Source organism: Actinoplanes sp. NPDC089786 (assembly GCF_040684855.1).
Taxonomy (GTDB): domain Bacteria; phylum Actinomycetota; class Actinomycetes; order Mycobacteriales; family Micromonosporaceae; genus Actinoplanes.
In genome coordinates, this window is the sequence record NZ_JBFBGU010000001.1 from 1,045,565 (window position 1) to 1,099,428 (window position 53,864).

At 70.9% G+C, this 53,864-nt stretch carries 58 protein-coding genes and 1 pseudogene (2 of these 59 running past the window's edge); 23 read left to right on the plus strand and 36 right to left on the minus strand.

The annotated features are described in order from the left end of the window. The 5 genes and pseudogenes from AB0O15_RS05060 to AB0O15_RS05080 all read left to right on the plus strand — a co-directional run. A pseudogene (locus tag AB0O15_RS05060) lies at positions 1 to 649 on the plus strand (AlkA N-terminal domain-containing protein); its annotated part reaches 872 nt to the left of the window's first position; the annotation flags it as partial. Positions 650 to 726: 77 nt separating this feature from the next. Then, complete coding sequence (locus tag AB0O15_RS05065) at positions 727 to 1,224, plus strand: methylated-DNA--[protein]-cysteine S-methyltransferase (RefSeq protein WP_364314185.1); 498 nt, start codon at positions 727 to 729, stop codon at positions 1,222 to 1,224. Between the two features lie 197 nt (positions 1,225 to 1,421). After that, positions 1,422 to 1,595, plus strand: coding sequence for a hypothetical protein (locus AB0O15_RS05070; RefSeq protein WP_364314188.1), 174 nt, complete (start codon positions 1,422 to 1,424; stop codon positions 1,593 to 1,595). 36 nt (positions 1,596 to 1,631) lie between these two features. Then, positions 1,632 to 2,183 (plus strand): 3'-5' exoribonuclease, encoded by a 552-nt coding sequence (locus AB0O15_RS05075; RefSeq protein WP_364314190.1) that lies wholly within the window; start codon positions 1,632 to 1,634, stop codon positions 2,181 to 2,183. Next, the gene (locus AB0O15_RS05080; RefSeq protein WP_364314192.1) at positions 2,113 to 2,271 is read left to right on the plus strand and encodes a CPCC family cysteine-rich protein; all 159 of its coding nucleotides are present in this window, start codon (positions 2,113 to 2,115) and stop codon (positions 2,269 to 2,271) included. The genes AB0O15_RS05075 and AB0O15_RS05080 overlap by 71 nt, the downstream gene beginning before the upstream one ends. Positions 2,272 to 2,372: 101 nt before the next feature. Here the strand turns inward: AB0O15_RS05080 and AB0O15_RS05085 are convergent, their stop codons facing one another. From AB0O15_RS05085 to AB0O15_RS05095, 3 genes are read right to left on the minus strand one after another with little or no spacing between them, the layout of a single operon-like run. After that, complete coding sequence (locus tag AB0O15_RS05085) at positions 2,373 to 3,131, minus strand: carbohydrate ABC transporter permease (protein ID WP_364314194.1); 759 nt, start codon at positions 3,129 to 3,131, stop codon at positions 2,373 to 2,375. Next, positions 3,128 to 4,003: a sugar ABC transporter permease gene (locus AB0O15_RS05090; RefSeq protein WP_364314197.1), complete on the minus strand. Its 876-nt coding sequence runs from the start codon at positions 4,001 to 4,003 to the stop codon at positions 3,128 to 3,130. The genes AB0O15_RS05085 and AB0O15_RS05090 overlap by 4 nt, the downstream gene beginning before the upstream one ends. Next, the gene (locus tag AB0O15_RS05095) at positions 4,000 to 5,259 is read right to left on the minus strand and encodes an extracellular solute-binding protein (protein WP_364314200.1); all 1,260 of its coding nucleotides are present in this window, start codon (positions 5,257 to 5,259) and stop codon (positions 4,000 to 4,002) included. The genes AB0O15_RS05090 and AB0O15_RS05095 overlap by 4 nt, the downstream gene beginning before the upstream one ends. Before the next feature lie 174 nt (positions 5,260 to 5,433). On the opposite strand from AB0O15_RS05095, the gene AB0O15_RS05100 reads away from it, so the two are divergent. From AB0O15_RS05100 to AB0O15_RS05110, 3 genes are all read left to right on the plus strand, one after another. Further along, a complete protein-coding gene (locus AB0O15_RS05100; protein WP_364317057.1) occupies positions 5,434 to 6,723 on the plus strand; it encodes a transcriptional regulator in 1,290 nt (429 codons plus the stop codon). Between the two features lie 223 nt (positions 6,724 to 6,946). Next, positions 6,947 to 7,294: a metalloregulator ArsR/SmtB family transcription factor gene (locus AB0O15_RS05105; protein WP_364314202.1), complete on the plus strand. Its 348-nt coding sequence runs from the start codon at positions 6,947 to 6,949 to the stop codon at positions 7,292 to 7,294. After that, the gene (locus AB0O15_RS05110; RefSeq protein WP_364314205.1) at positions 7,278 to 7,772 is read left to right on the plus strand and encodes an SRPBCC family protein; all 495 of its coding nucleotides are present in this window, start codon (positions 7,278 to 7,280) and stop codon (positions 7,770 to 7,772) included. The genes AB0O15_RS05105 and AB0O15_RS05110 overlap by 17 nt, the downstream gene beginning before the upstream one ends. Here the strand turns inward: AB0O15_RS05110 and AB0O15_RS05115 are convergent. Both AB0O15_RS05115 and AB0O15_RS05120 read right to left on the minus strand, forming a co-directional pair. Then, positions 7,739 to 9,079, minus strand: coding sequence for an MFS transporter (locus AB0O15_RS05115; protein ID WP_364314208.1), 1,341 nt, complete (start codon positions 9,077 to 9,079; stop codon positions 7,739 to 7,741). The two genes, AB0O15_RS05110 and AB0O15_RS05115, sit on opposite strands and share 34 nt — an antisense overlap. A gap of 17 nt (positions 9,080 to 9,096) precedes the next feature. After that, positions 9,097 to 9,651 (minus strand): hypothetical protein, encoded by a 555-nt coding sequence (locus tag AB0O15_RS05120; protein ID WP_364314211.1) that lies wholly within the window; start codon positions 9,649 to 9,651, stop codon positions 9,097 to 9,099. 66 nt (positions 9,652 to 9,717) lie between these two features. On the opposite strand from AB0O15_RS05120, the gene AB0O15_RS05125 reads away from it, so the two are divergent. The 3 genes from AB0O15_RS05125 to AB0O15_RS05135 all read left to right on the plus strand — a co-directional run bounded on the left by AB0O15_RS05125 (position 9,718) and on the right by AB0O15_RS05135 (position 11,607). Then, positions 9,718 to 10,563, plus strand: coding sequence for a MerR family transcriptional regulator (locus AB0O15_RS05125; RefSeq protein WP_364314214.1), 846 nt, complete (start codon positions 9,718 to 9,720; stop codon positions 10,561 to 10,563). Next, positions 10,563 to 10,922 (plus strand): VOC family protein, encoded by a 360-nt coding sequence (locus tag AB0O15_RS05130; RefSeq protein WP_364314217.1) that lies wholly within the window; start codon positions 10,563 to 10,565, stop codon positions 10,920 to 10,922. Before AB0O15_RS05125 ends, AB0O15_RS05130 begins: the two co-directional genes overlap by 1 nt. Positions 10,923 to 11,004: 82 nt before the next feature. After that, on the plus strand, positions 11,005 to 11,607 hold the full coding sequence (locus AB0O15_RS05135; RefSeq protein ID WP_364314220.1) for a DM13 domain-containing protein: 603 nt from the start codon (positions 11,005 to 11,007) through the stop codon (positions 11,605 to 11,607). Here the strand turns inward: AB0O15_RS05135 and AB0O15_RS05140 are convergent. Continuing rightward, positions 11,602 to 12,051, minus strand: a complete 450-nt coding sequence (locus AB0O15_RS05140) for a MarR family winged helix-turn-helix transcriptional regulator (RefSeq protein ID WP_364314223.1) — start codon at positions 12,049 to 12,051, stop codon at positions 11,602 to 11,604. The genes AB0O15_RS05135 and AB0O15_RS05140 overlap by 6 nt on opposite strands. Before the next feature lie 191 nt (positions 12,052 to 12,242). Between AB0O15_RS05140 and AB0O15_RS05145 the strand changes: the two genes are divergently transcribed. From AB0O15_RS05145 to AB0O15_RS05155, 3 genes are all read left to right on the plus strand, one after another. Continuing rightward, positions 12,243 to 13,499 (plus strand): amidohydrolase, encoded by a 1,257-nt coding sequence (locus AB0O15_RS05145; RefSeq protein ID WP_364314226.1) that lies wholly within the window; start codon positions 12,243 to 12,245, stop codon positions 13,497 to 13,499. 155 nt (positions 13,500 to 13,654) lie between these two features. Further along, complete coding sequence (locus AB0O15_RS05150) at positions 13,655 to 14,419, plus strand: G5 domain-containing protein (protein WP_364314228.1); 765 nt, start codon at positions 13,655 to 13,657, stop codon at positions 14,417 to 14,419. 16 nt (positions 14,420 to 14,435) lie between these two features. After that, the gene (locus tag AB0O15_RS05155; protein WP_364314231.1) at positions 14,436 to 15,203 is read left to right on the plus strand and encodes a peptidase E; all 768 of its coding nucleotides are present in this window, start codon (positions 14,436 to 14,438) and stop codon (positions 15,201 to 15,203) included. Between the two features lie 20 nt (positions 15,204 to 15,223). Here AB0O15_RS05155 and AB0O15_RS05160 read toward each other — a convergent pair whose 3' ends face one another. From AB0O15_RS05160 to AB0O15_RS05175, 4 genes are all read right to left on the minus strand, one after another. Continuing rightward, on the minus strand, positions 15,224 to 16,900 hold the full coding sequence (locus AB0O15_RS05160) for a ThuA domain-containing protein (protein WP_364314234.1): 1,677 nt from the start codon (positions 16,898 to 16,900) through the stop codon (positions 15,224 to 15,226). Then, positions 16,897 to 19,710, minus strand: a complete 2,814-nt coding sequence (locus AB0O15_RS05165; protein WP_364314236.1) for a PQQ-dependent sugar dehydrogenase — start codon at positions 19,708 to 19,710, stop codon at positions 16,897 to 16,899. Before AB0O15_RS05165 ends, AB0O15_RS05160 begins: the two co-directional genes overlap by 4 nt. Positions 19,711 to 19,832: 122 nt before the next feature. Beyond that, positions 19,833 to 20,195 (minus strand): PH domain-containing protein, encoded by a 363-nt coding sequence (locus tag AB0O15_RS05170; protein ID WP_364314239.1) that lies wholly within the window; start codon positions 20,193 to 20,195, stop codon positions 19,833 to 19,835. 10 nt (positions 20,196 to 20,205) lie between these two features. Beyond that, positions 20,206 to 20,520, minus strand: coding sequence for a 4a-hydroxytetrahydrobiopterin dehydratase (locus AB0O15_RS05175; protein WP_364314242.1), 315 nt, complete (start codon positions 20,518 to 20,520; stop codon positions 20,206 to 20,208). Positions 20,521 to 20,703: 183 nt separating this feature from the next. Here AB0O15_RS05175 and AB0O15_RS05180 point away from each other — a divergent pair, with 183 nt between their 5' ends. Next, positions 20,704 to 21,141, plus strand: coding sequence for a (deoxy)nucleoside triphosphate pyrophosphohydrolase (locus tag AB0O15_RS05180; RefSeq protein WP_364314244.1), 438 nt, complete (start codon positions 20,704 to 20,706; stop codon positions 21,139 to 21,141). Here AB0O15_RS05180 and AB0O15_RS05185 read toward each other — a convergent pair. Together AB0O15_RS05185 and AB0O15_RS05190 are read right to left on the minus strand one after the other, a co-directional pair. Continuing rightward, entirely contained in the window at positions 21,118 to 22,608 is a 1,491-nt protein-coding gene (locus AB0O15_RS05185; protein ID WP_364314247.1) for a long-chain fatty acid--CoA ligase, read from the minus strand. The genes AB0O15_RS05180 and AB0O15_RS05185 overlap by 24 nt on opposite strands. 11 nt (positions 22,609 to 22,619) lie before the next feature. Next, positions 22,620 to 23,792, minus strand: a complete 1,173-nt coding sequence (locus tag AB0O15_RS05190; protein WP_364314249.1) for an acyl-CoA dehydrogenase family protein — start codon at positions 23,790 to 23,792, stop codon at positions 22,620 to 22,622. Between the two features lie 55 nt (positions 23,793 to 23,847). Here AB0O15_RS05190 and AB0O15_RS05195 point away from each other — a divergent pair, with 55 nt between their 5' ends. From AB0O15_RS05195 to AB0O15_RS05205, 3 genes are read left to right on the plus strand one after another with little or no spacing between them, the layout of a single operon-like run. Then, a complete protein-coding gene (locus tag AB0O15_RS05195) occupies positions 23,848 to 24,477 on the plus strand; it encodes a TetR family transcriptional regulator (RefSeq protein ID WP_364314252.1) in 630 nt (209 codons plus the stop codon). After that, positions 24,474 to 25,868 (plus strand): aldehyde dehydrogenase family protein, encoded by a 1,395-nt coding sequence (locus AB0O15_RS05200; protein ID WP_364314255.1) that lies wholly within the window; start codon positions 24,474 to 24,476, stop codon positions 25,866 to 25,868. Before AB0O15_RS05195 ends, AB0O15_RS05200 begins: the two co-directional genes overlap by 4 nt. Then, positions 25,865 to 26,956, plus strand: coding sequence for a zinc-binding dehydrogenase (locus AB0O15_RS05205; protein ID WP_364314257.1), 1,092 nt, complete (start codon positions 25,865 to 25,867; stop codon positions 26,954 to 26,956). Before AB0O15_RS05200 ends, AB0O15_RS05205 begins: the two co-directional genes overlap by 4 nt. On the opposite strand, the gene AB0O15_RS05210 is transcribed toward AB0O15_RS05205, so the two are convergent. The 10 genes from AB0O15_RS05210 to AB0O15_RS05255 form a co-directional block, all read right to left on the minus strand. Further along, positions 26,936 to 27,523: a TetR/AcrR family transcriptional regulator gene (locus AB0O15_RS05210; RefSeq protein WP_364314260.1), complete on the minus strand. Its 588-nt coding sequence runs from the start codon at positions 27,521 to 27,523 to the stop codon at positions 26,936 to 26,938. The genes AB0O15_RS05205 and AB0O15_RS05210 overlap by 21 nt on opposite strands. Next, complete coding sequence (locus AB0O15_RS05215) at positions 27,520 to 28,719, minus strand: acyl-CoA dehydrogenase family protein (RefSeq protein ID WP_364314261.1); 1,200 nt, start codon at positions 28,717 to 28,719, stop codon at positions 27,520 to 27,522. The genes AB0O15_RS05210 and AB0O15_RS05215 overlap by 4 nt, the downstream gene beginning before the upstream one ends. Further along, on the minus strand, positions 28,720 to 29,703 hold the full coding sequence (locus AB0O15_RS05220; RefSeq protein ID WP_364314264.1) for a phosphotransferase family protein: 984 nt from the start codon (positions 29,701 to 29,703) through the stop codon (positions 28,720 to 28,722). Then, a complete protein-coding gene (locus AB0O15_RS05225) occupies positions 29,700 to 30,467 on the minus strand; it encodes an SDR family oxidoreductase (RefSeq protein ID WP_364314266.1) in 768 nt (255 codons plus the stop codon). Before AB0O15_RS05225 ends, AB0O15_RS05220 begins: the two co-directional genes overlap by 4 nt. Beyond that, on the minus strand, positions 30,464 to 31,204 hold the full coding sequence (locus AB0O15_RS05230; RefSeq protein WP_364314268.1) for an SDR family oxidoreductase: 741 nt from the start codon (positions 31,202 to 31,204) through the stop codon (positions 30,464 to 30,466). Before AB0O15_RS05230 ends, AB0O15_RS05225 begins: the two co-directional genes overlap by 4 nt. 102 nt (positions 31,205 to 31,306) lie before the next feature. Beyond that, a complete protein-coding gene (locus AB0O15_RS05235; RefSeq protein ID WP_364314271.1) occupies positions 31,307 to 32,587 on the minus strand; it encodes an ABC transporter substrate-binding protein in 1,281 nt (426 codons plus the stop codon). Further along, the gene (locus AB0O15_RS05240; protein ID WP_364314273.1) at positions 32,584 to 33,573 is read right to left on the minus strand and encodes a branched-chain amino acid ABC transporter permease; all 990 of its coding nucleotides are present in this window, start codon (positions 33,571 to 33,573) and stop codon (positions 32,584 to 32,586) included. Before AB0O15_RS05240 ends, AB0O15_RS05235 begins: the two co-directional genes overlap by 4 nt. Before the next feature lie 98 nt (positions 33,574 to 33,671). Next, positions 33,672 to 34,550, minus strand: a complete 879-nt coding sequence (locus AB0O15_RS05245; protein ID WP_364314276.1) for a branched-chain amino acid ABC transporter permease — start codon at positions 34,548 to 34,550, stop codon at positions 33,672 to 33,674. A gap of 9 nt (positions 34,551 to 34,559) precedes the next feature. Continuing rightward, on the minus strand, positions 34,560 to 35,276 hold the full coding sequence (locus AB0O15_RS05250; protein ID WP_364314279.1) for an ABC transporter ATP-binding protein: 717 nt from the start codon (positions 35,274 to 35,276) through the stop codon (positions 34,560 to 34,562). 85 nt (positions 35,277 to 35,361) lie between these two features. Next, the gene (locus AB0O15_RS05255) at positions 35,362 to 36,138 is read right to left on the minus strand and encodes an ABC transporter ATP-binding protein (protein WP_364314280.1); all 777 of its coding nucleotides are present in this window, start codon (positions 36,136 to 36,138) and stop codon (positions 35,362 to 35,364) included. A gap of 224 nt (positions 36,139 to 36,362) precedes the next feature. Here AB0O15_RS05255 and AB0O15_RS05260 point away from each other — a divergent pair, with 224 nt between their 5' ends. Continuing rightward, complete coding sequence (locus AB0O15_RS05260) at positions 36,363 to 37,106, plus strand: class I SAM-dependent methyltransferase (protein ID WP_364314283.1); 744 nt, start codon at positions 36,363 to 36,365, stop codon at positions 37,104 to 37,106. Continuing rightward, positions 37,103 to 37,909 (plus strand): HAD family hydrolase, encoded by an 807-nt coding sequence (locus AB0O15_RS05265; protein WP_364314286.1) that lies wholly within the window; start codon positions 37,103 to 37,105, stop codon positions 37,907 to 37,909. Before AB0O15_RS05260 ends, AB0O15_RS05265 begins: the two co-directional genes overlap by 4 nt. A 155-nt stretch (positions 37,910 to 38,064) precedes the next feature. On the opposite strand, the gene AB0O15_RS05270 is transcribed toward AB0O15_RS05265, so the two are convergent. From AB0O15_RS05270 to AB0O15_RS05295, 6 genes are all read right to left on the minus strand, one after another. Beyond that, on the minus strand, positions 38,065 to 38,679 hold the full coding sequence (locus AB0O15_RS05270; protein WP_364317059.1) for an alpha-ketoglutarate-dependent dioxygenase AlkB: 615 nt from the start codon (positions 38,677 to 38,679) through the stop codon (positions 38,065 to 38,067). Between the two features lie 54 nt (positions 38,680 to 38,733). After that, positions 38,734 to 39,771, minus strand: a complete 1,038-nt coding sequence (locus tag AB0O15_RS05275; RefSeq protein ID WP_364314288.1) for a succinate dehydrogenase/fumarate reductase iron-sulfur subunit — start codon at positions 39,769 to 39,771, stop codon at positions 38,734 to 38,736. After that, positions 39,771 to 41,681 carry a fumarate reductase/succinate dehydrogenase flavoprotein subunit gene (locus AB0O15_RS05280; RefSeq protein ID WP_364314290.1) on the minus strand — a complete coding sequence of 637 codons (1,911 nt, stop codon included), beginning with the start codon at positions 41,679 to 41,681 and terminating at the stop codon, positions 39,771 to 39,773. Before AB0O15_RS05280 ends, AB0O15_RS05275 begins: the two co-directional genes overlap by 1 nt. 13 nt (positions 41,682 to 41,694) lie before the next feature. Beyond that, positions 41,695 to 42,501 (minus strand): hypothetical protein, encoded by an 807-nt coding sequence (locus AB0O15_RS05285; protein WP_364314293.1) that lies wholly within the window; start codon positions 42,499 to 42,501, stop codon positions 41,695 to 41,697. A 169-nt stretch (positions 42,502 to 42,670) separates the two neighbouring features. Beyond that, complete coding sequence (locus AB0O15_RS05290; protein WP_364314296.1) at positions 42,671 to 44,038, minus strand: metallopeptidase TldD-related protein; 1,368 nt, start codon at positions 44,036 to 44,038, stop codon at positions 42,671 to 42,673. Then, positions 44,035 to 45,471, minus strand: a complete 1,437-nt coding sequence (locus AB0O15_RS05295) for a TldD/PmbA family protein (protein WP_364314299.1) — start codon at positions 45,469 to 45,471, stop codon at positions 44,035 to 44,037. Before AB0O15_RS05295 ends, AB0O15_RS05290 begins: the two co-directional genes overlap by 4 nt. A 349-nt stretch (positions 45,472 to 45,820) precedes the next feature. On the opposite strand from AB0O15_RS05295, the gene AB0O15_RS05300 reads away from it, so the two are divergent. Beyond that, the gene (locus AB0O15_RS05300) at positions 45,821 to 46,297 is read left to right on the plus strand and encodes a GNAT family N-acetyltransferase (protein WP_364314302.1); all 477 of its coding nucleotides are present in this window, start codon (positions 45,821 to 45,823) and stop codon (positions 46,295 to 46,297) included. 51 nt (positions 46,298 to 46,348) lie between these two features. Here the strand turns inward: AB0O15_RS05300 and AB0O15_RS05305 are convergent, their stop codons facing one another. The 3 genes from AB0O15_RS05305 to mshB all read right to left on the minus strand — a co-directional run bounded on the left by AB0O15_RS05305 (position 46,349) and on the right by mshB (position 48,293). After that, positions 46,349 to 46,798, minus strand: a complete 450-nt coding sequence (locus tag AB0O15_RS05305; RefSeq protein ID WP_364317062.1) for a hypothetical protein — start codon at positions 46,796 to 46,798, stop codon at positions 46,349 to 46,351. Between the two features lie 188 nt (positions 46,799 to 46,986). Continuing rightward, positions 46,987 to 47,421, minus strand: a complete 435-nt coding sequence (locus AB0O15_RS05310; RefSeq protein WP_364314304.1) for a hypothetical protein — start codon at positions 47,419 to 47,421, stop codon at positions 46,987 to 46,989. Further along, the gene (gene mshB / locus AB0O15_RS05315) at positions 47,418 to 48,293 is read right to left on the minus strand and encodes an N-acetyl-1-D-myo-inositol-2-amino-2-deoxy-alpha-D-glucopyranoside deacetylase (RefSeq protein ID WP_364317065.1); all 876 of its coding nucleotides are present in this window, start codon (positions 48,291 to 48,293) and stop codon (positions 47,418 to 47,420) included. The genes AB0O15_RS05310 and mshB overlap by 4 nt, the downstream gene beginning before the upstream one ends. A 74-nt stretch (positions 48,294 to 48,367) precedes the next feature. Here mshB and AB0O15_RS05320 point away from each other — a divergent pair, with 74 nt between their 5' ends. Beyond that, positions 48,368 to 50,137 (plus strand): prolyl oligopeptidase family serine peptidase, encoded by a 1,770-nt coding sequence (locus AB0O15_RS05320; protein ID WP_364314305.1) that lies wholly within the window; start codon positions 48,368 to 48,370, stop codon positions 50,135 to 50,137. After that, positions 50,134 to 50,556 carry a Uma2 family endonuclease gene (locus AB0O15_RS05325; protein ID WP_364314308.1) on the plus strand — a complete coding sequence of 141 codons (423 nt, stop codon included), beginning with the start codon at positions 50,134 to 50,136 and terminating at the stop codon, positions 50,554 to 50,556. Before AB0O15_RS05320 ends, AB0O15_RS05325 begins: the two co-directional genes overlap by 4 nt. Here the strand turns inward: AB0O15_RS05325 and AB0O15_RS05330 are convergent. The 5 genes from AB0O15_RS05330 to AB0O15_RS05350 all read right to left on the minus strand — a co-directional run. Next, positions 50,546 to 51,397: a helix-turn-helix transcriptional regulator gene (locus tag AB0O15_RS05330; protein WP_364314311.1), complete on the minus strand. Its 852-nt coding sequence runs from the start codon at positions 51,395 to 51,397 to the stop codon at positions 50,546 to 50,548. The genes AB0O15_RS05325 and AB0O15_RS05330 overlap by 11 nt on opposite strands. Positions 51,398 to 51,542: 145 nt before the next feature. Then, complete coding sequence (locus AB0O15_RS05335) at positions 51,543 to 51,740, minus strand: DUF397 domain-containing protein (protein WP_364314312.1); 198 nt, start codon at positions 51,738 to 51,740, stop codon at positions 51,543 to 51,545. After that, on the minus strand, positions 51,741 to 52,070 hold the full coding sequence (locus AB0O15_RS05340; RefSeq protein ID WP_364314315.1) for a Scr1 family TA system antitoxin-like transcriptional regulator: 330 nt from the start codon (positions 52,068 to 52,070) through the stop codon (positions 51,741 to 51,743). 349 nt (positions 52,071 to 52,419) lie between these two features. Further along, a complete protein-coding gene (locus tag AB0O15_RS05345) occupies positions 52,420 to 53,256 on the minus strand; it encodes a class III extradiol ring-cleavage dioxygenase (RefSeq protein ID WP_364314317.1) in 837 nt (278 codons plus the stop codon). Between the two features lie 29 nt (positions 53,257 to 53,285). Further along, positions 53,286 to 53,864: the 3' portion of a GNAT family N-acetyltransferase gene (locus AB0O15_RS05350; protein WP_364314320.1), read on the minus strand. The gene runs 381 nt beyond the window's last position; 579 of the gene's 960 nt are visible here — the last part of the coding sequence; its start codon lies off the right edge, out of view; the stop codon is at positions 53,286 to 53,288.

Genomic DNA, 53,864 nt, shown 5'->3' on the forward strand with positions numbered 1-53,864 from the left:
GGACCCGGCGCTGACGGCGTCGGTCGAGGCGGAGCCTGGGGTACGGGTGCCGCGCTCGGTCGACGGATTCGAGATGGCCGTCCGGGCCGTCGTGGGCCAGCAGGTGAGCGTGGCGAGCGCGCGGACGACACTGACCCGCCTGCTGGCCTTCTCTTCACCCGGCGCCTTGTCGCCCGGCGTTTCGTCGCCCGATGTCTCCGCGCCTGGCGTCTCCGCGCCCGGCGGCTCCGCGCCCGGTCCCTCTTCGCTCGGCGCCCCTTCGCCCCGGGCCGTTGACCTGGTCGGCTTCCCGTGCGCCGAGACGGTGGCCCAGATGCCCGATGAGGCCTTCCGGATGCCCGCGGCGAGGCGCGCGACGATTCGGGCGCTGGCCGAGGCGGTCGCGGACGGCAAGGTCGACCTGGAGCCGGGCGCCGACCGCGAGGAGGCGGTCGCGCGGCTCATGGAACTGCCGGGCATCGGGTCATGGACGGCAGGTTATGTCGCGATGCGAGCGATCGGCGACCCTGATGTGTTCCTCCCCACGGATGTTGCCGTCCAACGTGGAGCCGAGCTATTGGGGCTGCCCGCCGCGCCGAAAGCGTTGGCCGAGCACGCATCCCGCTGGCGGCCGTGGCGCTCGTACGCGGTCATGCGCCTCTGGCGAAGTTATCCACAGGCCGCTCCGGAGGCGACTTCGGCACGGCAGTCTGAGAACCCCCGATCGACGACCGAAGGAGCTTCCTGATGTTGCACTACGCGACCATGCCCACCCCGGCCGGCTCGTTCACCATGATCGTCAACGACGACGGCGCCGTGCTGGCCTCCGGCTTCACGCCCGACGCGGCCAAGCTGATATCGCTGATCCATCGCGACCTGGTGACCGACGTCCGGCCGGTCAACGACCTCGGCCCCGCCACCCAGGCGGTCAGGTCCTATCTGGCCGGTGACCTGACCGCGATCGACGACGTGCCGGTGCTGCAGAAGACCGGCGGCCTGTTCATCGCCAACGCCTGGAAGGTGATGCGCGACATCAAGCCCGGCACCCCCATCAGCTACACCGACTTCGCCCTGCTGTCCGGCCGCCCGACAGCGGTGCGCGGCGCCGCGCAGGCTTGCGCCACCAACGCGGCGGCCCTGTTCGCCCCGTGCCATCGGGTGCTGCGCAGTGACGGCAAGCTCGGCGGCTATCGCTGGGGCCTCCCGGTCAAGCAGTGGCTCCTCAACCACGAGTTCACGGCCTGACCAGCGCCGCGCCGCCTGACCAGCGCCGCGCCGCTCGGGTCGGCGCCGTGCCGCCTGACACGATGCCGAGCCGCCTGGGCCTGCGCCGAGCCACCTGGGCCGGGGGAGTCGGCCGGGCCGGGGGGAGTCGGCTGGGCCGGGGGAGCCGCCGGAACCGGGCCGGGAACCGTCCGCCGGCCCGGCGCGTCGGTAACGGCATGAGAAAGCGCGCCGGGCTGCTGATCGCCCTCATCATCGCGGGCCTCGTCACCGTGATCGCGGCTGATCCCGCTCCTGGCCTGGCGAAATTGAAGCGGCGCGACCGTTGGCCTGGGTGCGTTGGCCGCCCGCCGCCGACGCGGCTGATCCCGCTCCTGGCCTGGCGAAATTGAAGCGGCGCGCCGGAGCTCAGCGGCTACTGTCCGGGCATGGCAGAGATCTACGTGAGCACCGACATCGAGACGGACGGCCCGATTCCGGGGCGCAACTCGATGTTGAGCTTCGCCTCGGCGGCGTTCAACGGCAGCGGGGCGATGGTGGGTACGCTCACCGCGAACCTCGCGACGCTGCCGGACGCAGTCCCGGATCCGGACACCATGGCGTGGTGGGACGGGCAGCCGGAGGCGTGGCGGGCGTGCCGGGTCGACCCCCGGGATCCGGCCGAGGCCATGGGTGACTACCGCGCTTGGCTGGAAGGGTTGCCGGGCAAGCCGGTGTTCGTCGGCTACCCGGCGGCGTTCGACTTCATGTTCGTGTACTGGTATCTCGTCCGGTTCGCCGGTCGCAGCCCGTTCTCGCATTCGGCGCTCGACCTCAAGTCGTTCGCGATGGCGGTGCTGGGCACCGAGTTCCGGGGCACCAGCAAGCGGACCATGCCGAAGGAGTGGTTCGGGGCGGCGCGCCACACGCATGTCGCCCTGGACGACGCGATCGAGCAGGGTGAGCTGTGGTTCGCGATGCGGCGGGCGGCCCGTGGCTGACGAGACGCGGTTCCCGTGCCCCTGCTGCGGCTATCTCGAGTTCGGGGAGCCGCCCGGTTCGTACGACAGCTGTGAGATCTGTTTCTAAAAGGACGACTCGATCAAGCTTCGTTGGCAACAGGCTGTCGCTGCGGGAGTCGCGGCAGATCTACGCCGGCGACGTGGGACGCCACCTCCGCGCGGTGGGGGTCAGTCCTTGACGGCGCCGCCGAGGCCCTGGGACAGGTGGCGGCGGACCAGGAGGAAGAAGATCAGGACGGGGATGGTCATCAGGGTGGAGGCGGCCATGATGGCGCCCCAGTCGTTCTCGTCGGGCTTGAAGAAGATCAGCAGGGCCAGGGGCAGGGTCTGGCGGTCGGTCGCGCTGATGATGAAGGTGCGGGCGAAGAGGAAGTCGTTCCAGGCCGCGATGAACGAGAAGACGCTGGTGGCGGCCAGCCCGGGCGCGACCAGGGGGAACAGCACGCGGGTGAGGATGGTCAGGCGGCCGGCGCCGTCGAGGGACGCGGCCTCCTCCAGTTCGACGGGCACGGCGGCGACGAAGCCCCGCATCATCCAGATCGCGAACGGCAGGGTGAAGGCCGTGTGCACGAGCATCAAGGAACCCAGGGTGTTCAGCGCGCCCAGGTCGCGGACCAGGAAGAACAGCGGGATGGTCAGGGCTTCGATGGGGGCCATCTGTGCGATCAGGAACAGCACCAGGATCGTCGTACGGAAGCGGAATCTGAATCTCGACAGGGCGACCGCGGCCAGGAACGCGATCAGGCCGGAGGCGACCACGACGACGACCGCCACCAGCAGGCTGTTGAGGAAGTACAGCGCGAAATCGTCGACGGTCAGGACGCGGCGGAAGTTGTCCACAGGCAGCGCCGAGACGACCATCCAGAGGATCGGGAAGGCCGTGGCGAACGCGACGGCCAGGGCGAGGAGGTTCAAGAAGCGCTTCACAGCGGCTCACCGGAACGGCGCAGCGTACGCAGGTAGAGCAGCGTGATCACGAGCAGGATCACCATCATCACCACGCCGATCGCCGAGCCCAGGCCGTACTCGCCGGCCGCGAACGCCTGCTGGTAGGCCCAGACGTTGAGGGTGAGGTTCTGGCCGGCGATGCCACCGCCGGCCGTCATCACGTAGATCTGGGTGAAGACCTTGAAGTCCCAGATGATCGACTGGATCACCACGATGGCCAGCAGTGGCCGCAGGATCGGGACCATGATCTGCCAGAACGTGCGCCACGCCCCGGCACCGTCGATCGCCGCGGCCTCCAGCACCGACGACGGGATGGCCTCGATGCCGGCGTAGAGGGTGACCATAACGAACGGGAACGAGTGCCACACCACCACGGCGCCGACCAGCGCGAACGCGACCATCCGGTCGTACGTCCAGTTGTAGGCGCCGAGCCCGAGCAGCTGATTGACCAGCCCGAGGTTGGTGTCGAAGAGGAACATCCACACGGTCGAGCCGGAGATCGCCGGCACCGCCCAGGCGGCCATCGCGGCCAGCGACAGCAGCAGCCGCGGCAGCCGGCCGATCTTGGTCAGCAGCACCGCGAGGCCGGCGCCGACCGCCAGCGTGGCGAGCACGCAGGCGGCGGCGAACACGACCGTCGCGCCCAGCACCGACCAGAACCGCGGGTCGGTGAACAGCGCGGCGTAGTTGTCCCCGCCCACGAACCGGGTCGGCCGGCCGCCGCTGACCTGCGCCTGGCGGAAATCCAGGGCCGAGATCAACCCCAACTGCCAGACGGGGTACGCGAACAGCGGCACCAGCACGACCGCCGCCGGCAGCAGCAGCCACAGCGGCGTGAACCGCCGGGTCACGGCTTCAGGGCCGCGTCGATCTGCTTGGCGGCCTCGTCGGTCGCCTGGTCGACGCCGGCCTTGCCGGTCACCACCTTCTGGATCATGGTCGGCAGCACGGCCTGCGCGTCGATCTTGCCCCAGCCGGGGTGCAGCGGCACGAACTTCGTACCCGCCTTGATCGTGTCGGTGAACGGCTTCAGGAACGGATCCTTGGCCGCGACCTGCTCCAACGCGGGCGTCAGGGTCGGCAGGTTGCCCATCGCGTCGTACATCTTGGTCTGATATTTGGCGCTCGCGAGCAGGGTGAGGAAGTCCGCGGCGAGAGCCGGACGCTTGCTGTTCCGCATGATGCCGAGGTTGTTGCCACCGGCGAACGCGGGCGCGATCGAGCCGGGCTTGGCGCCGGGCAGCGGGACCACGGCGTACTTGCCCTTGACCGCCCCGGCGTCGACGGCGCCACGGTTGAAGTTGCCCAGGATGGCCAGGCCGGCCTTCCCGGCGGCGAAGAGCTCGACGGTCTTTCCGCCGGTCAGGTCCGCGCACTGCTGGGCGGGGCAGATCTCCGGGGAGATCAGGCTGGTGTACGCGGACAGCCCGGCCCGGGACGGCGCGGAGTTGATCTGCGCGATGTCGCCGCCCGCGTCCCACACGTAGGGCAGGGCGGCGAACGTGTACTTGCCACCGGCGGCCACCCCGACCATGTCCGGCTTCCGGGCCCGGATCGCCTTACCGGCCGCCGCCACGTCGGCCTGGCTGGCGGGGGCCGTCAGGTTCAACTCGGTGAAGAGGTCGGTGCGGTAGTAGAGCGCGCGGACGCCGACGTACCACGGCACGCCGAGCAGCCTGTTCTGGTAGGTGGCGCTGGCCTTGGCGTCGGCGCCGAGGTCCTTGCCCTCCGGCCACGCCGTCACGGCCGGGCCGAGGTCGGCCAGGCCGCCCGCGGCCGCGTACTCGGCCAGGTCGGTATTGCCGTATTCGACGACGTCGGGCGCGCTGGCCGGGTCGTTGAACGCGCCCTTGAACCGTGCGCCGCGGGTCTCCACCGGGATGTACTGAACGTCCACCGTGGCGCCCGCGTGGCCGGCGACGAACTCGGCGATCGCCTCCTGGACGACCTTCTCCTTCGGCGCGCGGTTGGGCTCGTCGAAGAGCCAGACCTTGAGCGTTCCGGTACGTTCGCCGCCGTCCGACGGAGCGTCGGTGGGCGCCGAGGTGGACGGGGCGCAGGCGCCGACCAGCAGACCGGCAAGCACGAACGGGACAAGTCGCTTCATGACGGAGCCTCCCAGCGCGGGTGTTGCCCATACGCGCTCAGAGCTGCTCTGAGCGCGTATAGGCAACACCTAGGATTTCGGGACTAGGTTCGTAAGTGGCTCGTTGATTCGGCTACTGTCCTCAATGGCCAAGTCATAGTCAAGGCTCGATCCCCTATCGATGCGGAGTTGAGTGTGCTCATCGGGGTGGTGCTGCATTCCGGGCATCGGGCGCGGTTCGCCGAGGCCGCCGCGACGCTCGGCGGGGTGACGCTGGCCTGGGCCACGTACGACCACGAGGACGAGATCCGCGACCTGGTCGCCGGCATGCTCGCGGCGCACCGTCCGGACGGCGTGCTGCTCGGGCTCGTACCCCATGCCCGGGCCCGTGATCTGCTGCCCGCCGACCTGCCGGTGATGGTGACCCGGCCGGCCGCGCTCGACCTGGCGCTGGCCTGGGCGCGGGCGCGCGGCGAGGGCCGGCCGGCCACCCCGGTCAGCGTGGACACCTTCACCGACGAGACGGTGGACGAGGTCGCGGCCGCGCTGGGGCTGCCCGCGGCCGAGATCGCGCGGCTGCCGTTCGACCCGTCGCAGAGCACCGACGACGTGGTGGCGTTCCACCGGTCGCACGTCGAGCGAACCCGGGCTTCGTACGTGATCAGCGTGCGCACCGCGGTCAGCGCCGCCCTCGACGGGTCGGTCCACGTGCTGAACGCGCTGGCCACCGCCGGGACCATTCGCGCCGACCTGCACGAGCTCGCCCTGCGCATCCGGTCGCTGCGCGCCGACCGGGGCCGGTTCGCGGCCGGCCTGTTCCTCGCCTCGGCCCCCGGCGGCGACTCCGACCGGGCCCGGATCGGCCTGCTCAACCTGCTGGTCAACGCGCCCGAGTTCGCCGACGCGTGGACCGGCGAGCGCGGCCGGCGTGGCGTCGTCGTGTTCGCGCCGGCGTCCCTGTTCGAGTCGGTGACCCACCAGTGGACCGGCCTGCCGGTGCTGGCCGAGGCGAGGGAACGTCTCGGCGTACGCGTCGCGGCGGGTTTCGGCATCGGCGCCTCGGCCAGGTCGTGCGTGGAACTGGCCGAGAAGGCCGCCTCGTTCGCCGAGCGTGACCCCGAACCGCGCGCCTACCTGATGACCGAGGAGGGCGTGGTGCTCGGCCCGATGGGAACGTCGTCGTCCCGCCTCGCCTACACCTACCGCGACCACGGCAACCTCGACGACCTGGCCGGCCGCGTCGGCCTCAGCGCGGCGACCCTGTCCCGCCTCGCGGCCCTGGAGCGTTCCCTCGGCGACCGCACCCTGTCACCCAGCGACCTGGCCCGCGCCCTCGGCATCACCGACCCGAGCGGCCGCCGCCTGATGCGCAAGCTGGTCGAGTCCGACCTGGCCATCGACGAGGGCAGCACCCAGCCCCACCCCAAGGGCCGCCCCGCCCGCCTCTACCGCCTCACCATCGCGGCCGCCCTCGGCCCCCGCTGAACGACGTACGGGTCCCTCGAGCACGACCGGGGTGGGCCGCGTCAGCGGCGGGCGGGACCACTTACGCACGTTGCAGGGAGGCGGCCGCGGAAGCGGAGCGTGCGGTCGCCGGACCGACCTCGGCGGGAGCAGCGGTCGGCACCACCCACCCCGCTACGACCTGATCTTGACCTTGATCCAGGAAGGGGCTTGACGTATTCCGTTATGGGAATATGATTTCCCCATGGCACGAGCGGCTACCACCACAGATGCGTTCAACGCGGTTGCTGAACCCCGGCGGCGGCAGATTCTTGATCTGCTGGCTCAGCGGGAGATGCCCGTCAACGACCTGGTCACGCTGCTCGGGCTGGCTCAGCCGCAGGTGTCGAAGCACCTGCGCGTCCTGCGGGAGGTAGATCTCGTGCGGGTTCGCGACGAAGGGCGGCAGCGGATGTATCGACTGAACTCCGAGCCGCTCAAACCTATCCACGACTGGCTCCGGCGTTACGAGCAGATGTGGGACGAGCGGTTCGATCTGTTGGAGCAGGTGCTCGATGAGCTCAAGGAGGAAGACGATGACAACGACGACTAGCGGTACGGCCAAGGTGACGCTTCCGGCCGACAACCAGATCCTGATCACGCGCGAGTTCAACGCGCCGCGTCACCTGGTGTGGAAGGCCTACACCACGCCCGACCTGGTCAAGCGGTGGTGGGCGGGGCAGCGCGGCAACGTGACCAGCGCCGAGATCGACCTGCGGGTCGGCGGCAAGTGGCGGTACGTGATGGATGCCGGCGCCGGCTTCGAGGTGGCCTTCCACGGGGAGTTCCGCGAGATCGACGCGCCCTCGCGGCTGGTCAACACCGAGGCGTACGAGGGCATCCCCGACCCGGACGGCCACGCCGGCCTGGTCACGGTGACGTTCACCGAGAAGGACGGGCGCACCCACCTGGAGATGCTGTGCGAGTACAACGACAAGGTCGACCGTGACGCGGTGATCGAGTCCGGCATGGAGGGTGGCATGCAGGAGTCGATGGATCAGCTCGAGATCGTGGCGGTCGACCTGTCCTGACTGCCCGCCCGGCCGGCCAGCGCCATCACGGTCAGCCCGATGGCGCTGGTGAAGACGAGAACACCGACGAAGGGGGCGCTCGTCACGGTCGCGAAGAGCAGGCCGGTGAGGGCGAGGCTGGTGCTGCCGCCGACCGCGTCCGTGATGCTCTTGGCCGCGGTGTTGAAACCCTCACGACCGGGTTCTGAGTACGCGAGGACGAGCGTGCTGATCTGCGGATAGAGGGTGCCCATGCCGAAGCCGCCCAGGAACCAGCCGACCGCCACCATGGCCGGTGGCAGGTGCAGGCCGGCGGTGATCAGTTCGGTGGCGGCGCCGGCGGCGAGCAGGACGGCGCCGGCACGCAGGGCGACCACGGGGCGCAGCCGGTCACCGACCCGGGCCTGCACGGCCGAGGCCAGCGCCCACGACACCGCCGCGGCGGTCAGCGTGACGCCAGAGAGCCAGGCGGGCAGGCCGTACCGATCCTGGAGCAGCAGAGGAAGGTAGACCTCGGTGCCGAAGAACACCGCACCGGCGGCGCCGCAGAGCAGGACGGCGGCGGGCAGGCCGCGTCGGGCGCGGTAGGTCCCGGGTGGGACGAGGCCCTTCGCCGCGACCACGATCACGGCCACCGCGACCGGGGCGACGGCCCAGGCCAGGCGCAGGTTGAGGTCGGCGGTGTAACTGAGGCCCACGACGGCGGCGGCGAGCAGGACCGCCGCGCGGATGCGAGCGGGATCGAGGAAGGAGCCGACCGACGAGGAGGGAGCGTTGCGCAAGGCGGGCAGGACCAGCACGGTGGCGACGGCCACCAGGGCGAGCACGCCGAGGAAGACCCAGTGCCAGCTCAGGGCGTCGGCCACCACGCCGGCGACGAACGGGCCGACGATCGACGGCAGCACCCAGGCCGAGGCGAACGCCCCGAAGATCTTGATGTGCAGGTCGGCGGGGTAGAGCTTGGCGATCAGCACGTACAGGGAGACGGTGATGCCGCCGGCGCCCAGGCCCTGGAGGAAGCGGCCGGCGACGAAGACGCCCATGGTCGGGGCCAGCCCGGCCACGGCCAGCCCGGCGGCGAACAGGGCGATCGCGGTGAGCAGAGGCTTCGCCGGTCCGCGGCCGTCGGCCCAGGCGCCGGAGGCGACCATCGCGATCACCGAGGCGGCCATCACGGCCGAGAACGCCAGCGAGTAGAGCGCACGTCCGTTCAGGTCGGCCGTGACCACAGGCATGATCGTGGTGACCGCCAGGGACTCGAAGGCGGCCAGGAAGACCAGGCTCCACGAACCGATCGTGGTCAGGGCGTAGGGGCGGCGGAGAATCACCCCCCGACGCTAGAACCTCAACCCCGATCGAGGTCAACGGACTTGCGTTGGGCGTCACGCGCGGCCCGCAGGCGGCCGGGCAGCGTGGCGGCGACCGAGAGCAGGCCGAGCCGCAACGCCAGCGCCCGGTGGGGGTGCTCGTGGCCGTTCGCCTCCAGCCGGGCCAGCCAGCGCTTCTCCAGGTGGCGGCGGCTGACCAGCATGCCGATGCTCAGCCCGCCCAGGACCAGGGTCACGGCGAGCCGCCGGGGGTCCATCGGCTCGGGCCGGTCATCCGCCATGTCGCCGTCGGGAGCAGCGCCGCCGTCGGGAGCAGCGTCGTCGGCGGGGGCATCGGCGTCGGCGGGGGCATCGGCGCCGGCAAGCGCGTGAGCGGTGGTGGTGGCGGGCGCGGCGGTGGAGGCGGCGTTGCGGACGCCGGCGGCCAGGCCGATCGAGACGACCGAGGCGATCGCGCCGGCCCGGGCCAGCCGCCGCGGCCGGACCGGCAGCTCGCCGGCGGCCACCCAGGCGGCGGTCAGGGCTCCCTCGGCGAGGGCGGATCCGACGGCACGCACGTAGGTCAGGGCCATGTGTGCACGGTAGTGCGGCCGGACAAGCTTGACCCTCCGGCGGCCGGAGAGTGCAGAGTGATCCGTATGCCCGCCACGATCACGATCGGTGAGTTCAGCCGCCTCACCCATCTGCCGGTCAAGACGCTGCACCACTACCACGAGGTGGGGGTGCTGGTGCCGGCCGAGGTCGATCCGGCCACCGGGTACCGGCGGTACACGCCCGAGCAGGTGGCCGCGGCGCATCTGGCGCGCCGGCTGCGGGACGTGCGGATGCCGCCGGCCGAGATCCGGGCTGTGCTGTCCACCGCGGGTGACGATCGGGAGGCGGGGATCGCCGCGCATCTGGACCGGCTGCACCGCGAGCTGACCGAGACGGCCACGGCGGTGGCGTCGCTGCGGGCCTTGATGGCGGCCGGCCCGGCCCCGGCCGTGGTGCGGCTCCGGGAGTTGCCGGCGCTGGCGGCGGTGGGCACGAGCGCGGTGATCGACCGGACCGAGATCACCGCGTACTGCGCCGAGACCTTTCCCCGGCTGTTCGCCGAGCTCTCCCGGCTGCACGCCGAGCCGGTGGGCCCGGGCGCCGCGCTCTACGGATCGGGCTGGTTCGAGGACGGCGGCGGCCGGGTGACCGCCTACGTGCCGGTGAGCGGCCGCCCGACCGGCGGGCCGTTGCCGGACGACGACCGGATCGGGCTCGGCGCGGTCCCGGCCGGCCGCTTCGCGATGGCCCTGCACGCAGGCGCGTTCGACGACCTGGACCTCACGTACGGCCTGCTGGGGCAGCATGCGCTGAGCGGCGGGACGGCCGCGGACGGCCCGATCCGCGAGGTCTATCTGGTGACTCCGGCCGACACGGGCGACCCGGCCCGGTGGCGGACCGAGATCTATTGGCCGCTCCGCGAGGAAAACGAGAACGAGGGAGACAACTGATGCTGCGCATCGAACAGATCGTCATCGACAGCGCGAACGCGGCCGAGCTGGCCGGTTTCTGGTCTCGGGTGCTGAGTCGCCCGGTCGACCCGGGCGCGAACGAGTTCTTCGCCACCATCGGCAAGCAGTCGCAGGACGGCGGGCCGGCGCTGATGTTCCTCAAGGTGCCGGAGAGCAAGGCCGGCAAGAACCGGCTGCACCTGGACCTGAGCGGCCCGGACTGGCGGACCGAGGCGGACCGGGTGGCCGGCCTGGGCGCGGTGAAGCGGTCCGAGCACGCCGAGTACGGCACCGAGTGGATCACGTTCGCCGACCCGGAGGGCAACGAGTTCGATCTCGGCGCGGGTCTGGCCGCCTGATCCTGTCCGGTTCCGGCCATGATCTAGCGCCGTCACCGATCGGTAAGGGTTTCCACGCTTTGAGCGGGATGTACTGGTGCCCATGAGCATGCGTGCAGTCCGCTGGCCCCTGGCGGCGGCCCTGGCGGTTCTCGTCGGGGCCGGCCTCTACCTGTTCCAGCCCTGGAAGCTGGTCACCGATCACGAGGTGAAGGAGACGCTGGCCGCCGTGCCGGCGCCTCAGGAATCGGCGGCCTCATCGGCGGCCTCATCGGCGGCCTCATCGGCGGCCTCATCGGCGGCCTCATCGGCGGCCTCCCCGGAGGCCTCCCCGGAGGCCACGGCCGCGCGCCGGGCTGTGGTGCGGCAAGGCTCGTTCATCAGCCACGAACACGACACCAGCGGCCAGGCCCGGGTGGTCGCCGAGCCGGACGGCTCGCACGTGCTGGAACTGGTCGGCCTCGACACGTCGAACGGTCCTGACCTGCGGGTCTGGCTGTCCGAGCAGCCGGTGCGCACGGGCCGGCCCGGGTGGCGGGTCTTCGATGACGGCGACTGGGTGGAGCTGGGCCGGCTCAAGGGGAACCGGGGGGACCAGGCGTACGCCATCCCGGCCGGCACCGACCTGGAGCAGCTGGAGAGCGTGACCATCTGGTGCAAGCGGTTCTCGGTCTCGTTCGGCGCGGCCGGCCTCACGCCGCTATGAGCAGCCCGATCCCATCCCGTTCAGGGCCGCCGCCAGCTTCCTGAGCTCGAGCTCGGTGAGGTGGTCGAAGATGTGCCGGCGCACGCTGGCCAGGTGGGTCGGCCAGGCCTCGCGCAGCCGCTCGAAGCCGGCGTCGGTCAGCACCGCCTCGAGCCCGCGGGCGTCTTGCTCGCAGCGGACGCGTTCCACGTAGCCCAGCACCTCGAGCTTGCCGGCCAGCCGGGTCATTCCGCTCAGGGACATGTCGCAGGCGCCGGCCAGCTCGCTCATCCGCAGCCGGCGGCCGGGCGTCTCGGACAGGTGGCGCAGCGCGGAGTATTCGCTGAGCGTCATCCGCTCGCCGCGCTCGAGGTCGGCGTCGAGCTTTCGCGGCAGAACCATCATCAGTCGCCCCAGAGCGCGCATCACCGCCTCTTCCTCGGCGGTCAGCGGCTCGGGCGGCATGGTTCAGATGGTACGTCGCCGGCGGCTCCGGCCACTTGATCAGGGAAAGAAGGGCAGGGAAAGGAGGGAAAGGGTGGTGGTAGGTCCACTGTGGCGGAAGGCCGGCGCCGCCATCCTGAGAGCGACGGCTCGCCGGGGGCGGTGGCCGCTTGCAGGGGGAGGCAACGGTGCCGGATTCGAAGAAGCGTGTGGTGAGCCGTCGGGTCGTGCTCGGCGGAGCGGCGGCCGGGGTGGCCGGCAGCTGGCTGGTCCCGCCGGGTGCGTCCTGGGCCGGCGAGAAGTTTTCGGACACCAGGATCGACGCGGTGGCGTCCCGATGGGATCGGCGGCTCATCGAGTTACGCCGTGACCTGCATCGGCATCCCGAGCCCGCCGGCGAGGAGCGGCGGACCGCGGACGTGGTGGCGCGGTGGCTCCGGGCGGCGGGACTGACCGTCACCACGGGCGTCGGTGGGCACGGTGTCGTGGGTGTTCTCACCGGGGCCCGCCCGGGCCGGACGGTGGCCTATCGCGCCGACATGGACGCGGTGCTGCCGAACGGCCAGCTCGGCGGTGGCCCGGACACGGCTCACGTGTGCGGCCACGACCTGCACACGACGATCGGCGTCGGGGTGGCGGTGGTCCTGGCCCGGCTGCGGGAACGGCTGGCCGGCCGGGTGATGTTCGTCTTCCAGCCCGCCGAGGAGGCGCTCGCCGGGGCGGCCGCGATGCTGGCCGACGGGGTGTTCGACCGGGTGCGGCCGGCCGAGATCCACGCGCTGCACTGCGGACCGTGGCCGGTCGGGAGGATCATGGTGATGCCGGGTAAGGGGATGCCGGGCCTGGACCGGGGGAGCGTCAGCCTCACCGGCCCGGACGCCCTGGCCCGGGCCGAGCGGCTCGCCGACGGCATCAACGCCCTGGGTACGGTGGCCCGGCCGCTGACGCCGGCGGATTCCGAGCGGTTCGTCGCCGACCTCGAGACGCCGCATGGTCCGCTGGAACGCTTCGTGGTCACCTCGGCCGACGCGAGCGAGTCGGCGGGTGGCGCCGAGGTGCGGGTGTCGTCGCGCTGCTGGCCGCTGAACCGGTACGTGGAGGTGCGGGAGGCGGTGGGCCGCCTGGCCGAGTCGGTCGGGGCGGCGTCGGTGGCGTTTCCCGATGCTCCGTTCCCCGGCCTGGCCACCCCTGAGCGGGACGCCCGGCGACTTCAGCAGTACCTGCGGCGGACGGTGGGACCGGATCGGACCGGGACGCTGTACGCGTCGATCCCGTTCAACGGCGAGGACTTCGGCCTGTTCCTCGGCCGGATGCCCGGCACCTACAGCTTCCTCGGCGTACGGACGCCGGGCGCCGGCATCATGACCAGCTACCCGCACGTCGGCACCTTCGACCCGGACGAGCGGGCCATCGGCCTCGGCGTCCGCGCGATGGCCGGCTGGCTGGCCGAGCGGGCCGGCGGCCACTGAGGGAAGCCAGCACAACGGACGGGCGGGCGCCAGGTGACGCGCTCGCCGGTCCGTCGTTCGGGGGACGCCGGGGTAGTTGAATCCGCCGCCGGACCCGGCACAATGCTCTGGTGCAAAACCAGACAACTAGTGACTCATGGCAGCATCTGCTCGAAATGCCACGAAAGTCTTGGTGGGCCCGGCTGCCGTTCGGTGTGCGGATGACCGCGGGAGTCAGCGCCGTGCTCATGGTGATCGGCGGGGGCACCGCCGCGATCGCTCAGTTGACCGAGGATGAGCCCCGGCTGATTCAGCAGGTCGGTGACGATCGGGCCGTGTTCGCGGCCCCGCCCGCGGCGACGCCGGCCGAACCGGACACGACGAGCACGAGCGCCGCGCCGGCGAAACCCGAACCGGTGGCGGCGGCCCAGCAGCAGCCGGAGGCGGACCGGCCGCGGCAACCGGCCGGGGTCGCCGCGCCGGTCCAGCGGAAGGCAGAGCCGGCCCCGCCGGTGGTGAAGCCGCGGGCGGTCGAGCCGCAGCCGGTGACCAAGGTGGCGCCACGCATCACCACCCGCACGGAGACCGAACGGCGGATGATTCCCTTCCGTACCCGTCTGGTCCGTGATCCTGCCCTGCCCCGCGGGGCCAAGCGGATCCAGACGCCGGGCGTGCCGGGCGAGGAACTGCTGCGGTACGCCGTGACGATGACCGACGGCCGCCCGACCGAGCGCCGCCTGCTGGACGCCCAGGTCACCAAGCAGCCGCAGCATCGGGTGGTGGCCTTCGGGACGCGGCGCAACGACTGCCGCGACGACCGCTGTGGCCCGCTGTGGCGCAAGTCGGGCTGCGAGAAGACGACCGAGAGCGCCGCGGCCGACCTCGGCCTCACGGTCCAGGACCTGAAAGAGGTCGAGCTGGAGCCGGGGCTGCTCTGCTGAGACTTTAATAGGGAGCGTGACTGCCGACGCTCCCACCATTCTCGCCACCAGCGCCTCGTTCTGGCCCGGCCGCTACGGCCCGTTCTCCATGCGGCCGGGGCCGATCCACTACTACGCCGCCGAGCTGGCCAACGCGACCACCGCGCCGAAGATCTGCTTCCTCAACCAGGCGACCGGCGATCCGGAGGCTCGCATCGGCGCGATCTACGCCGCGCTGGCCGGCACCGAGTTCGTCCCGTCGCACCTGGCCCTGTTCCCGATGCCGAACATCGAGAACATCCGCGAGCACCTGCTGGCGCAGGACGTGGTCTGGGTCGGCGGCGGCAGCGTGGCCAATCTGTGCGCGGTGTGGCGGGTGCACGGGCTGCCGGACATCCTGCACGAGGCGTGGCAGGCGGGCGTGGTGCTCGGTGGGGTCTCGGCCGGGTCGATCTGCTGGCACACGGGCGGCAGCACGGACAGCTTCACGTACGAGCTGAGCGCCTTCACCGACGGCCTGGGCTTCCTGCCGTACAGCAACGGCGTGCACTACGACGGCGAGGAGCGGCGGCGGCCGCGGATGCACGAGTTCGTCAGCGACGGCACGCTGCCGGACGGCTACTGCACCGACGACGGCGCGGGGCTGGTCTACCGGGGCACGGAACTGGCCGAGGTGGTCGCCGACCGGGAAGGCCCCCGGGGGTACGAGCTGAGGCGCACCCCCGAGGGCCAGGTGAACGAGACTTCCTGGCCGGCCCGGGTGCTGCCCGACCGGTGGCCGGGCCGCTGGGGACAACCCACCTAGCCTGCGGGAACGGGAACAGGCTAGGGCAGTCTCCAGATCTGGTTGGCGCCCGCGGTGCACGTCCAGATGTGGATCTGCTGGCGGTCGGCGGGGTTGTTCTCGCTCACGTCGAGACACTTGCCGGACTGCGGGTTGACGATGGTGCCGTTGGACTGCGGCGTCCAGTTCTGGGCACCGCTGGTGTTGCACGTCCAGAGCTGGACCTTCGTCCCGTCGGCGCTGGCGCCGCCGGAGACGTCCAGGCACTTGCCGAGGGCCCGGAACGTGTTGCCGGTCCGGGTCCAGCGCTGGGCCGTGCTGTTGTTGCAGGTGTAGAGCTGGACCTTGGTGCCGTCGGCGGTGCCGGCGTTGTCCACGTCGAGGCACTTGTTGGCCAGGCCGACGATCGGCCCGACGCCGGTCGGCGGCGTAGTGCCACCGAGCTCCTTGATCCGCACGTTGCGGAAGGACACGGTGTCGCCGTCACCATGGTTCTGCAGGCCGATGTGGCCGGCCAGCGACCGTACCGGATTGGTGTTGGTGAAGTCGTTGATCTTGACGCCGTTGAGGAAGATCTGCAGGTGCTCACCCTCGACCAGCAGCTCGTAGGTGTTCCACGCGCCGGGCGGGTTGAGCGCCGCGTCCCGGGCGGCCAGGTCGGCCGCCTTGAACGTGTAGACCGAGCCGGTGGTCCGGTCGGTCGCGTCGGTGGCGTCGATCTGGATCTCGTAGCCGTTGTCCACCGCCGACCACGGATCGGTCGATCGCGGGAAGCCGATGAACACGCCGCTGTTGTCGTCGTCGGCCATCTTCCAGTCCAGCTTGAGCGAGTAGCTGGTGAACTGCTTGGCCTGGTACCAGAACAGGCCCATGCCGCCGGTCGAGGTGAGCGTGGCGTCGGTGTTGGTGAACGAGCCCGGCCCGGCCTGGGCCCAGCCGGTCGTCGATCCGTTGTACAGCGCGGTGTAGCCGGTCTCGGGGCGGCAGTCGGCGTTGGCCTGGCCGGCCGCGTACCGGATACCGCCGAGCAGTTGCTGGCGGAACAGCGGGTCGGCGTACGACTCCTGGGTGTGGCCGGTGCCGGTGTAGAAGGAGCGGCCGCCGCTCAGCGTCTTGCACCACGTGATCGGGTGGTCGGCGCCCATGTTGCCGCCGCTGTAGGTGGATTCGTCCAGGGTGGACAGCACATGGGCGGTCGACCGCGGGTTGGTGCGGTAGTTGTACCACTCGTCGGTGCGGTTCCAAGCCTGCGGCAGGTGCGCGGTGGCGGCGTGCCCCCGGTCCTGCGTACGGATGGTGGCCGGCTGGATCGCCGGGTGCGAGTCGAACCAGGCGCCGACCAGCTCACCGTAGAACGGCCAGTCGTACTCGGTGTCGGCCGCCGCGTGCACGCCGACGTAGCCGCCGCCACCCCGGACATACGACTCGAACGCCGTCTGCTGGGTGGCGTTGAGCACGTCGCCGGTGGTGCTCATGAACACCACGGCCTCGAAGGTGGCCAGGTTGGCCGGGGTGAACGCGGCGGCGTCCTCGGTGGCGGTCACCGTGAACCCGTTGGCCGCGCCCAGGTCGCGGACGAGCTGGACGCCGGCCGGGATGGAGTCGTGCCGGAAACCGGCGGTCTTGGAGAAGACCAGGACGTCGTACGGGTCGTCGGCGGCCACTGCCGGCGCCGCCGCCGGGATCAGCAGCATCGCCGCGAGAATCTGACCGATCATGGCAACACCCACTTCTGGCTGGCCGCGCCCAAGCAGTCCCAGATGTGGATCTGCTGGCCGTCGGCGGGGTTGTTCTCGAGGACGTCCAGGCACCGGCCGGACTGCGGGTTCTTCAGCGTGCCGTCGGATTGCGCCGCCCAGACCTGCGCGGCCGAGTTGTTGCAGGTGTAGAGCTGGGCCTTGGTGCCGTTCGCGGTGGCGCCACCGGCCACGTCCAGGCATTTGCCGAGCGCCTGGAGCGAGCCGTTCGAGGCCACCGTCCAGTTCTGCGCGCCGGAGGTGTTGCAGGTGTAGAGCTGGATCTTGGTGCCGTCGGCGCTGTTGGCCCCGGCCACGTCCAGGCACTTGCTCGCCAGGCCGCGAACCGGCCCGGTGCGGGTGGCCGCGGTGGAGTTCAGCGTGAACGCGTCCAGGTCGTAGAGCGCCGCGGTGCCGCTGCCGGCGAAGGTCAGGTAGAGCGTGGTGGTGGCCGTCGACCCGCCGCTGATCGTGCCGGTGACGGTAGTGAAGGTCTCCCAGCCCCCGGTCACCGGGACGGTGGCCTGCCCGAGCACGGCGCCGGTGGGTGAACCGGCCCGCACCTGCAGCGTCCCGCCGGTGCCGCCGGACGACACCCGTGCGGTGAACGACGTGACGCCGGCCAGCCGGTAGGGCGTGAAGGCGATCCAGTCGCCGTTGTTGATGTCGCCGACCGTCTTGGCGCCCTCGGCGGCGCTCTTGTCGATGACGGTGACGCCGGACGAGGTCTTGAAGTGCTCGGCCTGCCGGTGCCGGGGCTGGAGGATGTGCTGCTTGTGCGTGGTCAGGCCGCCGGCGTCGGTGTACTCGGCGTCGAAGACCGCGAAGATGTTGGCCGCGCTGTCGTGCTCACCGTCGACCGGGTTGGTGATCTGCCCGGAGCAGCCGGTGACCGAGGTGATCTGGTGGCCGTGGCTGTCGTGGCCCAGCACGTACGTCATCTTGGCCCGGGAACAGTTGATCGAACCGTCCTCCGGGTCGGTGACCGTGAACGAGAACGGAACCGTGTCGCCGTACGAGAACAGCGATCCGTCCGGCGGGCTGGTGATGGTGATGGCCGGCGCGGTGTTGCCGACACCGACCTGGACGCTGGCCGTGCCGGTGGCGCCCGAAGGGTCCCGTGCCGTCAGGGTCACGTTGTAGGTGCCATTCGTGGTGTACGTCTTCGTCGGGTTCGCCGCCGTCGACGAGGTGCCGTCGCCGAAGTTCCACGAGTAGGTGATCGCGTCACCGTCCGGATCGGACGAGCCGGCCGACGAGAACGACACGGTCAGCGGCGCCTGGCCCGAGGTCGGCGTGGCCGAGGCCACCGGGATCGGGGCCCGGTTGCCACCGGCCAGGTAGTCGAACCGGTAGAGCGCCGAGTTGGCGTCACCGTTGAAGTAGCCGGTGCCGTAGTCGAGCACGTAGAGCGCGCCGTCCGGCCCGAACGCCATGTCCATGACCTGCTTGCCGGCCCAGGGGAAGGCGTCGATGGCGCCGCGGGAACCGTCGCCGTTGAGGTGGATCGGCTTGATCCAGCCCCGGCCCAGTTCGCCGGCGAAGAACTGGTTGTCCATGTCGGCCGGGAACTTGGTCGGCGAGTTCAGGTTCGGGTCGAAGTGGTAGACCGGGCCGGCCATCGGCGATTCCGAGCCGCCGCCGAACTCGGCCGGGGTGCCGGCGTCGCCGCCGTACCGGATCCAGGCCGGCCGGGCCGCCGGCAGCGTGGTCTGCCCGGTGTTGCGGAACGAGTTGTTGGTCGGGCCGCCCGAGCAGTTGAATTTCGGGCCGGTGGCGTTGGTGGCGAAGTTCCACTCGTTGTAGGTCTCGGTCGACGTGTTGGTGCCGGTGCAGTACGGCCAGCCGTAGTTGCCCGGGCTGGTGATCCGGTTGAACTCGACCTGGCCGCTGGGGCCCCGGTTCGCGTCCGTGGTGCCGGCGTCCGGGCCGTAGTCGCCGAGGTAGACGACGCCGGTCTGCTTGTCGACGCTCATCCGGAACGGGTTGCGGAAGCCCATCGCGTAGATCTCGGGGCGGGTGTTCGCGGTGCCCGGCGCGAAGAGGTTGCCCGAGGGGATCGTGTAGGTGCCGTTCGGCTGCACCTTGATCCGCAGCACCTTGCCCCGCAGGTCGTTGGTGTTGCCGGCGCTGCGCTGGGCGTCGTACGCCGGGTTGCGGTTGGTGCGCTCGTCGATCGGCGCGTAGCCGGCCGAGTCGAACGGGTTGCTGTCGTCGCCGGTGGACAGGTAGAGGTTGCCGGCCGCGTCGAAGTCGATGTCGCCGCCGACGTGGCAGCACAGGCCGCGGTCGGCCTTGACGTCGAGCACGTCCACCTTGCTGGCCGTGTTGAGCGTGAAGTCGGCGTTCAGCGTGAACCGGGACAGCCGGTTGACGCCCTGCCAGGCCGACCAGTCGCTGCCGGTGGCGGGCGCGTCCCCGGCCGGGGTGCTCAGCGGCGGCGCGTAGTAGAGGTAGATGAACCGGTTGCTCGCGAAGCCGGGATCGACGCCGACGCCTTGCAGGCCCTCTTCGTCGTGGGTGTAGACCGACAGCCGGCCACTCACGGACGTGGTCCCGTTGGCGTCGGTGCGGCGGAGTGTGCCGTCCCGGGCGGTGTGCAGCACCGAGCGGTCCGGCAGCACCGCGATGGCCATCGGCTCGCCCACCTCGGCGACGCCCTTGGCCAGGGTCACCTGCTGGAAGTCGGCCGGATCGATGGTGTGCGCGGTGGCCGCCCGGGGAACGGCGAGCACACCGGCGACGAGGAGCACTGATCCAAGAGTGTAGATAAATCGATGTCTACGGCGCATAGCTCCGCCCTGAGGGGTGAGTCGCCGGCGTGGGGGATTGTTACCGGCGTGTGACCGACCCTAGGCGGCTTTGGGCAAAGCTGTAAATACTTTTGCGTTCCGAAACAAAAGTGTACGGATCTTCACGACGCGTAGTGCAAGATCACGTTGTGGACGTGGTGCGTCTTCTCGGTGCCACGGAACTCGACCTCGTAGATGTGGGTCCCGACCGTGATGGCGATCGTGCCGCTGGAGAAGTACTGGCCGGCCAGGCTCTTGTTGCTCACCACGCTGACGCTGCTGACCTTCGAGTACGGGATGCTCGTGATCGCGAAGCGCTTACCCATGAAGGACTTGTCCTGGATGATCACGCGGCGCGTGGTGAGCCCGATGAACCCGGTGCCGACGCCGACCGCGTCGTACACGGCGATGATCTGCTCGCCCTCGAGAAGGCCGCTCTCGATCTGCTTGTACTGGTCCTTCTTGTCGTACACCGGCTCGCTCATGATTCAAAGCCTAAGAGGCGCCGACCACCGTCTTGTACGCGTCCTCGATGCGGGCCGCGAGGGTCACCTGGCCATCGGTGATGGTGTCGCCTTCGCCCGCACTGAGGCTGATCTGGGTGTGACCGTCCGTGCGCCGGATAGCGGGGCGTATGCGCAGTGTGTCGGCCGCCACCTTGATCCGCTCGGTCAGTGCGGCATGCTGACTGTCGTCACACACCAGTTCCCGGCGGATTTCGATCCCGTCGCGCGTCCAGCCCTGTAACAGAGCGAGCGCATCCGACAAGTAGTCGGAAGAGTTGGCCCCGCGCCGTCTTCTGGCCCGCATCGCCGCACCCCCTTGGCGTCGTTGCCGGCTTGTGGCCAAACTGTCGCCGTGTCGTCATGGTCGGTCCCGACAGTCTTGTCTGCGGCGTCAACTATGTCCACGCCCACATATCCGTGTTCTCCCGACGATCGGGACGGCTTGGGGCAACCTGAACGGTGACTTTTTGTGGCAAGGTCTCACTCCATGCGCTCGGAACGCCCAGTCAGCCCCACGTCATCACCCAGAGTGATTGTGGCGGCAGTGATCATCACCGGCGGCCGGGTGCTGGCCTGTGAACGATCGGCTCCGCCCGAGGTGGCCGGGCGCTGGGAGTTCCCCGGCGGCAAGGTCGAGCCGGGGGAGACCGACGCCGAGGCGCTGGCCCGCGAGTGCGCCGAGGAGCTGGGCGTACGCGTCGAGGTCGGCGAACGCGTCGGCCCGGACGTGCCCCTCGCGCACGGCCGGGCCGTTCTCCGGGTCTTCGCGGTCACGCTGCTCGGCGGCGACGTCCCGCGCGCCCTGGAGCACACCGCGATGCGCTGGCTCGGCCCGGACGAGCTGACCAGCGTGCGGTGGCTCCCGGCGGACAAGCCGATCGTCGCCGAGCTGCCGAAACTCCTACTCGGAGAAGGTCTTCCGTAGCTCGCGCTTGAGCACCTTGAAGCTGGGGCCGAGCGGCAGCGACTCGACAAATCGCACCTGCCGCGGGTACTTGTGCCGGCCCAGCTTCTCCTTGCTCCACTCGATGAGGTCGTCCTCGGCCAGCCCGGGATCGGCCACCACCACCGCGCAGATCTCCTCACCCAGCGTGGCGTCCCGGACGCCGATCACCGCGACCTGCTGGACCGCCGGGTGCCGGGCCAGCGCCTCCTCGACCTCGCGCGGGTAGACGTTGAAGCCGCCCCGGATCACCAGGTCCTTCTTGCGGTCGACGATCGTGATGAAGCCCAGCTCGTCCTTGCGGCCCAGGTCGCCGGTGCGGAACCAGCCGTCGATCAGCGCCTCGGCGGTCGCCTCGGGCCGGTTGTGGTAGCCGGCGAAGACGCAGTGCCCGCGGATCACGATCTCGCCCAGCTCGCCGGTGGGCAGGAACTCGATCCGCTCGTCGACCTCGGCCCGGGCGATCTCGGCCTCGACGCCCCAGATCGGGTGCCCGATCGTGCCGGGCCGGGTCCCGAAGGCCGGCTGGTTGGTGGTCGCGGTCGGCGAGGTCTCGGACAGGCCGTACCCCTCGTAGATCGGGGAATGGAAGACCTCGGAGAACTTCTCGAGCACGGCCACCGGGAGCGAGGCCCCGCCGGAGAAGCAGAGCCTCAGATCGGGCAGCCGGTCGGCCTTCGGCGCCGCCTCGAGCAGGCCGATGAACATGGTCGGCACGCCGTAGAAGATGGTCGCGCCCTCGCGGACCATCAGGTCGATCGCGGCCTCGCCGGTGAACCGGGGCAGCAGGACCAGCGTGCCGCCGGCCCGGAAGGTGCCGTTCATCGCGACGCTCTGCCCGAACGTGTGGAACAGCGGCAGGCAGCCCATCGAGATGTCGTCGGGTCGCGGGTCGTGCACGTCGAACGTGTTCACGGTCGCGTTCATGACCAGGTTGAGGTGGGTCAGCAACGCGCCCTTGGGCTGGCCGGTGGTGCCGCTGGTGTAGAAGATCACCGCGGTGTCCTCGGCCTCGCGCGTCACGTAGGTGTGCAGCGGCTCCGGCTGAGGGACGTCGGCGGTGCCGACCAGCCGGACACCGGCGAGGGAGGCGGCCGCGCCGGCGGTCTCGATCTGGCTCGGGTGGGCGACCAGGAGGGACGCGCCGCTGTCGGTCAGGACATAGGCCATCTCGTCCGGCGTCAGCAGCAGGTGCACCGGAACGATGACCGCGCCGGCCGCCAGCGCCCCGTAGTAGGCGCGCGGGAAGTCGATGACGTTGGGGATCTGCAGGGCGATGGTGTCGCCCGGGCGTACGCCGAGCTCACGCAGCCCGGCCGCCCACGACCGGGCCTCGGCCCACAGCTCGGAGTAGGTCAGCCGGGTGCCCGCGTGGTCGATCACCGCGACCTTGTCCGGCCGCTTGCGCGCCGCCTCGGCCAGGATCGTCGCGAGCGAGAGAACGGTCATGCTGAGCCTCCTCAGGCCAGGTGTCCGCCGATTTTGGTGTACCCGCGGAGCAGGTCGCGGGAGATGATCAGGCGCTGCATCTCGTCGGTGCCCTCGTAGATGCGGATCAGCCGGACCGCGCGGTACCACCGCTCGATCGGCAGCTCCCGGGTGTAGCCCATGCCGCCGTGGATCTGCATGACCCGGTCCATCACCCGGTTGACCATGCCGGCCCCGTAGAGCTTGGCCATCGACGAGGCGTGCCGCGGGTCGATGCCCTGGTCCACCGTCCAGGCGGCGCGCAGGATCAGCCAGCGGGCCGCCTCCAGCTCCACCTCGGAGTCGGCGATCATCCACTGGATCGCCTGGTTGTCGCCGATCTTCCGGCCGAAGGTCTCGCGTGTGTTGGCGTACTCGACGGCCATGCCCAGAGCGCGTTCCGCGCTGCCCAGCGCGGCCGATGGGATCAGGTAGCGGCCCCGGCCGATCCACTTCATGCCCAGCTCGAAGCCCTGGCCGATCTCGCCCAGGATGTTGCGCGACGGCACCCGCACGTCGTCGAAGGACAGCGAGGCGGGCCGGGCGTCGCCCATCGTCTCGATCGGCTCGGAGGTCCAGCCCATCGTGCGGTCGACCAGGAACGCGGTGGTGCCCCCGCCGCGGACGCCCTTCTCCTTGTCGGTGACCGCGACGACGATCGCGAAGTCGGCGTCGTTGCCGTTGGTGATGAACGTCTTCTCCCCGTTGAGCACCCAGTCGTCGCCGTCCTGGCGGGCGCTGAGCTTGATGTTGGCCGCGTCCGAGCCGGCGCCCGGTTCGGTGATCGCGAAGCAGGAGATGCGTTCGCCCTCGATGGTCGGGATCAGGAACTCCCGCTTCTGGTCCTCGTTGGCGTAGTACAGGATGTTGTCGGCCTCGCCGCCGAAGCTGAACGGCACGTACGTGCGGCCCACCTCGGTCCAGATCAGCGACTGCATCATCGCGGGAAGTTCCATGCCGCCGTACTGCTCGGGCGTGCCCAGGCCCCAGTAGCCGAACTTCTTCGCCTTCTGCCGGAGCTCGACCAGCTCGCTGCGCTCGAGCCCCCGCCCGCCCTTGCGTTCTCGCCGGAGCACCTCGGCCTCCAGCGGCATCACCTCCTTCGCGATGAATTGCCGTGCTGTATCGCGGATCGCGCGTTCCTCATCGCTCAGGGAGAAGTCCATATGGATAAACTAGCGGTGTAAGTTTTCACACGTCCAGTGCAACTTTGGAGGCCCCATGGCTCGGCCGCGGCAGGTTCTGCTCACCCGTGAGCGGATCGTCGAGGCTGCGGGCGTGCTGGTCGACGCCGAAGGGCTGGACGCGGTGTCGGTCCGCCGGCTCGCCACCGAGCTGGGCGTGGCCGGGCCCTCGCTGTACAACCACTTCGCCACAAAGGCCGAAATTCTCGACGCCGTGGCCGACGCGGTGATCGCCCAGGTCGACGTCTCCCCGTTCGCCGGCCACGAGTGGGGCAAGGCGCTGCGGCTGTGGGCCCAGTCGTACCACGCCGTGCTCAGCGAGCACCCGAACATCGTGCCGGTGCTGGCCCGCGGACCGGGCCGCAACCCGGCCGCGCTGGCCATGGCCGACGCGGTCTACGGCGCGCTGATCCGGGCCGGCTGGTCGCCGTCCCGGGCCACGCACATCGGCGCGCTGCTGCGTTACCTGGTCACCGGCTCCGCGCTGGGGTCGTTCGCGCTCGGCTTCCCCGGCGACCCGGAGCTCTACGCGCACTACCCTCATCTCCACCACGCCCACCACCTCGCCGAGCATCGCGAGCGGGTGGACGAGGGCGCGTTCGTCCTCGGCCTGGAGACGCTGGTCTCCGGCCTCGAATCCCAGCTGAAGAGCGAGGCGGAACGATGACTCGGGACAAGCTTCTGGTGAACGGCGCCTGGGTCACCCCGGCGTCGACCGGCGTGATCGAGGTGATCAACCCGGCCACCGAGGAGGTGCTGGGCACGGTGCCGGCCGGCACCCAGTCCGATGTGGATGATGCCGTGGCCGCGGCCCGCAACGCCTTCGACGGGTGGGCCGCGACGCCGATGGCCGAGCGGGGAGCGGTGCTGGACCGCCTGCACACCTCGCTCTCGGCGCGCGCCGCCGACATCGCCCGCACCGTCGGGCTCGAGCTGGGCACGCCGCTCAAGATCGCCCAGATGGTCCAGGCCGGTCTGCCCCTCACGGTTCTCCGGGGGTACGCCGACCTGGCCGTTCAACCGGTGACCGAGCAGACCATCGGCAACACGCTGGTCATCCGCGAACCGGTCGGCGTGGTCGGCGCGATCACCCCGTGGAACTACCCGCTGCACCAGGTCGTGGCCAAGGTGGCGGCCGCCCTGGCCGCGGGCTGCACGGTGGTGCTCAAGCCGAGCGAGCTGACCCCCCTGACCGCCTACCTGCTGGCCGACGCGGCCGTCGAGGCGGGCGTACCCGATGGGGTCCTCAATCTCGTGACCGGCACCGGACCGGTCGTGGGGGCGGCGATCGCCGGGCACCCCGACGTGGACATGGTGTCGTTCACCGGCTCGACCGCGACCGGCCGCGCCATCTCGCACGCCGCCGCCCACCGGATCGCCAAGGTGGCGCTGGAGCTGGGCGGCAAGTCGGCCAACGTGATCCTGGAGGGCGCCGACGTCACCCGGGCGGTGAAGACCGGCGTGAGCAACGCGTTCCTCAACTCCGGGCAGACCTGCACGGCGTGGACCCGGATGCTGGTGCATCGCAGTGCGTACGACGACGCCGTCACGCTGGCCGGTCAGGTCGCCGCCGCGTTCACCGTGGGTGACCCGTTCGACCCGGCCACCCGGCTCGGGCCGCTGGTGTCGGCGGCCCAGCGGGACCGCGTGCTCGGCTTCATCGAGCGGGCCGACGCGAAGCTGGTCTCGGCCGGCCAACCCCTTCCGGACAAGGGTTTCTTCGTCGCGCCGACGGTCTTCGCCGACGTCGACCCGGACAGCGAGCTGGCCCAGGAGGAGATCTTCGGCCCGGTGCTGTCGATCATCCCGTTCGACGACGACGACCACGCCGTGACGATCGCCAACAACTCGCGGTACGGCCTGGCCGGCGCCGTCTGGGGCGAACCGGAGCGGGCGCTGGCGGTGGCCCGGCGGTTGCGGACCGGCGCCGTCGACGTCAACGGTGGCCCGTTCAACCCACAGGCGCCGTTCGGCGGCTACAAGCAGTCCGGCGTCGGGCGCGAGCTCGGCCCGTTCGGGCTGGAGGAGTTCCAGCAGGTGAAGGCGATCCAGCGATGACCGCCCGGGTCTCCGCGGTGGTGGTGCGAGCGGCCGGTGCGTCGCCGGAACTGGCCGAGCTGCTGCTGCCCGAGGTCGGACCGGGCCAGGTGCGGGTGGCCATCCGGGCGGCCGGGGTGTGCCACTCCGACCTGTCCATGGTCAACGGGACGCTGCGCCCGCCGTACCCGCTGGTCCTGGGTCATGAGGCGGCGGGCGAGGTGGTCGAGGCCGGCAGTGGGGTGACCCGCGCCGCGGTCGGCGACCACGTGGCGCTGAACTGGCAGCCCGCCTGCCGGATGTGCTGGTTCTGCACGCACGGCCAGCCGTGGCTGTGCGCGACCACCAGCGGCATCGCGGCCCTGGAGAACGGCAGCACGATCGACGACGTCCCGGCCTACGTGACGCTCGGGCTGGGCGCGTTCGCCGATCAGGTGGTCGTCCCCGAGAACGCGGTGATCGGCGTACCCCCGGAATTGGAGTGGGCGCCGGCGGCGCTGCTCGGCTGTGCGGTGCTGACCGGCACCGGCGCGGTCCGCAACACCGCACGGGTCGCCGCCGGGGAATCGGTGCTGGTGATCGGCCTGGGCGGCGTCGGGCTGTCGGTGGTGGCGGCGGCCCGGGCGGCGGGCGCGGCGACGGTCCTCGCGGTGGACGTCAGCGAGTCGAAGAGGGCGCTCGCCGAAGCGGCCGGGGCGACCGACTTCCTGCTCGCCTCGGAAACCCTGTCCAAAGAGGTGCGTTCCCGCACTGAGGGCCGCGGCGCCGACCACGCCTTCGAGTGCGTGGGCCGGTCGGCGACGATCCGGGCGGCGTGGCGCGCGACCCGGCGCGGCGGCCAGGTGACCGTGGTCGGCATGGGCCGGCACGACGACATGGTCGAGCTGAGCGCGCTGGACATCTTCTCGTCGGCGCGCACCCTGCGGTCGTCGGTCTACGGCAACGCCGACCCGGACACCGAGGTGCCGCGGCTGGCCGCCGACGTGCTGGCCGGCCGGCTGTCCCTGGACCACCTGGTCACCGACCGGATCGGGCTGGCCGACGTGCCCGCCGCCTTCGAGCGGATGGGCCGCGGCGAGGGCGCCCGCTCAGTGGTGCTTCTGGAGTAGCGCGGTGACGATGCGCTGGAGGATGGCGGCGGCGGCCTCGGTGGGCAGTTCCATCGGGGTGCGCAGTGTGTCCCAGGTGTTCCACATGCTGACCACGGTGACCGCGTTGAGCAGTTCCTGGTCGCCGTCGATCTCGGCGGCGAACAGGGTGGACACCTCGTCGCGGGCGCGTTGCAGGTGCGTCTTGCGGTAGCGCTGGAGGGCCGGCGAGAACGGCTCCTTCAGCGCCGAGGCGCGGGCGGCCGGCGCGACCAGGTCGTTGAGCCGGGCCCGTTGCTTGCAGTACGCCTCGATGCGCTCGGTCAGCGGCAGGTCGGCGGAGATCGGTTCGTGGGCCGCGTCCCGGCGTTCGAGTATGCGCTGGGCGCTGGCCGTCATCAGCGCCTCCATGTCGGCGAAGTGGCTCCACAGGGCGCGCAGGGACACCCCGGCCAGCTTGGCGATGCGGTCGGCGGTCGGGCGCATGTCGCCGTCGGTGATGAGGCTGACGTGCGCGTCCACGATGGCGTTGCGGGTACGTTCGGAGCGGGCGGTGCGCCCGTCCACCCGCGGCGTGGGTGTGGTCATCGTGGGCTCCGGTATCGGTTGAGCTCGCGCCGGGCCAGCGAGCGCTTGTGCACTTCATCGGGTCCGTCGGCCAATCGGAGCGTACGGGCCGACGCCCAGAGCCGCGCCAGTGGCGTGTCCTGGCCCACCCCGGCCGCGCCGTGGGCCTGGATCGCCTTGTCGAGGATCCATTCGACCGTGCCCGGCGTGATGATCTTGATGGCCTGGATCTCGGTGTGCGCGCCCTTGTTGCCGACCGTGTCCATCAGCCAGGCCGCCTTGAGCACCAGCAGCCGGGCCTGCTCGATCCGGACCCGGGCCTCGGCGATCCAGTCCTGCACCACGCCCTGCTCGGCCAGCGGCTTGCCGAACGGCTCGCGGGCCAGCGCCCGGGTGCACATCAGCTCGAGGGCGCGTTCGCCCATGCCGATCAGCCGCATGCAGTGGTGGATCCGGCCGGGTCCGAGGCGCGCCTGCGAGATGGCGAAACCGCCGCCCTCCGCACCGATCAGGTTCGTCGCGGGTACGCGTACGTCCTCGAAGAACACCTCGGCGTGCCCACCGTGATCGCCGTCGTCGTAGCCGAAGACCGTCATGCCCCGCTTGATCGTCACGCCGGGGGTGTCCCGCGGCACCAGGATCTGGCTCTGCTGCACGTGCCGGGCGGCGTCCGGGTCGGTCTTGCCCATCACGATGAAGATCTTGCAGTTCGGGTTCATCGCCCCGGAGATGTAGAACTTGTGGCCGTTGACCACGTAGTCGTCGCCGTCGCGGACGATCCGGGTGCCGATGTTGGTCGCGTCCGACGAGGCGACCTGGGGCTCGGTCATCGCGAAGGCCGACCGGATCTCGCCGGCCAGCAGCGGCTCGAGCCACTGCTCGCGCTGGGCCGGGGTGCCGAACTCGGCCAGCACCTCCATGTTGCCGGTGTCCGGGGCGGCGCAGTTCAGCGCGGCCGGGGCGATCGACGGGCTGCGGCCGGTGATCTCGGCCAGCGGCGCGTACTGCACGTTGGTCAGGCCGGCGCCGTGCTCGCCGGGCAGGAAGAGGTTCCACAGGCCGCGCGCCTTGGCCTCGGCCTTCAGCGGCTCCAGTGACGCCGGTGGTCCCCAGCCGTCCGCCTCGTAGGCCGCCTCGATCGGGTAGACGAACTCGTCCATGAAGGCGAGGAGCCGCTTGCGGTAGTCCTCGGTCTTCTCGTCGTATGCGAAGTCCATCTATCCCTCCAGAGCTTCGTGCCCCTGTGTGACCAAAGGCGCCACCATACGGCCGACCGTCTCGAATCCCGCACCGACGGTCTGTCCGTGCACATAGCGGTAATGGACGCCTTCCAGAATCACGGCGAGCTTGAAACAGGCGAACGCGATGTACCAGTGCAGATCGCTGACGTCCCGCTTGCTGCGCTCGGCGTACCGGGCGGCGATCTCGGGCAGGCCCGGGTGACCGGGGACGGTCAGCGGCGCCCGGGGCTCGCCGTTCTGGTCGAGCAGCGGGCGGCCGGCGTAGACCTGCATCAGCGCGACATCGCTGAGCGGGTCGCCGAGCGTGGACATCTCCCAGTCGAGCACCGCGCTGACCGTCAGGTCGTCGCCGATCAACACGTTGTCGAGCCGGAAGTCGCCGTGTACCACGGTGCCGTCGCCCTCGGGCACCTGCACCGCGAGCCGGGCGTGCAGCTCGTCGATGCCGGCCACGTCGCGGCTGCGGGAGGCGTCCAGCTGCTTCTTCCAGCGGCGCACCTGGCGCTCGTTGAAGCCCTGCGGCCGGCCGAAGTCGCCCAGCCCGATCGCCTGCGGGTCGAGCGCGTGCAGGTCGGCCAGGGTGTCGACCAGGTCGAGGGTGAGCGTGCGCATCCGGTCGGGGCCCAGCGCCTCCAGGTCGGCGACGTCCCGGTAGATCCGCCCGGTCGCGTGTTCCATCAGGTAGAACGGCGCGCCGATGACGTCGGCGTCGGTGCACAGCAGGACCGGCGCCGGGGCCGGGAAACCGGCCGCGGACAGGGCCGACAGCACCTTGTGCTCGCGGGACATGTCGTGCGCGGTGGGCAGCACGTGGCCCAGCGGCGGCCGGCGCAGCACCCAGCGGGTCTCGCCGTCGGTCACCGCGTACGTCAGGTTGGATCGCCCGCCGGCGAACATGGTCGCGGTCAGCGGGCCGGTCTTCAGGTATGCCTGCAGCGCGTCGAGGTCGAGACCCTTCACTCGATGCTCCGCTGGATCTTGTTCATCGCGGCCAGCCAGCGGTCGGGGTCGGCGGCCCGCCGCTGGGCGAACTCGGCCACCTCGGGGTGCGGCAGGATCAGGAAGCCGTCCTGCTGGACGCCCTCGAGCACCACCTCGGCGACCGCGCTCGGCTCCATGGCGCTCTGGGCGAGCAGGGCGCTGCTGGCCGACCGGTCGCCGCCGCGCGACATCATGTCGGTGCGCACACCCTGGGGGCACAACGCCTGCACCTTGATGCCCCGGTGGGCGTAGGTGGCCCGTAGCCACTCGGCGTAGGCCAGCGAGGCGTGCTTGGTCACCGAGTAGGTCGCGCTGCCCAGCAACGTGAGCAGCCCGGCCGCCGAGACGGTGACCAGCAGGTGGCCCTGGCCCGCGTCGAGCCAGCGGGGCAGGAGCGCGCGGGACGCGTACACGTGGCTCATGACGTTGACCTGGAAATCACGCTGCCACGCCTCGTCCGGCGTCTCGGGGCCGCCGCCGGTCAGCACGCCGGCGTTGGCGCAGAAGAGGTCGATCCCGCCGAGCCCGTCCCAGGCGGCGTCGATGAGGCGCGCGACGTCGGCCTCGCGCCCGGCGTCGCCCGGGACGGCCCGCCCCCCGATCTCGGCGGCCACCGCCGACGCGGCCGCCTCATCAAGGTCGTTCACGAACACCTGGGCGCCGTCGGCGGCGAACCGGCGGGCCATCGCGGCGCCGATGCCGCCGCCCGCCCCGGTCACCACGACCCGCTTGGGTGAGCTCACTGAACCGCTCCGGTCAGCGTCACGCCACCGTCGATGACCAGCGTCTGTCCGGTGATCCAGGCCGCGTCCGGTGAACACAGGAAGGCCACCGCGCCGGACACGTCCTCGGGGACGCCCAGACGACGGAGTGGGTACTTGGCCGACACCTCGGCCTCCCGCCCCTCGTACAGCGCGGTGGCGAACTTGGTCTTGACCACCGCCGGGGCCACCGCGTTCACCCGCACCTCGGGCGCCAGCTCGACGGCGAGCTGCTCGGTGAGGTTGATCAGCGCGGCCTTGGTGACGCCGTAGAAGCCGATGCCGGGCGCCGGGCGCACGCCGGAGACGGACGAGATGTTCACGATCGAGCCGCCCGCGCCGGCCAGCCCGCCACGCAGCGCCTCCTGCACCCAGCCGAGCGTGCCGAGCAGGTTGACCTCGACCATCTTGCGGGCGGCGTCCAGATCAAGATCTTCGAGCGGGCCGTACGCCGGGTTGATGCCGATGTTGTTGACCAGGGCGGTGATCGGGCCGAACCGGGCGGACGCGGCGGCCACGGCGGCGGCGCGGTGTTCCGGGTCGTCGCCCTTGCCGGCCACGCCGATCGCCGTGTCCGGGCCGCCGAGCTCCTTGGCCGCGGCCTCCAGGGCCTCCGCGTTCCGCCCGGTGATGACCACCTTGATGCCGTCGGCGACGAACCGCTGGGCGATGGCGAAACCGATGCCTCGGCTGGCCCCCGTGACGACCGCGACGCTCATCCATGTCTCCCGTCAAGAATTTGCACTCAGACTGCAAACATTAGTCGCCCGCAGGCCCGCCGCCAACCATCTCCCGCGCGGCGACGGGCCGCAAGCATCCGGTCAGGACGTGGCCGGGATGCCGTTCGCCGGAGGAGTCGCGGGCGGCGTCGTGTACTCGTTGACCGGCCCGTCCTTCTCGTCCGTCTCGTAGGTGGGCCCGAAGTACTCGGCCTTGCCACCGGTGATCTTGGTCAGTCGCATGCCACCGTAACCCGAGTGGTCGTCCTTCGAGAAGCGCAGCGGGGACAGGCCCGGACCGCCGGTGAACCCGTTCTTCTGCACCGCCTCGATGATGCCCTCGCGGGTCAGATCCTTGCCCGCCGCCTGGAGCGCCTGCACGAGCAGGTACGCCCCGGACATGCCGTACACGATCAGGTTGTCGAACTCGGCGTTGCCGTTGTGCTCGGTGTTGACCTTCTTGAACAGCTGGATCCACGGGTTGCTGTCGTCGTTGCTCAGCGGCAGGTAGCCGTCGGCGACCACGCCCTCGAGCAGCGCCGGCGCGCTCGCGCCCAGCGACCTGGTCAGCGTAGTCGGATCCGCGCCCACATTGGACACCACGAACTGCGGCTTGTAGCCGATCTTGGCCGCGGTGCCGAGCGAGAGGGCGGTGAAGCCCGGGATGGTGCCCAGCATGATGACCTCGCAGCCGGCCGCCTTGAACGCGCCGATCTGCGGGCCCACGTTCGGGTTGCTGGTCACGTAGGTCTGCTTGGCCGCCACCGGCGCGCCCAGGCCCTTCTCGAAGCCGAGCAGGCTGTCCCGGCCGAAGTCGTCGTCCTGGCCGAGGAAGCAGGTCTTCTTGCCGGCCCAGGTGGTCTTGACGTACGTGCCGAGGATCTTGCCCTCGACCGTGTAGTCCGGGTTGAAGCCGAACGTGCCCGGATACTTCTGCGGCTGGTCCCAGCTGTGGCTGCCCGAGCTGACGAACAGGTCGGGCACCCGGTTGGTCTTGAGGAAGTCGAGGACGCCGGTGTGGGTGGCCGTACCCAGGCCGTTGAAGATCGCGAAGACCTTGTCCTGCAGCACCAGTTCGCGGACCACCTGCTGGGTGGTCGCCGGGTTGTAGGTGTCGTCCATGACCTTGTAGTTGATCTTGCGGCCGTTGACGCCGCCGTTCGCGTTCACGTAGTCGAAGTAGGCCTTGCTGGCCGGCGCGATCTTCGAGTAGCCGGCTGCGGCCGGTCCGGTGAGCGGCATGTGCGTGCCGATCAGGATCTCGGTGTCGGTGACGCCGGGAGTGTTGCCCCCGCTCGTTGCTCCGCCTTGATCATCTCCGCCCGAGCAGGCGGCGGTCGCGAGGATCAGCGCGACGACGGCGACTGGCGCGATACGTCTCATCTTTTTCTCCTGAGGACTTTTGAAGGGAGGGAAGCGATCCCGCCGGGGAACGCGAGCATCACGACGATCAGCACCACGCCGAAGATGGCCAGCGGGAGGTTGCCCTCCAGGCGCTGGGCGACCGCGGCCGAGACGTCGATCGAGTCGGTGAGCGAGTGGGTGGTGGCCGGCAGCACGACCAGCAGCACCGCGCCCCACAGCGCGCCGGCCAGCCGGCCCAGGCCGCCGATGACGATGGCCATGACCAGGAAGAGGGACAGGGCCAGCGGGAACGCGCCCGGGCTGACGCTCTGCGAGAGCACGGCGATCAGCGCCCCGCCCAGACCCGCGCAGGCGGCGCTGACGACAAAGGCCATCACCTGGGTACGCGCGACGTTGATGCCGGCCAGCCGGGCGGCGGCCTCGTCGTCCCGCACCGCCTTGAGGTTGCGGCCGAACCGGCTGCGGATCAGGTTGGCCAGGAACAGCAGCGTGAGCAGGGCGCCCGCCCAGGTCAGCCAGGCCTGCCAGCGTTCGTACGGGAAGTCGTAGCCCAGCGCCGGCGGCGGCGGATCGACCGACACCGACAGGCCCTGGTCGCTGTTGAACGTCGTGTCCCAGGTGCTGGTGATCGCCGGCACCACCACGGCGACCGCGAGCGTGAGCCCGGCCAGATACGGCCCCCGTAAACGCGCCGCGGCCAGTCCCACCACCGCCCCGACGGCCGTGGTCACCGCGATCGCGGCCAGCACCGCCACCAGCAGCGTCCACTGCCCGTTCCCGGCGAGCTCGTTCTGGGTCATCGCCAGCGTGTAGGCGCCGACCGCCATCAGGGCGCCGTGGCCCAGCGACAGCTGCCCGTTCAGTCCGGTGAGGATGGTCAGGCCCGCGGTCACACAGAAGTAGGCGCCGACCGTGGCCAACTGGTAGTTCCGGAACGGCGACAGGACATAGCTCAACGCCAGGATGATCGCGGCGCCGACGAGGATGAGCGCAACATTCCGCATGAGAGAACGAACGTTCTTTCGCTCTCCGGCCGGCGCCGCCGCGCGGGCCCGCCCGTCCGGGCCGGCCGCCGGCTTTCGCGTCGTCGCGGTGCCCTCGCTCATGCCACCCTCGCCTTCACCGAGCCGAACAGGCCACCGGGGCGGCCCAGCAGCACCACGAGCAGGAGGACGAGCACGGCGATCGGCGCCACGGTCGCGCCGAGATAGCCGCTGACGTACGAGAGCAGCAGGCCGACCACCACGCCCCCGACCACCGCGCCGACCGCGCTGTCCAGGCCGCCCACCACCGCCGCGGTGAACGCCGACACGAACACCACGTCCATGGCGTTCGGATGCAGCCCCAGCTCGGTCGGGATGACCAGCATCCCGGCCAGCGACCCGACCGCCGCGGCCAGCGCCCAGCCCAGCGTCAGCATCCCGCCGACGTTCACGCCGAGCAGCCGGGACACGTCCGGCGCGAAGGCCGCCGCCCGCATCCGCAGCCCGACCGCGGTGCGGGTGAACAGCAGCACCAGCAATGCCACCACGGCGAACACCGCGCCGAACACGAACAGGTCGAAGCGGGACAGCAGGGCGATCCCGCCGACCACGAACGCGTCCCGGTCGAACGGCGCCCCGGCCGGCCGGAACTCGTTGCCGTAGATCATCCCGAGCACCGCCTGGATCACCAGGACCAGGCCGAGCGCCACGACCACGCCGTTCAGCGGCGACGAATGGTCGACGAAGCGCATCACCACCCGTTCCACCCCGGCGCCCAGCACCAGGCCGCCGACCAGCGCGACGGCGAAGCCCAGCCAGTACGAGCCGGTCGTGTTGGCCACCGAGTAGCCGGCGTACGCGGTCGCCACGGCCATCGCGCCCTGGGCGAAGTTGACGATCCGCGCCGCGCGCCAGATCAGCACCAGGGAGAGCGCGAACGCGGCGTACACCGCGCCGCGGCTCAGCCCGTCGAAGGTGAGGAAGATGAAGCGGTCCACTCGGCCTCCTCAGAAACCCAGGTACGCGTGCCGGAGTTCGTCGTCGGTCCGCAAGGCCGCCGCGTCGTTGCGGGTGACGATGCGGCCCAGCGACATGACGACGCCGATGTCGGCGATGCTCAGTGCGCTGCGGACGTTCTGCTCGACCAGCAGCACGGTCATGCCGCTCCGGTTCCGCAGGTCGCTCAGCAGCGTCATGATCTGGGCGATGACCTGCGGCGCCAGGCCCAGGGACGGCTCGTCCAGCAGCATCAGGCGCGGCCGGCCGATCAGCGCCCGGCCCAGCGCCAGCATCTGCCGCTCGCCGCCGGAGAGCTGATGTCCCGGGTGGCGCTTGCGCCGGGCCAGCGGCTCGAACAGCTCGTAGACCTCGTCCAGGGCCTTGCGCGCGTCCGCCTTGTCGGAGCGCCACAGGCCGCCCAGCCGCAGGTTCTCGTCGACGGTCAGCTCGGTGACCACGCCGCGGCCCTCGGGCACGTGCGCGACGCCGCGGCGCACCATCTGCTCGACCTTGGTGGCGCGCAGATCGGCGCCGTCCAGGCGTACCTCGCCCTTGGTCGGCTTGACCAGGCCGCTGAGCGTACGCAACAGCGTGGTCTTGCCCGCGCCGTTCGCACCCATCACGGCGACGATCTGCCCCTGCTCGATGCTCAGATCAAGGTCATGGAGTACGGGCGCAGCGCCGTAACCCGCGGTCAGTCCCGTGACTTCCAGCAACGCGGTCATGCTGTGCCCACCTTTGGCATGCCCTTCTGGCCCTCGCCTGCGATGCCGTCGGCATGCGCCGGCTGGTGCCGCTCGGTGCGGGCGGTCATGCTGCCTCCCCGAGGTAGGCGTCGGTGACCGCGGCGTTGGTGCGGATCTCATCCGGCGTCCCGAAGGCGACCGGCTTGCCGAAGTCGAGCACCAGGATGTCGTCGCAGATCTTCATCACCAGGTCCATGTGGTGCTCGACCAGCAGCACGGCACAGCCCAGCCCCTTGATCAGCTGGCCCAGCTCGGTGATCTCCTCGGCGCCCAGCCCGCCGGCCGGCTCGTCGAGCAGCAGCAGCCGCGGCTTCGCGACCAGCGCGCGGGCCAGCGCCACCCGCTTGCGAACGGCGTAGGGGAGGCCGCCCGGCAGCACGTCGGCGTACTCGGCGACCCCGCAGATCCGCAGCGCCTCCATCGCGTCGTCACGCAGCCGGCGTTCGTCCCGATCGGAGCGCGGCAGCCCGAACAGCGCCGCCGCGAAGCCCGCCCGGGCCGCGTGGTCGGTGCCGGCCAGCACGTTGTCCAGGACGGACAGGCCGCCGAACTGGCCGACCCCCTGCAGCGTGCGGGCGATCCCGATGCGGGTGAGCTGATGTGGTTTCGGCCGCAGCGGCCGGCCGTCGAGGGTGAGGCTGCCGCCGGTCGGCGGCACGAACCCGCACACCACGTTGAAGAGCGTGGTCTTGCCGGCGCCGTTGGGCCCGATGACCCCCACGGTGCGGCCCGGCGGAACACGCAGCGACACGTCGTCGAGCGCCACCAGGCCGCCGAACCGCACGCCGATGCGATGAAGGGCCAGGCCCTGATTGTCGTCGTCGGGATCGTGCTCGGCCATCGACCCACCGCCTCGGCTCTGAGGGCGTTTCCGTGGTACGCCGTTCCGCGATACAGAGCGTCCACAGAGGAGAACGCTCAGTGGCAAACTAATTACACTGAGAGTGTAAGTTTCTCGAACCTCTTGTCAATGGTCTTGTTGCGTCGATGTTTCGTCCCGGCCCCGTCATTCTGCGCCATCCATCGATCAATGGCGATGTATTGATCTTCCGATAGGGTCACGGGGTGGCGTCGAAGCGGCCCTTCTACTCCCTCTACGCCCACGCCTACGACCTGTTGATCACCGACCCGGTCGAGCCCTGGGTGGCCGCGGTGCACTCCTCGCTGGCCCGGCCCGCGGCGACCATCCTGGACGCGGGTTGCGGCACGGGCCGGCACGCCGCCGCCCTGATCGAACTCGGCCACCGCGTCGACCTGATCGATGTTTCGGTCGAGTTGCTGGCGCTCGCCGCGGCCCGATGCCCCACAGCCCGGACTTGGACGGCCGACCTCCGCGCGCTCGGCACTTGGCCGGCCGCCACGACGGCAGCCTCGGGCGATCTTGGGTGTGCCTATGACGCGGTGACCTGTCGCGGCGTGCTCAACGACCTGATCGATGACGACGAGCGGCTGTCCGCGATGCGTTCCCTGGCCGGCTGCCTGATCCCCGGCGGCGCGCTGTTCCTCGATGTCCGCGAGCGGGACGCATCGCGGCGACGCGCGGACGGCGTCCCACGCTCGAAGCGGGTCGACCTTCCCGGCGGCGGCTTGCTCACCTTTGCCGCTCGCACGACCTGGGACGACGGGCTGCTCCGAGTCGACGAGACCTACACGCTGGACGGGCGGGATTCGCACTACGACTTCGTGATGCGGCCATGGACCGAGCCGGAGTTGCGCGACGTTCTCGGCACCTGCGGCCTCCACGACGTGCGGATCAGCGCCGGGGCTGGTCGACGCACGCCCGACCGCCTCTTCGTCGTCGCGCGGTGACCGCCGTCGAGGGCGTTCGGATCGGGGCGGTGGTCACCGATCTCGACGGAACCGTGGTGCGGCGCGACCGGACCGTCAGCCCGGCCACGCTGCGTGCGGCGGCCGCGCTGGAGGCTCGCGGCATCCCGTTGATCGCGGCCACCGCCCGTACCCCACTCGGCCTGAAGTCCTTGTCGACGCTGGTTCCGCACCTCGCCTTCGCCGTCTGTTGCAGCGGCGCCGTCGGACACGTGCCGGCGAGCGGGGCGACAGCCTGGTTCGACGTCCTGCCCCGCGTCGTGATCGCCGACCTGATCCGAACCGTGAAGGCGGCGGCCGTTTTCGACGGCGACGAGTGGCGGATGACCGCCGCCTACCGAACGATGCGCCCGACCGGCCACCAAGGTCGAACCTCGGTGGTGGACGCCGCCGCGCTCACCGAGGTGGAGGCCTGCTCGATGGTGCTGTGCCACCCCCACCGAACCGCCGCCGAACTGGTGGCCGACCTGATCACCGCCGGATTCGGGCCGGAGCGGGTCACGCTGACCTATGCCGGCCCGCGATTCGTCGAGGTGACCGCGCCGTCGGTCGACAAGGCGAGCGGCGTGGCGCGGGCGCTCCGCACCATCGGCGTGCCGCCGGCGCAGACCATAGCCTTCGGCGACATGCCGATCGACATCCCGATGTTCTCGGCCGTCGGGCATTCCGTCGCCATGGCCGACGCGCCGCCGGCGGTTCTCGCCGCGGCGACCTTCCATACCGAGAACGCCGAAAACGACGGCTTCGCCCACATGCTCACCCGCCTCGGCATCCTGCCCGCCTGACCCCGGCACCGCCCACAGCAGAACTCGGCGCCGCCCGACCGAAGCCATGTCGCCCGGCAGAACGCGGCACCACCTGGCGAAAGCCATGCCGCCCAGCAGAACCCAGCGCCGCCCGGCCGAAGCCGCGCCGCCGGCCGAAACCGCGCCGCCCAACGTCAGGCGACGCCGGCGGGGCGGAACTGGACGCTGACCCGGGGCCCGACCGGCCGGGCCGTCTTGGGGATGGCGTGTTCCCACGTGCGCTGGCACGACCCGCCCATCACGATCAGATCGCCATGCCCCTGAGGAAGGCGCAGGGTGTCGTGGCCCCCGGCGCGCGGGCGCAGCATCAGATTGCGGGGTGAACCGAACGACACGATCGCGACCATGGTGTCGTGGCGCGCCGAGCGGCCCAGCGTGTCGCCGTGCCAGGCGACGCTGTCGCGGCCGTCGCGGTAGAGGCACATGCCGGCGGTGACGAACTCTTCGCCCAGTTCGTCGGCGTAGTAGGCGTTGAGCCGGGCTTGAGCCTCGGTCAGCGTCGGGTGGGGCAGGTCTTCGCGAGCCGAATACCACCTGAGCAGCCGCGGCACGTCGACCACGCCGTCGTACATCGGCCGGCGCTCGGCCCGCCAGTCGACGTCGGCCAGCAGTGTCTCGAAGACGGTGTCGGAGCCCTGGACGAAGCCGGGCAGCACGTCGACCCACGCGCCCGCGGTCAGGGTGTGTCGAACGAGACGGCCCGGCAGCGGCTCGATCGCCGCGGCCGGGCCGCCCATCAGGTCGAACATCGACGGCTGGTAGGCGGTCACGCCGCCACTCTACGCCGCCCTCGTACGTCTGTGCTAATGGTCGTCCTTCTCCGGCTCCGGGTGGTGGTAGGTCACCCGGTCGGTCGGCAGCGGGAAGACATGGTCGTCACCGAACGGCGACGGCCCGCCCTGCTTCTGCGACAGGATCTCGGCCACGTCGAGCTTGCCGTCGGGGCCGAGGTCGGGCGGCTCGGGCAGGCGGGCGCTGGAATACGGCGTGGTCGTCCCGGAGGCGACGCCGGTGACGCCCATCGTGTTGCTCGGCGCCATGTTCTCGCTGCGGGAGGCCGGGGCGTGCTCGCGGTCCTGCTTCTCGAGCTCGTCCCGGCGGAAGATCTTGCGGCCCAGCCAGACCAGCGGGTCGTACTTGTTGTCGACCACGCGTTCCTTCATCGGGATGATCGCGTTGTCGGTGATCTTGATGTGTTCGGGGCAGACCTCGGTGCAGCACTTGGTGATGTTGCAGTAGCCCAGGCCCTGGTGGTCGCGCGAGTAGTTCTTGCGGTCGGTGCGCGCGTCGAGCGGGTGCATGTCGAGTTCGGCGGCCCGGATGAAGAACCGCGGCCCGGCGAAGGCTTCCTTGTTCTCCTCGTGGTCGCGGACCACGTGGCAGGTGTTCTGGCAGAGGAAGCATTCGATGCACTTGCGGAACTCCTGGGACCGCTCGACATCGACCTGCTGCATGCGGTATTCGCCGGGCGCCACGCCGGAAGGTGGCGCGAAGGCCGGCGTCTCCCGGGCCTTCTCGTAGTTGTACGACACGTCGGTGACCAGGTCGCGGATGACCGGGAAGGTCCGCAGCGGCGTGATCGTGATCGTCTCGTCGTCGGTGAAGGTGGACATCCGCGTCATGCAGCCCAGCTTGGGCATGCCGTTGATCTCCATCGAGCACGACCCGCACTTGCCGGCCTTGCAGTTCCATCGGCACGCGAGGTCGGGGGTCTGCGTGGCCTGCAGCCGGTGGATGACGTCGAGGACCACTTCGCCCTCGTTCACCTCGACGTCGAAGTCCTGGATCTCGCCGCCGGACGAGTCGCCCCGCCAGACCTTGAAGTGGCGCTTGGTGCCCATTACTTCGCCTCCCCAGACAGGGCGTCGTACGCCGCCAGCTCGTCGTCCGTCATGTACTTCGACAGCTCGGTCCGGTCGAACAGCTGGATCAGCTCGTCCCGCATCTTCGGGACCGCCTTGCGTTCCAGGTGCACGTCGCCCCCGGAGTCGAGGGAGCAGATCAGGTTGAGCAGCCGCCACTGCGGGTTCATCCCGGGGAAGTCCTCGCGGGTGTGGCCGCCGCGCGACTCTTCGCGCTCCAGCGCCGCCTTCGCCGTGCAGATCGACACGATCAGCATGTTGCGCAGGTCGAGGGCCAGGTGCCAGCCCGGGTTGTACTTGCGGCCGCCGATCGCGCCGACGTTGGCCACCCGCAGCTTGAGCTCTTCGAGCCGCTTCAGCGCGTCGGTCAGCTCGCCCTCGCGGCGGATGATGCCGACCAGGTCACCCATCACCGCCTGGAGGTCCTGCTGCAACGTGTACGGGTTCTCCCCGCTCTGCCGGCTCAGCGGCGCCAGCGCCGTGTCGACCGCCTGCTCGACGTCCGCGGTCGCGACCTTCGGCCGCTTGGGCAGAGCTTCCGTGTACGCGGCCGCGTGTTCACCCGCGCGCTTGCCGAACACCAGCAGGTCGGACAGCGAGTTGCCGCCCAGCCGGTTGGAGCCGTGCATCCCGCCGGACACCTCGCCCGCCGCGAACAGCCCCTCGACGTCGCCGAAGGCCGCGCCCGAGTCGGGGTCGACCTCGACGCCACCCATCACGTAGTGACAGGTCGGCCCGACCTCCATCGGCTCCTTGGTGATGTCGACGTCGGCCAGTTCCTTGAACTGGTGGTACATCGACGGGAGCCGGCGCTGGACCTCTTCGGCGGGCAGCCGGCTGGCGATGTCGAGGTAGACACCGCCGGCCTTCGAGCCCCGGCCGGCCTTGACCTCGCTGTTGATGGCCCGCGCGACCTCGTCCCGGGGCAGCAGCTCGGGCGGGCGGCGGTTGTTGTCCGGGTCGCTGTACCAGCGGTCCGCCTCCTCCTCGGTCTCCGCGTACTGCTTGCGGAAGACGTCGGGGACGTACTCGAACATGAACCGCTTGCCCTCGGAGTTCTTCAGCACCCCGCCGTCGCCCCGGACCGACTCGGTGACCAGGATGCCCTTGACGGACACCGGCCAGACCATGCCGGTCGGGTGGAACTGCAGGAACTCCATGTTGATCAGAGTGGCCCCGGCGCGCAGGGCCAGCGCGTGCCCGTCGCCGGTGTACTCCCAGGAGTTCGAGGTGACCTTGTAGCTGCGGCCGACGCCGCCGGTCGCCAGGATCACCGCGGGCGCCTCGAGCAGCAGGAACTCGCCGGATTCGCGGTAGTAGCCGAACGCGCCGGCCACCCGGTTCCCGTCGAGCAGCAGCTCGGTGATCGTGGTCTCGGAGAAGACCTTGATGCGGGCGTCGTAGCTGCCGAACTCGCGCTTGTCCTCCTGTTGCAGCGAGACGATCTTCTGCTGCAGGGTGCGGATCAGCTCGAGGCCGGTGCGGTCGCCGACGTGCGCCAGCCGCGGGTATTCGTGGCCGCCGAAGTTGCGCTGCGAGATCTTGCCGTCCTTCGTACGGTCGAACAGCGCCCCGTACGTCTCCAGCTCCCAGATCCGCTCCGGCGCCTCCTTGGCGTGCAGCTCGGCCATCCGGAAGTTGTTCAGGAACTTCCCGCCGCGCATGGTGTCCCGGAAGTGCACCATCCAGTTGTCGCGGCTGTTCACGTTGCCCATCGCGGCGGCCGCGCCGCCCTCGGCCATGACGGTGTGCGCCTTGCCGAACAGGGACTTGGAGATGATGGCCGTCCGCTTGCCGGCGAGTCGGGCCTCGATGGCCGCCCGCAGGCCGGCGCCGCCGGCGCCGATCACGACGACGTCGTAGTGGTGTCGTTCGATTCGTGTCGTCACGTCAGGTCGTCCCTCAGCCAACGAACCGCAGGTCGGAGTACCAGCCCGCGGACAGGCCCATGATGTAGAAGTCGGTCAGCGCCAGCGTGCCCAGGGTGATCCAGGCGAGCATCATGTGCCGGGCGTTCAGCTTGGACACGAAGGTCCAGAAGCGGTAGCGCACCGGGTGCTTGGAGAAGTGCTTGAGCCGGCCGCCGGCGATGTGCCGGCAGGAGTGGCAGGACAGCGTGTACGCCCACAGCATCACCACGTTGCCGACCAGGATGATGTTGCCCAGCCCGAACCCGAAGCCGTCGCCGCTCTTGAAGGCGATGATCGCGTCCCAGGTGTTGATCAGCGAGATGATCGCGGCGGCGTAGAACGCGTACCGGTGAAGGTTCTGCCCCAGCAGCGGGAACCGGGTCTCGCCGGTGTACTTCTTGTGTCCGTCCGGCACCGCGCAGGCCGGCGGCGACAACCAGAAGGCCCGGTAGTACGCCTTCCGGTAGTAGTAGCAGGTGAGCCGGAAGAGCAGCAGGAACGGCAGTGTGAAGGCGGCCTCCGGGATCAGCCAGAAGCTCGGCAGCGGGGTGCCGAAGTGAGCCGCCTCGGGGATGCACCGGTCGGTGATGCACGGCGAGTAGAACGGCGTCAGGTAGCCGTACAACTCGACGAAGTACCACTTGTGCATGAAGACGCGAACGGTCGCGTAGGCGACCCAGGCGCTCAAACCCAAGAACGTGATCAGTGGTGCGACCCACCACCGATCGGTACGCAACGTCTTCGCCGCGATCGCGGCGCGCGCACGCGCCGAGCCCGGCCTCGTTGCCGTCGTCGTCATTCCCATCTCCCTGACCTCGCCCAGAACTGCTCCACGCTGGGGGCGCGCAGATCAGCGCAGCCGCCGGGCGTCCACGTGTGTGGCACACGTTACGCCGAGGTTCCGGAACGCACCCGCTAAGGTCTGCCTCGGTTCGTCACATTCGCCGTTTCCGCAGCTCGGGGCCGCTTCAGCCGCTCGCGTTACCGGTCAGGTTCCAGCTGGCCAGGTGCAGGGCGGGCGCGGTGATGCGGTGGCCGGCCCAGCGATCCGGGATCGGGACGGCCTCGGCCCCGATGCCCAGCACCTGACCCGGGCCGAGCGCCTGCGGGTAGTTCTGGGTGAACCGCATGTTGCTCACCGCGGCCACCACCTCGCCGTTCTCCACCAACCAGACGCCGTTTCGGGTCAGGCCGGTCATCACCAGGCTCTTCTGGTCGAGCACCCGGGTGTACCAGAAGTCGGTGATGAGCAGCCCGCGTTCCAGGTTCGCGACGAGCGGGCGCGCGGACGGCGCCGTGGGGCCGCTCTCCACCGCGGCCGTGGCCGCGGCCGGTCCCGGCCGCATCGCCGGCTGGTGGGCCATCGGGCCCCAGACGAACGAGATGGCCGACGAGTGACCGGTGGTCGACGCGCCCGCCTCGGCGGCCGACCGCCGGTCGTGCGTGACGCTCGTCGTGGTCCCCGCGTCGACCAGGGTCAGCGGCCGCAGCGGCGTGCCGTCCAGGTCGAACGGCAGCAGCCCCGAGGGGTCGTCGACGATCGTCACGGCCGGGTCGAACTGGGCCTCGCCGAGCCGCGCGAAGGATTCGCCGTGCGCGAACGACCGGCCGTTGAAGCCGTACATCGCCAGGTTGTTGAGCAGGTCGCTGACCGCGTCGGGCTCGAGCACCACCGGGTAGCGCCCGGGCGGGAGCTCGATCGCCGCGCCCGCCGCCCGGGCCTTGGCCGCGGCCCGGGCGCCCAGTGTGGCGCCGTCCAGGGTGGCGAGGCGCTCACCGGCCAGCCGGGCCACGCCGTCGACGCCGTTGTCCCGGGCGATGCCGTCCATGTCGGCGCCGGCCGCGCGACCCGACACCGACTGGCCGGCCGTGTTCGCGAACGCGCCCGAGCGGTAGAAGGTGCGGCAGTAGCCGGCCGTCTCCAGGCCGCCGGCCGCGTCCACGAACGCCCGGACCCGAGCCGCCCGCTCGTCCGGGCCGGCGCCCGCGGTGGCGTCGTCGAAGCCGTTCTCCGAGCCCAGCGGTGACGGCGGGGTCAGGCCGGCCCAGCCCTCGTCGACCGGGGTCAGCCGGGCCGCCGCGACGGTGCGCTCCACAAGGGACGCCAGGCCGTCGGCGTCGGTGACCGTGGTCGAGCCGGTGGCGGTGCGCCCGTCCAGATGCAGTCGCAGCCGCACGGTGGTGGTCGCGTCGGCCACGTTCTGGTGGATCGCCGAGTTCGCGAACCGGGTCAGCGCCTCGGCCGAGTGGTGCACCAGCGCCTCCGCCTCGGCCTCGGCTCCGGCCGTGGCCCGGACCAGGTCGAGGACCCGGCTCGCGGTGGAGAGTTCGCTCATCCCCGGACCCCCACGCGCACGTTGGTGAACCGGGCCGGTGCGGCCGGGTGGCCGGTGTGCCCGACCTGACCGGGCTGGCCCTTGCCGCAGTTGGGCGTACCCCAGGAAACGATCTCCGACGAGAGCATGTCCATGGACTGCCAGAACTTCGGCCCGATCCCGGTGTAGGTCGGGTTGCGCAGCATCCGTCCCCGCCTACCGTTCTTGATCTCCCAGCCGATCTCGCAGCCGAACTGGAAGTTGAGCCGGCGGTCGTCGATCGACCAGGAGCGGTTGTTGTCCATGAACACCCCGTCGTCGGTGGCCGCGATGATCTCGTCGAGCGTGTGGGGTCCCGGCTCCAGGCCCACATTGGTCATCCGCACCATCGGCAGCCGCGACCAGCCGTCGGACCGCACGCTGCCGGCGTAGTCGAGCCCCGCCATCGCCGCCGAGTCGCGACCGGCCAGCACGCCGACCCACCGTCCATTGCGGACGGCGTCCCGTGCCGCCGCGGGGGTGCCCTCGTCGTCGTACCCGAAACTGCCCAGCGCGCCCGGGATCGTCGGGTCGATCGTGATGTTCATCAGGTCCGAGCCGTACCGCAGCGTGCCGAGCTGGTCGAGGTCGAGCCAGGACGTGCCCGCGAACGCCGCCTCCCACCCCAGGATCCGGTCGAGCTCGATCGCGTGCCCGACCGATTCGTGGATCTGCAACGCCATCTGCTCACCACCGAGCACCAGCGTCGTCTCACCGGACGGGCACAGCGGCGCGGTCAGCAGCGCCCGCGCCTCCTCGGCCATCCGCGGCGCGTTCTCGACCAGGGCCAGCTCGTTGACCAGTTCCCAGCCGCGGGTGCCGTACTGCCCCCGATGGGACGGCCACGACCGCCGCTGGATCTCGCCGTCGCCGAACGCGCTGGCCGTCACTCCCGCGCCACACTCGCGCAGATGTTGGTCGATGCGGTGCCCGTCGCTCGACGCGAACCACTTGCGCGTGTCCCACACCTGGTAGAGGCCCTCGGCCTGGTCGGCGCCGGCCTCCTTGGCCGCCTTGGTCGCCTCGACCAGCAGGTCACCCTTGTTGGACAGCGGCACCGACAGCGGGTCGATCTCGCACGGACTGGCCCACGACGCCTCGCCCGCGCCGGTCGGCACCAGGTCGATCGGCGGCCCCGGCACCGACGCGCTGGCCGCCGCGATCTGCGCCGCCCGCCGCCCCGCCGCCCGCGCGGCCGAGTCGCTGAGATCGGGCACCGCGTAGAAGCCCCACCCCGACCCGACCAGCGCGCGCACGCCGATTCCCGCACTCTCGTCCGAGGTCAGCCCTTCGACCTCACCGTCGCGAGCGCTCATCGACTCGGTGCGCCGCACCATCACCCGCGCATCGGCATAACGCGCCCCGGCATCGAGGGCGGCCTGAACCGCCGCACACGCCGCGTCGAACTCAGTCATCCCGCGACCCTATGCGCAACCCTCCATCCCCACACTGTGGGCCTCTCTTCAAGATCAAGTTCGAGGGGATCCTCTTGAAGATCAAATTCAAGGGCCGGTCGTAGCGGGGTGGTGGGTTCAGACCGCTGCTCCCGCCGAGGTCGGTCCGGCGACCGCACGCTCCGCTTCCGCGGCCGCCTCCCTGCGACGTGCGTGAGTGGTCCCGCCCACCGCTGTCGCGGCCCCAACCCCGCCCGGACGGCTAACGTGGCGCCAGTTCCGACCAGGCGGACAGGTGGCGTCGCGGTGGTCCGCCAGGAAGAGCGGCTCCGGCATCGAGATCTCCACTGTCAGATGGCAGGGTGAGCGGGTGACGGTGGAGCTGCGGGCGGCGCGGGACGGTGACGCCGAGGCGGTCGGGACGATCTGGGCGGCCGCCTGGCGGGACGGGCATCTCGGGCACGTGCCGGACGAGCTGGTCGCCGTGCGTACCCAGGAGACGTTCTTGAGCCGGGCCGCCGAGCGGGTCGCGGACACCACGGTGGCCGAGGTCGACGGGGTGGTGGCCGGGTTCATCATGGTCGACCGCGACGAGGTCGAGCAGGTCTTCGTCGACGCGCGACACCGGGGGAGCGGCGTCGCGGCCGCCCTCCTCGACGAGGCGGAACGGCAGGTCGCCGCCGACGGTCACCCGCGGGCCTGGCTGGCCGTGGTCGAGGGCAACGCGCGGGCGCGCCGCTTCTACGAGAGGGCCGGCTGGCGGGACGACGGTCCGTTCCAGTACGCGGCCCGCCACGGCGACACGAGCATCCCGGTGCCGTGCCGCCGTTACGTCAAGCACGTCTAGGCCGCGGGGCCCAGAGCGTGCCTCGCACTTGGCCGGGTTGTGAAACGCGGCCTAGCGCCGGACGACGCGGCGGGGCTTGGTGGCGCGGGACTGGGCGAAGGCACTGAGGGAGCGGGAGCGGTAGTCGCGGCCCAGTGCGGTGGCGATCCAGTAGCCGAGCAGCGTGCCCACGATGGCGAAGCCGCCGTAGAGCCAGATCTGGGAGAAGAAGTTGCCGGCGCCGCCCGCGAACGGGCCGTCGCCGCTGATGAACGGGCCGACCAGGATGGTCAGCAGCATGCCGATGACGGCCGCGGCGGCCAGGTCGGGGAGCCACTCGGCGGGACGGTGGCGCTGGGACCGGAGGAACGTGATCACGGCCAGGGCCAGGCCGATGACGCCGAACATCACCAGGGAGACGCTTCCCTCGGCGGCGTCGTCACCGTCGAACCAGAGCCGGATGATCAGCCGTGCGACCACGTTGATCGCGAACAGCACGACCGCCACCAGCGCGATCGTCATCCACCGTCGCTTCACCGCTACCTCCCCGTACCCATCAAGATTGTGACCCTGAGGCGCCACACACCAACCGTGGCTCGGGATCGTACTTCCAAGTGAGCTTCGCCCGCTCGACCTCTTCGCCATCCTTGCGGATGACGCGCCAAGCGTCCTGGGTGAAACCTGGGAGTCCGCTGGTCGCGATGCGGGAGTTACAGCTGGGTGCGGCCGAGGATCATGCGGTACGCGAAGACCGCGAAGGACAGGCTGCCGACCAGGATCATCACCAGGGCGATCCAGTCGCTGCCGCTGAGCAGGTAGTCGCCCTCCTCGGTGCGGGCCCCGGCCGCGAACAGCATGATCACGGTCCACAGCACCCACGGCAGGCCGACCGACCAGCGCCGCCGCGTGGTGTGCAGGACGAACCAGGCGAGCGCCCAGTTGGCCACCACGGCGAAGAGCACCGAGGCGCCGATCGGCACGCCGGCGATCCGCAGCGGGGTCAGGTAGAGCTCGACGATCGCGGTGACGACGGTCGCCACGACCGCCACCACGAGCCCGGCCGCCCGCACCAACCCGCTGTCCGACGGTGGTGGTGGCGGCTCGGGCGACTCCTGCGTCGGGGCCAGGGAAACGGACACCGTCATCGACGGTCCGACGCGAACAGGCCGCTGAACAGGTCACGCTCCCAGGAGTGGGTGCCGCTGACCTCGCCCCGCTCGCCCTTGGCCAGGGTGAAGTACTCGATGCCCATGAACTCGCCGCCGAAGTCGCCGGCGATGCCGTACAGCCAGGAGTTGTCCGGGATCTGGGTGGCGTGCGCCCGCATCGCGGCCACCTTCTTCTCGTACTGGTCGGTGCCGTCGATCTGGGCCGCGATCTCCTCGTCCGGGTGCCCGAAGGGCAGATCTTCGACCTTCTCGACGTCGGCGAACGGGTTGTTGTCGAGCCCGCGGAACGCCTCCATGCCGCCCTGCAGGACGCTGCGCGGCATCGCGGTGAAGTAGATCTTCGCCGGGGCGGCGTCGCCGGCCAGTTCGGCCGCCCGCATCGCCACGCGGTGGGACATGATGTGGTCGGGGTGGCCGTAGAAGCCGTTGTCGTCGTACGTGATCATGACCTGGGGGCGTACCTCACGCATGATCTCCACCAGGTAACCCGCGGCCTGGTCGAGGTCGGCCTGCCAGAAGCAGCGCGGGTGGTCGTTGGTCGGCAGGCCCATCATCCCGGAGTCGCGGTAGCGGCCGGCCCCGCCCAGGAACCGGTGGTCGGTCACGCCGAGCGCGGCACACGCCCGCTCGAGCTCGGCGATCCGCCAGCCGCCGAGCTGGTCGGCCTGCTTGGCCTCGAGCTGGGCCAGCTCGGGCACGTGGATCTCGCCCTCTTCACCCAGCGTGCACGTGACCAGGGTGACTCGCGCACCCTCGGCCACATAGTGGGCCATCGTGGCGCCGGTTCCGGTCACCTCGTCGTCGGGGTGCGCGTGCACCAGGAGCAGGCTCCGGGGGTCTTCCTCCATCACCCGGGCAACTCTACGGGCAACACTGCGCAAGGACGGGCGCGGAGGGCCCTTGATCAGGGATGCTGGTTGCCGTGGACTTTCCCGATCTCGCGGGGCGCACGGGGGGCTTCCGGCACGGCGCGCCGCACGACGTGGTCGTCGGCGGCGACGGCGCCCGCGTGGTGTTCCGGCGCTCGGCCGGCCGCTTCGACGCGGCCGCGTCACTCTGGGTGCTCGACGTCGCCGGCGGCGTGGAGCAGCAGGTGGCGCCCGGCCCGGTCGAGCGGTTCGGCGCCGATCGAGACGCCACGGTCGCCGCGTACGCGATCGACGGCCGGCTGTTCCGCGCCGACCTGCGCACCGGCGACGTCGAGGCGGTGGCCACCGCCGAGCCGGTCATCGACCCGTGCCCCGACCCGGCCGGGGTGTCCATCGGATACGTCACTCCCGGCGACTGCCTGCGCATCGCCGGCCCCGACGGCACCGACGAGCTGCTGGCCGGTGAGCCCGCGGGCAGCTCCTGGCGAGACCCGGGCGGCGTCCGGTGGGGCGTCACCGACCCGGCCGGGCGCGAGTTCGGGCGGCGGCGGGGCTGGTGGTGGTCGCCGGACGGCGCCCAGGTGCTCGCCACTCGTACCGCCGGATCGGTCTCCCTGCACCTGCTCGACCTGGACGGCGGCTGGGTCGACGTGCACTGGGACCGGGAGACCTATCCCTACCTGGTCGACGTGCAGTGGGCGGACGGCGGCACCCCGCTGATCACCGTGCTGCGCCGGCTCCAGCAGCACGGGCTGGTGCTGTCGGTCGACCCACGCACCGGGGAGACGCAGGTGCACGCCGAGCTGGCCGACGCGCGCTGGGTGGAGCCGATCCCCGGCACGCCCCGACATCTGCCGGACGGCCGGGTGCTGGTCGGCGGCGAACTGGCCCACGACGGCTTCGACGCGCGCTGCCTGTTCGCGGACGGCAGCCTGCTCACCCCGCCCACGCTCTACATCCGCCGGGTGATCGGGGTGGTCCCGCGGGCCGACCTGATCGTCGAGGCGACCGAGGGCGACCCGTCGACCCGCGACATCTTCCGGGTGCGGGCGTCACTCGGCGGGGGCGGCGCCACGGCCACCCGGCTCGGCCCGGCCCGGCCCGCCGCGGTCGGCGGGGACGTGCTGGTGATCGGCGACGAGGTGCGGCGTGGCGACGAGGTCGTGCACCAGCTGCGGTCGTACGCGGAGCCGCTGCCGTACTCCCCGCAGCCGATCCTGGCCCGCGTGACCGACCGGCGCCTGCCCGCGGCCGTCCTCTACCCGCCCGACCACGTGGACGGGACGCGGCTGCCGGTGCTGCTCACCTTCGGTGACGGTCCCGGCCGGCAGCAGGTGACCCGGGACGCGGCCGGGTGGCAGGAGCGCGCCTGGTGGGCGGGTTGCGGTTTCGCGGTGGTCAGCGTCGATCCGAGGGGTACGCCCGGAGTGGCGCCCAGCTTCGAGAAGGCGGTGCATCGCCGGCTGGCCGACGTCGTGCTCGGCGACGTCCTCGACGCGCTCCAGGACCTCACCGGCAAGCACCCCGACCTCGACCTGGCCCGGGTGGCCGCGCACGGCACGGGACTCGGCGGCTGGCTGGCCGGCCTGGCCGTGACCCGCCGCGCCGAGGAGGTCCGCTGCGGCGTGGCCCGCGACCCGATCACCGACTGGCACGACGTGCCGGTCGCGTTCGCCGAGCGCTACCTGGGCCGCGCGTCCGACGCCCCCGAGATGTACGCCCACCACGCCCTCGCCCCCGACCTGCCACACCCGGCGCTGCTGGTCTCGGCCGGCGCCGGTCTGGACGCGGAACTGACCTTCATCCGGGAGCTGCTGGCATGAACGAGATGTGGGACGGCAACGTGGTCGTCCGCCCCGGCCCGAGCCCCCGCCACCAGCTGATCATCGAGGCGCTGGCCGGCGCGCTCCGGGTCGGCCGGAGCGACCTCAACGTCCTCGTCGGCGTCACGGTCCGGCTCAGCGACCAGCGCATCGTCGTCCCCGACATCGTGGTCACCGGCCCGATCGACATCGACGACCCGATCGTCGACGCCGCCGCCGTGCACCTGGTGGTCGAGGTGGTCTCACCGGTCAGCACGTCCCTCGACCACACCCTCAAGATGCACGGGTACGCCGAAGCCGGCATCCCGTGGTACCTGCTGGTCGAGCAGGACAGCAACGCCCTCCGAGGCCACTACCTGGTCGGCGGCGTCTACCAGGAGCGCTCGGTCCTCCAGCTGGAGCAGATCCTCACCGGTTGACCCGTTCCCCGACCTCGCCCGAGTCCCACAGGGCCAGCAGGCGCAGGTTGTCGTGCGACTGGCTGCCCGGGTCGGTGGTGTAGACGAACAGGGTCTGGTCCTCGTCGCCGGGCAGGGCCAGCGCCTCGTAGCGGATCATGATCGGCCCGACGGCCGGGTGGGTCATGCGCTTGGTGCCATGGGTGCGCTCATGGACCTGAAGACCGTTCCACCACGTACGGAACTCAGCGCTCTTGATCGTCAGCTCGCCGACCAGCTCGGTCAGCCGGGCGTCGTCCGGGTGCCGCCCCGCATAGAGCCGCAGCGTGCCGACCACTTCGGCGGCGACCGTGGGCCAGTCCAGGAAAAGCTCACGCGCGGCCGGGTCGAGGAAGACCCAGCGGGTGTAGTTGCGGTGCTTCGGCGGCAGCCGCGTCCAGTCGGTCATCAGGGCGCGGGCCAGGCTGTTCGACGCCAGCACGTCGGTGCGGCGCCCGACGATGAAGGCCGGGTGGTCGGTCATCGAGGCGATCATCTGGTGCATGGCCGGCCGCACCCGCTGCGGCGGCACCTGCTCGGCCCCGCGCCGGACCGGGCGGGCCAGGTCGCCCAGATGCGCACGGCCGGCGGCGTCGAGCCGGAACACCCGCCCCAGCGCGTCGAGCACCGCCTCGGACGGGCTGGCGTGCCGCCCCTGCTCCAGCCGGGTGTAGTAGTCGACGCTCACCCCCGCGAGCAGCGCCACCTCTTCCCGGCGCAGCCCCCGGACGCGCCGGCCCGGCTGCGGACCGAGGACGCCGGCCGCCTCCGGGCTGGTGTCGGCCCGGCACTTGCGAAGAAACTCCCCCAGGTCGGCGCGCATGCGTCCATGGTCGCTCGCCCACCCCCGGCGCGGGTAGACCTTGGGTGGGCACACCGTGCCCAGTCAGGCCGCCGGCCCTGTGGGTCAGCGCCGGGCCGGCCGGCCCCGGCCACATGCGAGCGCACCCAGCCCTGACCGGGCGGAGCTAGCTGTCGAACTCGCCGTCCTTGGCGCCGCCGACGAAGGCCGCCCACTCGGCCGCGGTGAACCGCAGCTTCGGCCCATCGGGGTCTTTCGAGTCGCGCACGGCCACCTCACCGCCGGCGAGAAACGCGACCTCAACGCAGTTTCCGTTGGCCCCGCTGCGGGTGCTCTTGAACCACTTGGCGTCCGGGAGATCCATCTACGCCGCCTCCTCGATGATTTGCCTCGACATCTCGATGCTCACAGCCTGGGCGGTCAGCCGGTGGAAGTGATCGCGGTAGCGGACGACGTCTTGTTCGGCCTCCAGGAACAGGCCGCCACTCGCGTTCTCGGTGTAGACCATCGGCGGGTCGGGCTCGGCGAACTCCAGGATAGAGAACTGGCCGGGCATTCCCAGATGTGCGCCGGACGAGAACGGGATGATCTGAATCGTGATTGCGGGCGAGGCGGTCGCCTTCAGCAGATGGCGCATCTGATCCCGGTGCACCTCGATCCGGGCCGCGATCTCCTCGTCGGTCGCCGACGTCATCGAGCACCACCTCGGCCGCGTCGTCACCGACGACGAGGCCGCGAGGCACAGAACGCTGCTGGACCGGTTCGTCGCCGATCTCCACGCGGGCCGGCTGCGCTCGGGCGCGGCGGCGATGGTCTGGGCAGTGGTAGGGCCGCGTTAGCGGCGGGCGCGCCTACTCACGCACGTCGCAGGGAGGGCGGCCGCGGAAGCGAAGCGTGCGGCCGCCCGGACCGGCCTCGGCGGGAGCAGCGGTCTGTACCACCCACCCCGCTACGACACGAGGCTCTTGATCTGCAAGAAGAGAGGATCGGGAGCAGCGGTCTGTACCACCCACCCCGCTACGACCGGCGTTTGATCTTGATCGTCAGCGCACCTGGATGGAGCGGATGGAGTTGTTGTAGCGGGTGCTGGCGATCGTCGACGTCGCCGTGGCCGGATCGTCGGCCGCGCCCAGCGTGAGCAGCAACGGCACGTAGTGGTCGGCCGTCGGGTGGGAGATGTGCGCGGCCGGCGCCTTGGCCTGGAAGTCGGCCAGCGTGTCGACGTCGCCGCGGGTGAGAGCGTCGTCGGCCCACTCGTCGAAGGCCCGGGTGTAACCGGCCAGCGCCGGATTCCGCATGGCGGCGAAGCTGTGCGTCATGAAGCCCGAGCCGATCACCAGGACGCCCTCGTCGCGCAGCGCCCGCAGGCGGCGGCCGAGGGTGAGCAGCGCCGACGGGTCGAGGCTGGGCATCGACACCTGCACGACCGGGACGTCGGCGGCGGGATACATGGCCATCAGCGGGATGAAGGCGCCGTGGTCGAGGCCGCGGCCGGGGTCGTGGTGGACCGGGCCAAGCGTGCCGGCCACGCGGCGGGCCAGGTCGGTGGCGTCGGGGGTGGCGTACGGCAACGTGTAGTAGCGCTGGTGGAAGCCGCCGAAGTCGTAGTAGAGCGGGGTGCCGGCCGCGGCGCCGCAGATCGTGACGGGGGCGTTCTCCCAGTGGGCCGAGACCACGACGATCGCGCGCGGTTTCGGCATCGAGCGGCCCCAGGCGTGCAGGTCGTCGAGCCACTGCGGGTCGTCGAGGGTGGGCGGGGCGCCGTGGCTGACGAACAGCGCCGGCAGCGGGCCGTCGGCGGGCTCCCAGACGCGCTGGTCACGGGCTTGGGGCAGGACGCGGGCGAGCAGGGCGTCGTAGGCGCCGGCGGGTCGGGTCATGACGGGGCTCCTTGAAGTCTCAAGTAAGCCTAAACCGGTTCCTCGCGGGTGAGGTAGGTGTGGTGGGTCGCGAAGCCAAGCTTGCCGTACAGGGCGACGGCCGCGGCGTTGCGCTCCTCGACCTGCAGGTAGGCCTTGGTCGCGCCGTGCTGGGCGGCCCACTGGGCCATCGCGCGGACGACATGCGCGGCCAGGCCGGTGCGTCGGGCGGTGGGCGCGGTCTGCAGCAGCGCCACGCCGTGCCAGCGCTGCACGCCGGTCACGGTTCCCCGTGCGACCGCGAGAAGGTCACCCTGAGCGTCCCGGACCTGGGCGAAAACCGTTTCGGGTACGCCCGTGAGCACGCGTTTCGCCGCCGTCGGCAACGTGCCCTTGTGGTCGGCGACCATCGCGTACCAGTCGTCGGACGGGCTGTCGGCCAGCGCGACCGGCGGCAGATCGAGGCGCACCGGATCGGTCAGCAGCCGGGCCAGCGTGGCGGTCTGCACCAGCGTGAGCGGCCGCGCCGACCACCCGCGCTCGTCGAGGGCGGCGTTCACCGGCGACGCCAGCGGCATCGGCGCGTTGATCAGCGCCCGCTGGCCGTGGTCGGCGTACCACCGCACGAC

Bases quoted from the DNA above. Each gene is read 5' to 3' on its own strand.
- AB0O15_RS05175 (WP_364314242.1), bottom strand. From the start codon at position 20,520: ATGCGGGCCAGAAGACGGCGCGGGGCCAACTCTTCCGACTACTTGTCG.
- AB0O15_RS05275 (WP_364314288.1), bottom strand. From the start codon at position 39,771: ATGGGCACCAAGCGCCACTTCAAGGTCTGGCGGGGCGACTCGTCCGGC.
- AB0O15_RS05290 (WP_364314296.1), bottom strand. From the start codon at position 44,038: ATGAGCGAACTCTCCACCGCGAGCCGGGTCCTCGACCTGGTCCGGGCC.
- AB0O15_RS05325 (WP_364314308.1), top strand. From the start codon at position 50,134: ATGAACGAGATGTGGGACGGCAACGTGGTCGTCCGCCCCGGCCCGAGC.
- AB0O15_RS05305 (WP_364317062.1), bottom strand. From the start codon at position 46,798: ATGACGATCGCGCTGGTGGCGGTCGTGCTGTTCGCGATCAACGTGGTC.
- AB0O15_RS05150 (WP_364314228.1), top strand. From the start codon at position 13,655: ATGCCACGAAAGTCTTGGTGGGCCCGGCTGCCGTTCGGTGTGCGGATG.
- AB0O15_RS05210 (WP_364314260.1), bottom strand. From the start codon at position 27,523: ATGACCACACCCACGCCGCGGGTGGACGGGCGCACCGCCCGCTCCGAA.
- AB0O15_RS05205 (WP_364314257.1), top strand. From the start codon at position 25,865: ATGACCGCCCGGGTCTCCGCGGTGGTGGTGCGAGCGGCCGGTGCGTCG.
- AB0O15_RS05250 (WP_364314279.1), bottom strand. From the start codon at position 35,276: ATGACCGCGTTGCTGGAAGTCACGGGACTGACCGCGGGTTACGGCGCT.
- AB0O15_RS05165 (WP_364314236.1), bottom strand. From the start codon at position 19,710: ATGCGCCGTAGACATCGATTTATCTACACTCTTGGATCAGTGCTCCTC.
- AB0O15_RS05065 (WP_364314185.1), top strand. From the start codon at position 727: ATGTTGCACTACGCGACCATGCCCACCCCGGCCGGCTCGTTCACCATG.
- AB0O15_RS05135 (WP_364314220.1), top strand. From the start codon at position 11,005: ATGAGCATGCGTGCAGTCCGCTGGCCCCTGGCGGCGGCCCTGGCGGTT.
- AB0O15_RS05240 (WP_364314273.1), bottom strand. From the start codon at position 33,573: ATGCGGAATGTTGCGCTCATCCTCGTCGGCGCCGCGATCATCCTGGCG.
- AB0O15_RS05185 (WP_364314247.1), bottom strand. From the start codon at position 22,608: ATGACCGTTCTCTCGCTCGCGACGATCCTGGCCGAGGCGGCGCGCAAG.
- AB0O15_RS05075 (WP_364314190.1), top strand. From the start codon at position 1,632: ATGGCAGAGATCTACGTGAGCACCGACATCGAGACGGACGGCCCGATT.
- AB0O15_RS05130 (WP_364314217.1), top strand. From the start codon at position 10,563: ATGCTGCGCATCGAACAGATCGTCATCGACAGCGCGAACGCGGCCGAG.
- AB0O15_RS05180 (WP_364314244.1), top strand. From the start codon at position 20,704: ATGCGCTCGGAACGCCCAGTCAGCCCCACGTCATCACCCAGAGTGATT.
- AB0O15_RS05330 (WP_364314311.1), bottom strand. From the start codon at position 51,397: ATGCGCGCCGACCTGGGGGAGTTTCTTCGCAAGTGCCGGGCCGACACC.
- AB0O15_RS05310 (WP_364314304.1), bottom strand. From the start codon at position 47,421: ATGACGGTGTCCGTTTCCCTGGCCCCGACGCAGGAGTCGCCCGAGCCG.
- AB0O15_RS05125 (WP_364314214.1), top strand. From the start codon at position 9,718: ATGCCCGCCACGATCACGATCGGTGAGTTCAGCCGCCTCACCCATCTG.
- AB0O15_RS05140 (WP_364314223.1), bottom strand. From the start codon at position 12,051: ATGCCGCCCGAGCCGCTGACCGCCGAGGAAGAGGCGGTGATGCGCGCT.
- AB0O15_RS05285 (WP_364314293.1), bottom strand. From the start codon at position 42,501: ATGACGACGACGGCAACGAGGCCGGGCTCGGCGCGTGCGCGCGCCGCG.
- AB0O15_RS05120 (WP_364314211.1), bottom strand. From the start codon at position 9,651: ATGGCCCTGACCTACGTGCGTGCCGTCGGATCCGCCCTCGCCGAGGGA.
- AB0O15_RS05095 (WP_364314200.1), bottom strand. From the start codon at position 5,259: ATGAAGCGACTTGTCCCGTTCGTGCTTGCCGGTCTGCTGGTCGGCGCC.
- AB0O15_RS05070 (WP_364314188.1), top strand. From the start codon at position 1,422: ATGAGAAAGCGCGCCGGGCTGCTGATCGCCCTCATCATCGCGGGCCTC.
- AB0O15_RS05270 (WP_364317059.1), bottom strand. From the start codon at position 38,679: ATGTTCGACCTGATGGGCGGCCCGGCCGCGGCGATCGAGCCGCTGCCG.
- AB0O15_RS05340 (WP_364314315.1), bottom strand. From the start codon at position 52,070: ATGACGTCGGCGACCGACGAGGAGATCGCGGCCCGGATCGAGGTGCAC.
- AB0O15_RS05190 (WP_364314249.1), bottom strand. From the start codon at position 23,792: ATGGACTTCTCCCTGAGCGATGAGGAACGCGCGATCCGCGATACAGCA.
- AB0O15_RS05170 (WP_364314239.1), bottom strand. From the start codon at position 20,195: ATGAGCGAGCCGGTGTACGACAAGAAGGACCAGTACAAGCAGATCGAG.
- AB0O15_RS05335 (WP_364314312.1), bottom strand. From the start codon at position 51,740: ATGGATCTCCCGGACGCCAAGTGGTTCAAGAGCACCCGCAGCGGGGCC.
- AB0O15_RS05295 (WP_364314299.1), bottom strand. From the start codon at position 45,471: ATGACTGAGTTCGACGCGGCGTGTGCGGCGGTTCAGGCCGCCCTCGAT.
- AB0O15_RS05105 (WP_364314202.1), top strand. From the start codon at position 6,947: ATGGCACGAGCGGCTACCACCACAGATGCGTTCAACGCGGTTGCTGAA.
- AB0O15_RS05110 (WP_364314205.1), top strand. From the start codon at position 7,278: ATGACAACGACGACTAGCGGTACGGCCAAGGTGACGCTTCCGGCCGAC.
- AB0O15_RS05160 (WP_364314234.1), bottom strand. From the start codon at position 16,900: ATGATCGGTCAGATTCTCGCGGCGATGCTGCTGATCCCGGCGGCGGCG.
- AB0O15_RS05345 (WP_364314317.1), bottom strand. From the start codon at position 53,256: ATGACCCGACCCGCCGGCGCCTACGACGCCCTGCTCGCCCGCGTCCTG.
- AB0O15_RS05230 (WP_364314268.1), bottom strand. From the start codon at position 31,204: ATGAGCGTCGCGGTCGTCACGGGGGCCAGCCGAGGCATCGGTTTCGCC.
- AB0O15_RS05255 (WP_364314280.1), bottom strand. From the start codon at position 36,138: ATGGCCGAGCACGATCCCGACGACGACAATCAGGGCCTGGCCCTTCAT.
- AB0O15_RS05080 (WP_364314192.1), top strand. From the start codon at position 2,113: ATGTCGCCCTGGACGACGCGATCGAGCAGGGTGAGCTGTGGTTCGCGA.
- AB0O15_RS05195 (WP_364314252.1), top strand. From the start codon at position 23,848: ATGGCTCGGCCGCGGCAGGTTCTGCTCACCCGTGAGCGGATCGTCGAG.
- mshB (WP_364317065.1), bottom strand. From the start codon at position 48,293: ATGGAGGAAGACCCCCGGAGCCTGCTCCTGGTGCACGCGCACCCCGAC.
- AB0O15_RS05215 (WP_364314261.1), bottom strand. From the start codon at position 28,719: ATGGACTTCGCATACGACGAGAAGACCGAGGACTACCGCAAGCGGCTC.
- AB0O15_RS05200 (WP_364314255.1), top strand. From the start codon at position 24,474: ATGACTCGGGACAAGCTTCTGGTGAACGGCGCCTGGGTCACCCCGGCG.
- AB0O15_RS05235 (WP_364314271.1), bottom strand. From the start codon at position 32,587: ATGAGACGTATCGCGCCAGTCGCCGTCGTCGCGCTGATCCTCGCGACC.